At 31.0% G+C, this 41,071-nt stretch carries 40 protein-coding genes and 1 pseudogene (1 of these 41 running past the window's edge); 6 read left to right on the plus strand and 35 right to left on the minus strand.

Annotated features, from left to right (window positions below; all coding sequences use genetic code 11):
* The 6 genes from ABWP20_RS07090 to ABWP20_RS07115 all read right to left on the minus strand — a co-directional run.
* Positions 1-1,736, minus strand: partial view of a methyl-accepting chemotaxis protein gene (locus ABWP20_RS07090; RefSeq protein WP_353095090.1) — the 5' portion only. The gene continues 292 nt to the left of window position 1, outside the view; the window shows 1,736 of its 2,028 coding nt (coding positions 1-1,736); it begins with the start codon at positions 1,734-1,736; its stop codon lies beyond the left edge, outside the window.
* 185 nt (positions 1,737-1,921) lie between these two features.
* Entirely contained in the window at positions 1,922-2,677 is a 756-nt protein-coding gene (locus ABWP20_RS07095) for an acyl-CoA dehydratase activase (protein ID WP_353095091.1), read from the minus strand.
* A gap of 16 nt (positions 2,678-2,693) precedes the next feature.
* Positions 2,694-3,857: a double-cubane-cluster-containing anaerobic reductase gene (locus ABWP20_RS07100; protein WP_353095092.1), complete on the minus strand. Its 1,164-nt coding sequence runs from the start codon at positions 3,855-3,857 to the stop codon at positions 2,694-2,696.
* A gap of 123 nt (positions 3,858-3,980) precedes the next feature.
* Positions 3,981-4,364, minus strand: coding sequence for an iron-sulfur cluster assembly scaffold protein (locus ABWP20_RS07105; protein WP_353095093.1), 384 nt, complete (start codon positions 4,362-4,364; stop codon positions 3,981-3,983).
* Between the two features lie 42 nt (positions 4,365-4,406).
* Complete coding sequence (locus tag ABWP20_RS07110) at positions 4,407-6,275, minus strand: sensor histidine kinase (protein WP_353095094.1); 1,869 nt, start codon at positions 6,273-6,275, stop codon at positions 4,407-4,409.
* 129 nt (positions 6,276-6,404) lie between these two features.
* Positions 6,405-7,436 carry a stalk domain-containing protein gene (locus tag ABWP20_RS07115; RefSeq protein WP_353095095.1) on the minus strand — a complete coding sequence of 344 codons (1,032 nt, stop codon included), beginning with the start codon at positions 7,434-7,436 and terminating at the stop codon, positions 6,405-6,407.
* Positions 7,437-7,671: 235 nt separating this feature from the next.
* Here ABWP20_RS07115 and ABWP20_RS07120 point away from each other — a divergent pair, with 235 nt between their 5' ends.
* Positions 7,672-8,343 carry an RluA family pseudouridine synthase gene (locus tag ABWP20_RS07120; RefSeq protein ID WP_353095096.1) on the plus strand — a complete coding sequence of 224 codons (672 nt, stop codon included), beginning with the start codon at positions 7,672-7,674 and terminating at the stop codon, positions 8,341-8,343.
* A 245-nt stretch (positions 8,344-8,588) separates the two neighbouring features.
* On the opposite strand, the gene ABWP20_RS07125 is transcribed toward ABWP20_RS07120, so the two are convergent.
* The 5 genes from ABWP20_RS07125 to ABWP20_RS07145 form a co-directional block, all read right to left on the minus strand.
* On the minus strand, positions 8,589-8,753 hold the full coding sequence (locus ABWP20_RS07125) for a hypothetical protein (RefSeq protein ID WP_353095097.1): 165 nt from the start codon (positions 8,751-8,753) through the stop codon (positions 8,589-8,591).
* A 19-nt stretch (positions 8,754-8,772) separates the two neighbouring features.
* The gene (locus ABWP20_RS07130) at positions 8,773-9,303 is read right to left on the minus strand and encodes an ABC transporter ATP-binding protein (RefSeq protein ID WP_353095098.1); all 531 of its coding nucleotides are present in this window, start codon (positions 9,301-9,303) and stop codon (positions 8,773-8,775) included.
* Positions 9,304-9,404: 101 nt separating this feature from the next.
* The gene (locus ABWP20_RS07135; protein ID WP_353095099.1) at positions 9,405-9,683 is read right to left on the minus strand and encodes a hypothetical protein; all 279 of its coding nucleotides are present in this window, start codon (positions 9,681-9,683) and stop codon (positions 9,405-9,407) included.
* 194 nt (positions 9,684-9,877) lie between these two features.
* Positions 9,878-10,732, minus strand: a complete 855-nt coding sequence (locus ABWP20_RS07140) for a VOC family protein (protein ID WP_353095100.1) — start codon at positions 10,730-10,732, stop codon at positions 9,878-9,880.
* 192 nt (positions 10,733-10,924) lie between these two features.
* Positions 10,925-11,806, minus strand: a complete 882-nt coding sequence (locus ABWP20_RS07145; RefSeq protein ID WP_353095101.1) for a diguanylate cyclase — start codon at positions 11,804-11,806, stop codon at positions 10,925-10,927.
* A 107-nt stretch (positions 11,807-11,913) separates the two neighbouring features.
* Between ABWP20_RS07145 and ABWP20_RS07150 the strand changes: the two genes are divergently transcribed.
* A complete protein-coding gene (locus ABWP20_RS07150) occupies positions 11,914-12,159 on the plus strand; it encodes a helix-turn-helix domain-containing protein (RefSeq protein ID WP_353095102.1) in 246 nt (81 codons plus the stop codon).
* A gap of 294 nt (positions 12,160-12,453) precedes the next feature.
* Here ABWP20_RS07150 and ABWP20_RS07155 read toward each other — a convergent pair whose 3' ends face one another.
* The 19 genes from ABWP20_RS07155 to ABWP20_RS07245 all read right to left on the minus strand — a co-directional run bounded on the left by ABWP20_RS07155 (position 12,454) and on the right by ABWP20_RS07245 (position 32,490).
* Complete coding sequence (locus ABWP20_RS07155; protein WP_353095103.1) at positions 12,454-14,076, minus strand: ABC transporter substrate-binding protein; 1,623 nt, start codon at positions 14,074-14,076, stop codon at positions 12,454-12,456.
* A 118-nt stretch (positions 14,077-14,194) separates the two neighbouring features.
* Positions 14,195-15,217, minus strand: coding sequence for an ABC transporter ATP-binding protein (locus ABWP20_RS07160; RefSeq protein ID WP_353095104.1), 1,023 nt, complete (start codon positions 15,215-15,217; stop codon positions 14,195-14,197).
* A complete protein-coding gene (locus ABWP20_RS07165) occupies positions 15,217-16,188 on the minus strand; it encodes an ABC transporter ATP-binding protein (protein WP_353095105.1) in 972 nt (323 codons plus the stop codon). Before ABWP20_RS07165 ends, ABWP20_RS07160 begins: the two co-directional genes overlap by 1 nt.
* Positions 16,189-16,203: 15 nt before the next feature.
* A complete protein-coding gene (locus ABWP20_RS07170) occupies positions 16,204-17,049 on the minus strand; it encodes an ABC transporter permease (RefSeq protein ID WP_353095106.1) in 846 nt (281 codons plus the stop codon).
* Positions 17,049-17,990 carry an ABC transporter permease gene (locus ABWP20_RS07175; protein ID WP_353095107.1) on the minus strand — a complete coding sequence of 314 codons (942 nt, stop codon included), beginning with the start codon at positions 17,988-17,990 and terminating at the stop codon, positions 17,049-17,051. Before ABWP20_RS07175 ends, ABWP20_RS07170 begins: the two co-directional genes overlap by 1 nt.
* A 233-nt stretch (positions 17,991-18,223) precedes the next feature.
* Positions 18,224-18,889, minus strand: a complete 666-nt coding sequence (locus ABWP20_RS07180) for a P-II family nitrogen regulator (protein WP_353095108.1) — start codon at positions 18,887-18,889, stop codon at positions 18,224-18,226.
* Positions 18,890-18,891: 2 nt separating this feature from the next.
* Positions 18,892-20,361: a DUF1538 domain-containing protein gene (locus tag ABWP20_RS07185; protein WP_353095109.1), complete on the minus strand. Its 1,470-nt coding sequence runs from the start codon at positions 20,359-20,361 to the stop codon at positions 18,892-18,894.
* 646 nt (positions 20,362-21,007) lie between these two features.
* Positions 21,008-22,051 carry an ADP-ribosylglycohydrolase family protein gene (locus ABWP20_RS07190; RefSeq protein WP_353095110.1) on the minus strand — a complete coding sequence of 348 codons (1,044 nt, stop codon included), beginning with the start codon at positions 22,049-22,051 and terminating at the stop codon, positions 21,008-21,010.
* A 12-nt stretch (positions 22,052-22,063) separates the two neighbouring features.
* Positions 22,064-23,089, minus strand: a complete 1,026-nt coding sequence (locus tag ABWP20_RS07195) for an ADP-ribosylglycohydrolase family protein (protein ID WP_353095111.1) — start codon at positions 23,087-23,089, stop codon at positions 22,064-22,066.
* A gap of 90 nt (positions 23,090-23,179) precedes the next feature.
* Positions 23,180-24,292, minus strand: a complete 1,113-nt coding sequence (locus tag ABWP20_RS07200) for a sugar ABC transporter substrate-binding protein (RefSeq protein WP_353095112.1) — start codon at positions 24,290-24,292, stop codon at positions 23,180-23,182.
* Between the two features lie 42 nt (positions 24,293-24,334).
* Complete coding sequence (locus ABWP20_RS07205) at positions 24,335-25,276, minus strand: carbohydrate kinase family protein (RefSeq protein WP_353095113.1); 942 nt, start codon at positions 25,274-25,276, stop codon at positions 24,335-24,337.
* 24 nt (positions 25,277-25,300) lie between these two features.
* Entirely contained in the window at positions 25,301-26,263 is a 963-nt protein-coding gene (locus ABWP20_RS07210) for an ABC transporter permease (RefSeq protein ID WP_353095114.1), read from the minus strand.
* Between the two features lie 15 nt (positions 26,264-26,278).
* On the minus strand, positions 26,279-27,031 hold the full coding sequence (locus ABWP20_RS07215) for an ATP-binding cassette domain-containing protein (protein WP_353095115.1): 753 nt from the start codon (positions 27,029-27,031) through the stop codon (positions 26,279-26,281).
* 297 nt (positions 27,032-27,328) lie between these two features.
* Positions 27,329-27,889: a DUF1062 domain-containing protein gene (locus ABWP20_RS07220; RefSeq protein WP_353095116.1), complete on the minus strand. Its 561-nt coding sequence runs from the start codon at positions 27,887-27,889 to the stop codon at positions 27,329-27,331.
* Positions 27,890-28,110: 221 nt separating this feature from the next.
* Positions 28,111-28,392, minus strand: coding sequence for a CD3324 family protein (locus ABWP20_RS07225; protein WP_353095117.1), 282 nt, complete (start codon positions 28,390-28,392; stop codon positions 28,111-28,113).
* Positions 28,393-28,635: 243 nt separating this feature from the next.
* A complete protein-coding gene (locus ABWP20_RS07230; protein ID WP_353095118.1) occupies positions 28,636-29,346 on the minus strand; it encodes a class I SAM-dependent methyltransferase in 711 nt (236 codons plus the stop codon).
* A 76-nt stretch (positions 29,347-29,422) separates the two neighbouring features.
* On the minus strand, positions 29,423-30,304 hold the full coding sequence (locus tag ABWP20_RS07235) for an AraC family transcriptional regulator (protein WP_353095119.1): 882 nt from the start codon (positions 30,302-30,304) through the stop codon (positions 29,423-29,425).
* 296 nt (positions 30,305-30,600) lie between these two features.
* Positions 30,601-31,098, minus strand: coding sequence for a VOC family protein (locus tag ABWP20_RS07240; RefSeq protein ID WP_353095120.1), 498 nt, complete (start codon positions 31,096-31,098; stop codon positions 30,601-30,603).
* Between the two features lie 105 nt (positions 31,099-31,203).
* Entirely contained in the window at positions 31,204-32,490 is a 1,287-nt protein-coding gene (locus ABWP20_RS07245) for a copper amine oxidase N-terminal domain-containing protein (RefSeq protein ID WP_353095121.1), read from the minus strand.
* Positions 32,491-32,609: 119 nt separating this feature from the next.
* Here ABWP20_RS07245 and ABWP20_RS07250 point away from each other — a divergent pair, with 119 nt between their 5' ends.
* On the plus strand, positions 32,610-34,025 hold the full coding sequence (locus tag ABWP20_RS07250) for a DDE-type integrase/transposase/recombinase (RefSeq protein ID WP_353095122.1): 1,416 nt from the start codon (positions 32,610-32,612) through the stop codon (positions 34,023-34,025).
* 216 nt (positions 34,026-34,241) lie between these two features.
* Here the strand turns inward: ABWP20_RS07250 and ABWP20_RS07255 are convergent, their stop codons facing one another.
* Positions 34,242-34,580 carry a hypothetical protein gene (locus ABWP20_RS07255; protein ID WP_353095123.1) on the minus strand — a complete coding sequence of 113 codons (339 nt, stop codon included), beginning with the start codon at positions 34,578-34,580 and terminating at the stop codon, positions 34,242-34,244.
* A gap of 363 nt (positions 34,581-34,943) precedes the next feature.
* Here ABWP20_RS07255 and ABWP20_RS07260 point away from each other — a divergent pair, with 363 nt between their 5' ends.
* Entirely contained in the window at positions 34,944-36,221 is a 1,278-nt protein-coding gene (locus ABWP20_RS07260; RefSeq protein ID WP_353095124.1) for an IS110 family RNA-guided transposase, read from the plus strand.
* 159 nt (positions 36,222-36,380) lie between these two features.
* Here the strand turns inward: ABWP20_RS07260 and ABWP20_RS07265 are convergent, their stop codons facing one another.
* From ABWP20_RS07265 to ABWP20_RS07275, 3 genes and pseudogenes are all read right to left on the minus strand, one after another.
* Entirely contained in the window at positions 36,381-36,815 is a 435-nt protein-coding gene (locus tag ABWP20_RS07265; RefSeq protein WP_353095125.1) for a hypothetical protein, read from the minus strand.
* A 963-nt stretch (positions 36,816-37,778) separates the two neighbouring features.
* Positions 37,779-37,868: a helix-turn-helix domain-containing protein gene (locus ABWP20_RS07270; protein WP_353095126.1), complete on the minus strand. Its 90-nt coding sequence runs from the start codon at positions 37,866-37,868 to the stop codon at positions 37,779-37,781.
* Positions 37,869-37,888: 20 nt separating this feature from the next.
* Positions 37,889-37,975: pseudogene (locus ABWP20_RS07275) on the minus strand (IS200/IS605 family transposase); the annotation flags it as partial.
* Between the two features lie 1,047 nt (positions 37,976-39,022).
* Here ABWP20_RS07275 and ABWP20_RS07280 point away from each other — a divergent pair.
* Both ABWP20_RS07280 and ABWP20_RS07285 read left to right on the plus strand, forming a co-directional pair.
* Positions 39,023-39,463, plus strand: coding sequence for a transposase family protein (locus ABWP20_RS07280; RefSeq protein ID WP_353095127.1), 441 nt, complete (start codon positions 39,023-39,025; stop codon positions 39,461-39,463).
* A complete protein-coding gene (locus tag ABWP20_RS07285) occupies positions 39,450-40,784 on the plus strand; it encodes an ISL3 family transposase (protein WP_353095128.1) in 1,335 nt (444 codons plus the stop codon). The genes ABWP20_RS07280 and ABWP20_RS07285 overlap by 14 nt, the downstream gene beginning before the upstream one ends.
* Before the next feature lie 8 nt (positions 40,785-40,792).
* On the opposite strand, the gene ABWP20_RS07290 is transcribed toward ABWP20_RS07285, so the two are convergent.
* Positions 40,793-41,071, minus strand: a 279-nt coding sequence (locus ABWP20_RS07290; protein WP_353095129.1) for a hypothetical protein, incomplete at its 5' end; no start/stop codon positions are given.

Consider the following 41,071-nt stretch of genomic DNA (forward strand, 5'->3'; position numbering starts at 1 on the left):
ACAAACTCTGTTTGTTCATTAACTACCATTTGTGTACTATTCATAGTTTGCCCTACTAGGTTTGATTTTTCTTTTATTTCTTCTATCAAGGTTTGAATTTTATATGTGGCATTTCCTGACTGTTCTGCTAACTTTCTTATTTCGTCAGCAACTACTGAAAATCCTCGTCCCGCTTCTCCTGCTCTTGCTGCCTCTATTGCTGCATTTAATGCCAATAGATTTGTCTGAGCAGATATCTCATTTATAGTATCTGTTATAACTCCTATCTCAGCAGTTACCCCATTCATTTCTCCTATGGCTATTGCCATATCCTTAGATGTCCTATTTACTTCTTGGGTTTTTTCGATTAATCCGTTCATACGTTTTAATCCATCTTGACTTAGTTCATTTGTTTCTAATGATATTGTATTCATATTACTAGCTAATTCTTCAATATTTTCAATTTCCTCTGCTAATTTATTTACTCCTTCTACTCCATCACTTATATCTTCAGCTTGAGATACAGTTCCCTGCGCTACTTGGTCTATAGTTATACTTATTTCATCTATGGCTATAGATGCTTCATTTGCAGAATTACTCATTATATCTGATGTACTCAATATTATATTTGAAGATTCTCCTATATCTGTCACTAAACTTCTAATAGTATCTATCATATTGTTAAATCCACGACCTAAATCTTCAAACTCATCTCCTGTATTTATATTAATATGAAATAATAAATCACCCTTTGATGCTTTCTCAAAACCATAAAGTAGTTTATTTATGTTTTTATTTATCCATCTTACTACAAATAATGCAACTATTACGGCAACTGCAGCTATGGTTGCTGTCATGATTCCATTAGTCAATCTTATTTTATTTGTATCGTTTAATAATTCTTCCTGACTTAAATTAACTAATATCTTCCAGCCCCTCTTATTATCTGTAATATGACCTATATATTCTTTTTTATCGTTTATTGTGTAAACATCAAAATCCATCTCTTCCTTAGAAACATTATTCCACCATGGCATTTCCTTAGCAGACTCTCCGCTTAATTTCCCTGAGTCTGGATGGGCTACTGTAACTCCTTTAGAATCAATAACATGAAGATATCCATTTTCTCCTATCTTTATAGCTGACAATATATTAGATAAGTCTTCCAAGGCTATGTCTATGGCAATTGCACCGATAATTTCTCCATCTGACTCTATAGTTTTGGAAATTGTGATTATATTTTTTCCCGTAAATGCATCTATATATGGGTCTGAATAAGTCAATTCTCCTCTGTTCTCTACTGCAGCTTTATACCAATCCCTATTCGTAGGATCATAATCTGGTGCTAATTGAGTTTCTGGATATAATATGGTTTGTTTATTTTCTAATCCAATATATGCCCCTAAAATATCTGGGTCCGATTTTTGTGCATATCCTAATCTTTCAAAGACCTCATCAGTAAGTTCTCTATTAAAATATATATCTTTAAACAATTTATCCTCTACAAACATATTGATAATTGATTCAAAACGCCCAAAAGAAAAATCAATAGAATTTTGAACCTGCTCAATATTTTGTAAAGACGTGACTTTAAGTTTGTTATATAGAATATTAAAGGATGTTTGATATGAAAAAATACCTAATAGTATTACAGGAATTACAGATAACGACAATAAAAGTATAATTAATTTCGTTTTAATACTCATTCGTCTTTTTGTTTCCCTAATCCTCTTGGATTTATTTACTCTTTCCTTCATAAATCATCATCCCCCTTTGTGATTCTTTTAACTAGTCGATTATAATATATATCGACACTATTTCAAAATTCATTAACCTTATCTATGGTGGTTATCCACATATTATTTTTCCTTATATACCCAGAAAATATCTATATAAAATAAAAAATAGAACAAACTAAAAAAATTAGTTTGTTCTATTTTATTTAGATACCCTTAGCTAATAATGCTGCCCCAATGGAGCCTGCATATCTTGCTAACGGGCTTGTCTGTACTTTTGTTGATAATTTTTCCGAAAGAAGTTCAACAAATGGCTCTACATCACATAATCCTCCTGTTAAAAATATAGTATCTGTAGCACCATGTTTGTGTAATAGGGCATATACTCTCCCTGTAATGGAGTTCACTATACCTCTAGCTATACTCTCCCTTTTCGTACCAGATCCTATAAGACTTATGACCTCAGATTCAGCAAATACTGTACACATACTTGTAATATTTATATCTTCTCCTGATAAAGCCATATTTCCCAACTCGACTATACTAACTCCAAGGGTATTTGCCATTAACTCCAGAAATCTCCCTGTACCCGCTGCACATTTATCATTCATGGTAAAATTAGATACTTTCCCATTATCTAAGGTAATGATCTTAGTATCTTGACCACCTATGTCTATAACTGTACAATCCTTTTCCAATAGATAATGGGTTCCTTTACCGTGACATGTAATTTCCGTAATAGTTTTATCTGCATAGGGTATAGAAATTCTACCATATCCCGTGGCTACTACCTTTGCTTCGTCTATCATTACTTTATTTTCTTCTAATTTTTCTTTAATAGTTTTTGAAGTTTCTACACTGCTCCATCCTGTAGGCATAGTAAAATTTCCCATTAACTCATCATCATTAAATACGGAAACTTTTGCAGCTGTGGAGCCTATGTCTATACCAACGTAATACATTATTTATCATCCTTTACTATTTTGCAGTAGCTGGTCTTTCTATTGTTTCTAAGAAAGCCTCTACTCTTACCTTTACTTGTCCAGTATCTGAATCTGAGTAGTCAGTTTCTATTTGAATAAATGGTAAATTTAACTTTTCTTGAACAAATTTCTTTACTGTAAATGATTCTATATTATAAGTATGACATGCTTGCCAAGTTAAATCTACTACTCCATCTACATCATATTCCTTAGCTAATCTTTCTATTAAATCCAGCCTTCCATTGTTATTTGTCATACAAGAACAAGGAGTAGATAGATATTTTTCAGCTAATGCTAACATTGGCTCTTTATTTTCATCTACCATTACATCAAGTCCTTTATATCCTGTACAATTCTCAAGTGCTACTACTGATGCACCTGCTTCTTCCAAAGCTTTTAATACCTTTTCTGAGCCTGAACCTATTGGACATCCTGTAAGTAATATCCTAGGTGCGTTTTCATCAAATGCATATATTCCCTTAGCCATTCTTTCTTCTACTTCGGCTATTAATCTTTCTATTAAATCTATTCCTGCTTCTTTATCTACATTAAATCCCTTCAGCCATTGAGCCAACATCATGTCCATTCCTGACAAAGGTGCAGGTTTATGAGCATTTAGTTTATGTAATCTCTTTAATACATCTCTCTCTCTATTCATAAGCTTAATAGCTGCTCTTAATTTTTCTTCTGTAATTTCTACTTCAAATTGTTCCTCTAGGAAGTTTTTAAATTTAATCATTTCTTTCTTAAAAGATTCTAAAGAGTCTTCGTCATCAGCAGTTTGTGGTAGATTCATAATATGCATAGGTTTTAACTTGCCCATTAATTCATACATTTTCTTCTTACCATCACAAGTGGTTTCTGCCAATAATGCATCTGAAAAAAAGAAATATGGGCATTTATCTGTAATGGCAAATCCATAGCTGGACTTTATAAGTGGACAGAGATTTCTAGGCAATTCTTTTTCAGCATCTTCAATAGGTCCTTGTGCAGTACCACATAATGTTACTGAAATTGCATCTGCTGCCAGTGCTATTTCTGAAGGTGAAAATACACAGTACATTCCCACAACCTTTTTACCTGCTTCATGTGATTCTTTAATTTTAACCGAATTGACGCCTCTTAGTCCTTCAACTTCTTCCATTATTGACGGTCTCATATTTCACACACTCCTTTACAAAATTAAATTTCTCTTAAAGTGTATCATGTAAAAAAAGCATCTACCAATTATTTTTATTAATAGGTAGATGCTTTATTATAGATAGAACTTATTAAACTTAATTTATTTTTTACTACTTTTCTCCAAATAATCTTCTATTGCAGATCTGAGTCCCTTAACTCCTAAAACTGAACAATGAATCTTACTCTGTGGTAGTCCATCTAGAGCGTCTATTAACTCTTTTTCTGTAATGGCTAAGGCTTCTTCTATTGTCTTTCCCTTTGCCATTTCTGTTATCATACTGCTTGTTGCTATGGATGCAGTACATCCAAATACTAAAAAGCTAATATCTGTTATTATATTATCTTTTACTTTAATATAAATAGTTAGGGAATCACCGCATTTTAAATCTCCAAAAGTCCCTTCTCCATCAGGATTCTTCATACTTCCTACATTTCTTGGACTCATAAAATGCTCTATTACTTTCATTGAGTATTCTGAATACAATCTAATCACTTCCTGTTTATATAATAGTGTTAAACCACTATATTATTTTACCACATAAATATCTGAAAATTCCACATGTATCTTTTCAGAACAATATGTTTCTTCCCTATCCCTTACAATATTATCATCATCAACAACCCTATTTGGTAATTCTATTCTAAATTCACTACCTTTACCAAGCTGACTATTTACTGATATTGTCCCTTCATGCAATTCTACTAAGGATTTAACCAAAGATAAACCAATACCTGAGCCTTCAACTCCTCTTCTAAGGGGATTCTCTACTTGAGCAAATCTATCGAAAATAATCTCTAATTTATCCTTAGGAATTCCTATACCATTATCCTTCACAGCAATTATAACTTTTTCCTCTCTATCATAAATATTGACTTCAATCTTTCCACCTTTTTCTGTAAATTTAATTGCATTTGATAATAAATTCAGCATAATTCTTTCCATCATATCTATATCAAAGGCAACTACCTTTTCCTCTACATCTGTATCAAATATAATACTAATATCCTTTAAATTCGTATACTCTACAATAGACATAGTTATATCCTCAATAACATTTACAATATCATTGTTATGTAATTTAAGATTAATATGACTATTTTCAATTTTAGTTATATCAATAAAATTACTAATTAGTCTTAAAAGCCTATAACTATTTTGTTTCTGAATACCGATATATTTATTAAATAATTCATGAAATTCTTCTTGATCTTCTATATTGACACTTTCCAATAATTGTATACTGCCTAATATAATATTTAATGGCGTCTTAAACTCATGGGATATTGTAGCTAAAAAATTGGATTTTATATTATTATACTCCTCTGTCTCTTTTGCTTTTTGATTAAGAACTTCTACCATTTTATCGAATGCTTGTCCAACATCCCCAAAAACATCATCTTCTCTAATGCCAGTCTTTACATTTAAATTTCCCATTTTAACCCTATATGCTGCTGATTTCAACTTATCAATTGATCTAATGAATCCACTGGATATAGATATTGCTATAATAAAGGACATTATATAAATCAGGGCCACAATTGTTAAATTTTCCGTCCATGCTTGCCTTTCTTCTGCTAATATTTTTTCTATAGGGGTAGCTACAAAGCTAACCCAACCAATCTCCTTAATAGGATAACAAACTCCCATCATTTCTCTTCCATCAAATTCTGAACGTTGGGAATAAATCTTAATAATTTCTCCACCTAATGCCTTTCTTATGGGGGAATCTGCACTAGCTGTTTTTATTTTAGAAATCAACGAATTGCATCCATTGCGATATACGATATTTCCACCTTTATCTGCTATTCCCAATATACTTCCAGATCCTATTCTGTTTATAGAGAGAATATGTCTCATTTCATTGACCCCTATTGTATTTATAACTATGCCCTTTAATTCTTCATCAACACTAATTCCTCTAGCAATTGCTATTATTAGTGCACCATCAACATCGCTATATTCCAAGTTTCCTATTGCCTTTTCTTTTCCAGCCATGATTTCTTTAATAAATTCTCTTTCGCTTATATCTATAGCCATATTTCCTTCGTCTAATCCTGCAATTATTATTCCATCAGAATTTGCCCAATAATAACCCATCTTAAATGGTTTATCTTCCAAAGCTATATTATTGAGATATCTCTTTATACCTTCTTTGCCGTTCCCAAAATGTGCAACTAAACCTTTTCCTATTACATATTGATTAGACCATGTTCTTTCTAAAAAGTTCATAAATACTGTATCAATAGTCTCTGCATAGTCTTGACTTGTGTCTAATTCCATATGCATTCTTGTCTCTAAGTCCTTCCTTATATCTACAATCTTCAATATGGATAAAGGAATTAATGTAATAAAAATCAATAATACCAATTTCAACCTGATACGATTTATTTTCAATATTTATCCCCCTAAAATACCTAGTCATTTTAAAAACATTATAACAATACTTGCAATAATTGGCAACAATTGCCATACTAGGGTAAAGAATAAGAGCCACATAATGTGGCTCTTATTTAAGAAATTATATTATTGATTTATATTAATGGTTCCATTTTCAGTTATATTTACCTTCACTTTCAATATTTCATCTAAGAAATTAAGAGGAACATAGGTAGTGAAATCCTTCATTTCTGGTGATGCCCCTAACTTTACTTGCATCTTAGCAAAATTGTAATTATCTTCTCCAACAGTTAAAGCTGTCCATTGTGCCCCTTTTGTTAATTCAGCTGCTCTTTTTTGACCATCCCATTTTATTTCATATCCTAAGGCTTCAGATATTTGTCTAAGAGGAACCATCATTATTTCTTTATCATTTTTATATAACGTTTTATCTAATGTAATTTCCTTTTCGTTTATAATAACCTTATCTAATACCATAACCTCTGGTTTTTCCTCTTCCTTATTATCTTTTTCCATTACAATTATTTTCTCTGGTGTTGTTTGAGCTGGAATACTCTTTGTCGATATGGTGTAGAAAACGATTAAATCTTTATCTACTATATCTTCTTTTTCTATTTTATTTCCATCTTTGCCAACTATGACTGTATTCTCTGATGGATTTATCTTCAACATTCCATCAGAACTTACAAGCTCTTTGTCAAACTTTGATACATGAGTAAATACTGGCTCTTCACTTTCTCCTATTACAATAAGGTCTGGTGTTAATTGTGGAGGTATACTCATTGTCATTATAGTATTCTTAGAATAATATGCTGAAACTTTCATACCTTCCTTTAAACTATCCTTATCAATAAAATCTTTATCTTTATCATTTAAGAGAATAACCTCATCATTAATGTGGAATAGCATTCCATTGTATGGATCACTTTCATCATTTTTTACTAATATTGATGTATTTTTTCCATCTTTATTTATTCCAACTATTTTTCCTTCAAATTTAATATACTCCTCTACCTTTGCTTCATCTATTTTTTCTAATGGTGCAGATATTGGAATTATCTTTTCTCCATCTAAATTATCATTAGCACTAGCCACAAATGGACTTAGTGAAATACAAGTTGCCAATGACAACACTATATACTTTTTAGTCTTATTCATTCTTATTCACTCCTTTTCTAATGTAAACTTATTATATCAGTAATTTATTTTAAAATGGTTACATTAGTTTTACAATTCTATTACATATATGTAAATCTTTGAAAATAAACTTTTATAAATATGTAATTGTAATATATGAATACCAATTGAATATTTTTAGGCTTTCCTTGTATTTTCAATAAAATAAGCATAGAATATATCTTATACACTAAAGCACACAATATTGGAGGTTATAATGGATATTAAAATTATTTTTGAAGATGATGATATATTAGTAGTTGAAAAACCACCTAAAGTTCCTTGTCAATCTGATAAAACTTCTGATGAAGATATGATGAGTCTTTTAAATAGGCCTTATCTTGGACTTATACATAGATTAGATAGACCCGTAGGAGGAGCTATGGTATACTCCAAAAATGAAAAAAATACTTCTTTTCTTTCTAGGGAAGTTTCTACTAGAAATCTATATAAGGAATATCTTGTAATAGTATGTGGTAAGCCTAAGAATAATGAGGGAGAATTAAGAGACTATTTAAAGAAACTTAGAACTATAAATATGAGTAAAGTAGTCGATAAAGGTACCAGTGGCTCAAAGGAAGCCATATTGGAATATAAAGTATTAAAATCAATAAATACAGATGAATATGAAGATATAAGCTTACTTAAAATTATTCTAAAAACAGGACGTCATCACCAAATAAGGGTTCAGCTTTCTAATGCTGGTTTTCCTATATGGGGAGACAATAAATATAATAAAACCTTTGTAAAGAAAAAAGAATGGACTCAAATATCATTGTGGTCCTATAAAATAGGATTTTCTCATCCTAAAAACAAAAAATATGTATCATTTATTTCTCTGCCTTATGATGAATATCCTTGGGATAATTTTGATTTAAAAGAAATATAGAAATCAGAACAAAAATAAACTTGTGCAATATGAAATCTTCTAAACTGCACAAGTTTAATACATTCTTTGAACACTGATGCCATTATATCTTCTATGGATTTCAGATTATTTTGAGCAAAAGCAAATCCTCTCTAAGTTTTCTAGATAAGCTACTCCTGCTATGGTAGTCCCATAGAATAATGTAGGTTTTTTCGCTCCTAGAAAATCTACTATGGTACCGTTTGTTATAGTACTTCCTGTAACTACTAATATATCTGCCCTTTTAAAAGAGGAAAATCTTTTCTTTCAGTTATTCCAATAGCCTCCTCTGGTGTTAATGTGTTTGTAGTAATAATAATATTTTCATCATATAAATTATTTTGTTTTACAATTGCTTCAATCTTTTGTTGTAATTGTATATAAAACTCCATTTTCTTTTCACCTTCTCTATTATAATTTAAAATACTCAAATATAGTATTTAGATCTAACCTATTAGATATTTCATCTGCCTCCAGTACTTCTAGTAAACTTCCATTATTCATTATACCTATTCTATCTGCTAAAAATATAGCTTCTTCTATATCATGGGTAACATGTATTATTGTAGACTTAAACTCTTTATGTATATTTTTTAGCTCCTGCTGAAGAGTTGGCTTAATCATTATATCCAATGCACTTAGGGGTTCATCTAAGAGCAATATTTTAGGTGATATAATAATTGCTCTTGCCAGCGCAACTCTTTGTTTTTCCCCACCGCTAAGCTTATTTGGATATCTTTCTAAAAGATGCTCTATTTTTAGCATTGATACTAGCTTATACAATTTTTCTGATATAATCTTTTTATTCACACCTCTTATTTTAAGTCCAAATATTATATTATCCTCTACTGTCATGTGAGGGAATAGTTCATAGTCTTGGTATACAAATCCTATGCCCCTTTTTTCTGGAGGAAGAAAATTTATATCATTCTTATTATACAAAATATTCCCCTGAATTTATTTCTAGGTCTACATTATTTAGGAAAAATTTCCCTAATTTCAATTGTATATTTTTTATCTCTAACATAATATTTCCTTTCCTGTTAAATAGATTTTGACTTCTGTATTATTTCAACTAGAAACATAGATATTATAGATATAAAAATAAGTATGGTTGCAACACCAATTGCAATATCTAAATCACCTGTTGACATATTCATAAATATTGCTGTAGGTATTACTTCTGTTCTCATACTTGTAACTTCAGCAAGCATAATCACCGCTCCGAATTCTCCTAATGCTCTTGACCAAACTATTATTGAAGAAGAAATCAGATACTTTCTTGATATTATCTTCATATAGTTTTCCAATATAACTATCACCCTAAATTCTCTAAATGATATTTAGTACTAGTTAATCAAATAAAATATTGAGATTTGAGTTCTGATATTAGTTTTATTGATAATATCAATATCTAAAAATTTTATAGAGTATTACTTTCATAAAAAGCAGAAAATCCTTTTTGATTTCAAGGATTTTCTGCTTTTTAATATTTTTTATAATTTATTTTTATATTTTACACTACCAATTTTATCAAATTATTAGATGGATCCTTTGTAAGTATATTGTTATCTTCTTCAATCACATCATAACCTAGATTCCTTAGATTACTTACTATATTTTTCCTTGCATCCTTATCTGGAAATATTATAGTGTAATATTTCATGCCTGCAGAATTATCTGGCAAAGCTAAAGCATTCTTTCCGTTCCAAATATTTAGTCCTATATGGTGATGATATCCTCCTGATGAAATAAATAATGCTGAATTAGCCATTTCCATCATTAAATCAAATCCTAACCCATCACAATAAAATCTTCTTGCTTCATCTAAATCTCCTACATGTAAATGTATATGTCCTATTATAGTTTCTGGTGGAATTCCATTCCATTTTTCTTCACCAATCTCAAATATAATCCCATTATAATCTAAGGGCTCTGTTACCATATCTATTTGATTTCCTTTGTGTCTCCATTCTTTGCTATCCATATCCCTATATACTTCTATTCCATTTCCATCTGGGTCTTCTAAGTATATAGCCTCACTAACCCCATGATTAGCACCACCAATTATAGGATACCCTGTTTCTCTTAGATGTTTTAAAAACAATCCTAAATAAAACCTACTTGGCAAAAGAAGGGCAAAATGATATATTCCAGTTCTTCTTGGTATCTTTGGTATCGCATCATCAGGCTCTGTTATTGTAACTATTGGATTAATCCCATCTGCTGTTAATATTATCTCTTTTTCTTTTTTATCTAATATTTTGAATCCTATTATCTCTGTATAGAATTCTATAGATTTTTTTATATCCACTGTCCTTAATACTATCTGATTAACAAATATATTTGGTTTCTCATGAAATTTTGACATAAAATCACCCTCATATTCTTAGTAAATATAATATACCCAATAATATGTATTTAAATTATTTCAAACATAATAAATCCCATAGTATTTATAGCAAAATTATCCATCGTATAAACTAACCATAAGATATAAATTAAGAAAAGAAGCATCCTATATATTAGTCTTATTTTTTATTACTATTTATGTATGTTTACTCTATGAGTTTTTAAGATATTCTACAATCAATATATCTAACTTTTGACTTAACTCCAATATCTTTACTTTATCCTTTTCAATAATTTGTTTGTTTAATTCACTCCTCAGTCCTTCAATCTGTTCACTTAATTCTTTTAAAGTATTAGTCTTTTCGTGTCTTATACCCTTCTTTATTTCTTTTTCTTTATATAAGTTTTTATCTGCTATTCTCATTATATCTTCCATATTATAATAACAATCATTAAAAGCTACTCCTGTACTAATTTGAACATCTATATTTTCTTCTATTACTTGTTTATAAATTCCCCTTCTAATTCTCTTTATTATTTCCTCTACAGTGTTTCTATCTTGATTTAAAAGTAATATTATAAATTCATCTCCACCATATCTTATACCAATATCTTCTTTTCTTATACTATGCTGAATTGCTTGTCCAACTACTTTAATAGCCTTATCCCCTTCTAAATGTCCGTAGATATCATTAATCTTTTTTAAATTATCTATATCAATTAATATTAAAGAGAAATCTTTGAATCTAATATTATGCCGAATCTTACTATTAATCTTCTCCCAATAATTTCTATTATATAAACCTGTCACACTATCTATTAATAAATTACTACAGTTATTGCATTTAGAAAATTTAGGAGTCATCATAATTATATAATGAATCTGATTATAAATATAAAATTTGTCAACACTTATAAAATAATTTATTGAAGTATAATTAATAGGTAAATCCGTAGATAAATTCTCTAAAATATGCAGTTCTTTAAGGTAATCATAGGCTCTCTGATTACCAATATTACTATATTGAATTCTATGTTCCTGATTTATTATAATTTGAATTAACTTGTTAGTTTCAAAGTTTCCTTTACACATTATCGTCATCCTCCAAATTTAAAATTTGTGCTTTATTAGAACATATCATTGTATAACTTCGGATAAAATACAATTGTTCCAATAACGAACAGAGAAGGTGATTTATTATGAAATTAATATTAGATTCCGAGGAACGCAATATTGCAGGTTTTAGAGTAAAAACTGCAAGAATAAGAAATAACATGACACAAAAAGAACTTTCAGCAAAGCTTGAGACATTGGCTATTTACATTGACAGAGCTAGCATTTCTAAATTAGAGCAACGAAAAAGAATCATTACTGATATTGAATTAATGGGATTATCTCAAGTACTAAATGTCAGTGTCAATTGGCTTTTAGGGTTAGAAAAATAGCATTTGTTCTAATAAAGAACATTATATCATTTACCTTTATTGTTGTAAATACAACATCCATTCTATTATTACCTCTAATATTGCTTCATTTTTTATTCTACTCTTACCATTAGATAAATATAGCCTCTAATTTAATTAAACTTTTCTAAATCTTGTTATTTCAGCCTAGAATTGTTCTAAAAGTATGCTTAAATCTGAACCTGTTTATCTATACTAAAAATGCATAAAAATAAAAGTAAAGTAGTAATCCATCTATGATTTTTACTACTTTACTTTTATACTAGTCTTTAAAAGCTATTTTATATCATTATAATAAATACTGCCAGTTTTAGTAACCACAAGGCCCTCTATATCATTACGATAAGCACAGTATTCCACATCTGAATATAGAGGAACCATAGCACAGTCCTCAAATATCTTCATCTGAATTTCATCAATTAACTGAGTACGTTTACTAGAATCTGACTCATTAACACATTGTTTAACCGTATCTCTATAGGCTTTAAACTCTTCATCAGACTTGCTATTAGGATCATAATAACAATAGTTTAATATAAGAATTGGTTCTCCCCATTGAAGTACTTCAATGCCAGCATCATAATCATTAGCACTAATTTTTTCATATATATAGTTCCAGTCAATAGTTTCAATACTCATATCAATTCCGATTTCTTTAAGTTGAAGCTGCATTTCCTGTGCCACTGTTACACTTGTTCCAGAGGACCTAGTTAGGAAATTGAAACTAAGTTTTTCACCATCTTTATAAAGGAATCCATCACTATTCATTTCATATCCCGCTTCATTTAAAAGAGATTTTGCACCTTCTATATCATTAGAAAGGTTATCCCTAAAGTATTCTTCAGCCTCTTGGCTATAATTCTGCATTGTAGATGTAATCATAGCATACTCTGGTTTTAAAGAACCTTGACACATAGTCTCCATATCATCACGATTTAAAGCTTTCATAATAGCCTTACGAACTCGAATGTCACTAAGATGCTTGCTATCCTTGTTTAGCTCAAAATATTCAATATTAGGAAAAGTATCATTTAGTATTGTTACATCTTCTACTTGGGAAAGCTCCGCATACTGCTCCATATTAATTCCAGTTAATATATCAATATCTCCTTCTCTTATGGCTGTATTAAGTGTGAAGGTTTCCACATCAGCCATTTTAACAGTAATCGCTTCAAGTCTAGATGGTCCTTTATTTTCAACTAATGGATTAGATGTCATATAGTAAGGATTTGGTTTAAGTATAACATGTGAGCCAGGAACGAATTCATCTACATAAAACTGTCCATAAGGCAAAGCTCCCCATAAAAGCTCATCACGAGACATAGATTCAAGTTGCCTTTTACTAATGATGCCCATAAAAGGTTGTGTTAGGAAGTATTCCAAATCTGAGCGATACTCTCTAAGATAACATATGACATCACGACCATCTACTTCCATAGACTCAATATTACTATAACCATATCCCCAATCTGAATCTGGGTTTCCATCACCGTCTTTATCTTCTAAACCATATTCTATGGATGCAACAAAATCTTCTGGTCCTAAAGGTGTACCATCAGCAAATTTCATACCTTCTGGAAATGTCAAACGAAAACTCATGCCATCTTCACTTACTTTATAATCTGAGCATATATTAGGCAATAGTTTTGACGGGTCCTCTGGATCCTGAATTAGAAATGTATCTGAAATCAAATTTTGAGAACTATACCAACTTGAGCATCGAAATAAATCTGTTTCCATCCATTCACTATCCTTTAAAGTTAATGTTTTACGTCCATTATTTTCCCTAGACAAAGTATTTTTAGAACCTCCATTAGAGTTTTGCTCTTTTGAGCAACCAATGATGATACTAGACACCATAATTATTGTCGCAAACAGAACTAAAAATTTCTTTTTCATTCCTTTAACCTCCTAAATAATATTCTTAGATAGACGCATTAGCCTTCATATCATAAATATATAACTATCTAGTATTCGACTAGAAAATTATACTTCAGCCAATCCAGTTAAGATTAATTTAGTAAATTAATTTTGTTAGCTCTTTTTCATACATAAAACATGATACTTGATGATTAGAACTGATCTTGTAATTTCCAGGCAAAGTACTTTTACAACGTTCAGTCGCTTTACTACAACGTGAACTAAAGCGACAACCCTGAGGTAAATCTATAAGGCTACCAGGATCACCTCCCATTAATTCTTTTTTCTTTCCCCTAAGCTTAGGGTCAAGTATTGGAGAAGCTGCCATAAGCCCATTGGTATATGGATGTTTAGAATTTTTAATCACTTCATCAGTAGGTCCAAATTCTACTAACTTTCCTAGATACATTACTGCCACCCTATCACTTATATACCGTATAACATTAAGATCATGAGTTATTACTAAATAAGTCAGCCCCATATTCTCCTGTAAATCCAATAATAGATTAAGTATCTGTGCTTGAACTGAAATATCAAGGGCCGAAGTAGGTTCATCTAAAATCATTATTTTAGGTTCAAGAACTAAAGCACGGGCAATAGCTATACGCTGTAACTGTCCTCCTGAAAGCTGATGAGGATAACTATTAAGATATCTTTCATCCATCTTCACCATATTAAGAGCTTCTTTTGCTTTTTCCATAGCCTCTTTTTTTCCTTTACCATGGAGTATCATGGGCCGCATAATGGAGCTTGCCACTGTCTGTCTAGGGTTAAGATTTGATGCTGGATCTTGAAATACTACTGCTACCTCAGAGCGAAGCCGTTTTATTTCATCCTTTGTGGCTGATATCATATCTATACCATTTACCATAACCCAACCTTCCGTTGGCTTAGTAAGGTTAAGTATTACTCTAGCAAGAGTAGTCTTTCCACTGCCAGATTCACCCACTAGTCCTACTACCTCTCCTTTATTAATAGTCAGACCTATATCATCAACAGCTTTAACTACCTGTTTTTTTCCTCCAAAAATGCCGCCCGATATTGTAAAATATTTTTTAAGTTCATCTATAAGTATCATAGGTTCATTTATATCAATATTAGTATTTACATCCTTATCCATTAAATTGCCTCCTCTTCAAAATGGCAGCGAAAGAAATGGTCTTTGCTGACATTTATAAAATGTGGATCAGTATTAAAACAAATTTCCTCTGCAATGGGACATCTATTGGCAAAGCGGCAGCCTGATTTAACATCTGTAAGTCTAGGTACCGTACCATCTATGGTTTGAAGTCTTCCCTCAGCCTTAGTCTTTCTCGGCAGTGCTTTCATTAAAAGTCTTGTATATGGATGCATGGGATTTTCAAATATTTCAAAAACATCTCCTTGTTCCACCATCTCACCAGCATACATAACCCCTATTCTATCTGCCACCTCAGCTACTAATCCAAAGTTATGGGTTATAAGCATTATGGATGTAGAAAATTCTCTTTTCAATTCACTTATTATCTGAAGTATCTGTGCCTCTATAGTAACATCTAAAGCTGTCGTAGGTTCATCTGCTATTAAAAGTTCTGGATTTCGAGAAAGCATCATAGCTATCATGACTCTTTGCCTCATTCCTCCAGAAAGTTCATGGGGAAAACTATGAACTCGCTTCTCTGCATCTGGCATCTTTACATCTCTATAGAGTTTTGCCACCTGTTTCCAGACCTCTAGACGATTTTTATTATCAAGGTATATTGCTTCTGCTACCTGCGCTCCTGTAGTATATACTGGGTTAAGAGAATCCAATGGATTTTGAAATATCATTCCAATATGTTTTCCACGAATTTTCTCCATTTGTTTATTTGTCATATCATTTAGTTTTTCTCCTTTAAAATAAATGCTTCCACTTATATGTTCATTATGCTCAGGGAGAAGTCTCATAATACTATGGGCAATAGTTGATTTTCCACAGCCAGATTCGCCGACAATAGCAAATATTTCCCCTCTATTTATTGTTAAATTAACATTTTTTACAGCTGAAAGATATCCGCCTTTAACTTTATAGTCTACGCTAAGATTATCAAGTCTTAGTAATTCTTCACTCATCTTCTTACCTCCTTACTAAGATTTAAGTCTTGGATCAAGTAAATCACGTAATCCCTCACCTAATAGATTAAATCCAAATACAGTATATACCAATGCAAGACCTGGAAATATACTCATCCATTGAGCACGAGTAATATATTTCATACCCTGTGCAATGGCAAGACCCCAGTCAGGAGAAGGCGGCTGAGAGCCAAGACCTAAGAAACTCAAAGTTGTAGTTGACATTATAGTCCCTGGAAGATTCATAGATACTAGAACTATAAGTGATGGAACAATATTTGGAAGTATATACCTAAACATTAGAGATATAGGTTTCTCTCCAAAGGCCATACCAGTTTCTATAAATGCCATATTTTTTAATGACATAGTCTTTGCACGTACTGTTCTTGCATAACTTGCCCAGTTTACAAGGGATATAGCTATAATAGAATTTGTAAGTCCCTTACCTAGTACAGTTACAACTGCCAATGCCAGAATTGTTCCTGGTATACACCAAGTAATATCAACTATAAACATCAATATTTTATCAACTATTCCCCCGAAGAATCCACTTATAAGACCTATAGTAACCCCTAATATCAGTTGAATCGCTGCCCCTAAAAATGCAACCTTTAAAGTTATACGTGTGCCATTAATAATACGGCTAAACATATCTCTGCCAAAGTCATCAGTACCAAACCAATATGTTCCATTAGGTGCCTGAAGTATTGCATCCTTATGAGCCTCATCAAAAGGAAAAGGTGCTACCTTTTCTGCAAATATGGCTAAAATAATAACACTAATAAGAATTATTATGCCTATGATAAAGTTAATATTCTTCCAACATGACTGATAGAACTCCTTAGCTGGACTACTATTCATTAATGATCACCTCCTGAAATAGAAACCCTTATCCTTGGATCTAATAATCCTATAACAATATCACTGAGTATATTAGATAATACTGTAATTAAGGAAATCACTAGTACACATCCTTGGACAACGGCATAATCTTGCTGGATTATAGAGTTTATCATTAGACTTCCCATACCTGGTATTGCAAAAATTCTCTCAGTAATAACTGCACCAGAAATAAGCCAAGGAATAGACATAAAGACTAGAACTGTTATAAGTATTAAGGCATTACGAAGAACATGCTTGACCATTACTGTACACTCTGGCAAACCCTTTGCATAAGCTGTAAGAACATGTTTCTCACGAAATACATCCAAAACCTCACTTTTAGTAAGACGTATGGTTCCGGCAATACTGCCTATAACCCCACTGGCAATAGGAAGTATAAAATGCTTTCCTGTTTCATAGCCACTAAGAGGAAACCATTTTAACTTTACACCGAATACAATTATCAATAAAACTGAAATCCAAAACCCTGGGATGGCTGTTAATAGAAGTGTAGTATTTACTGTAAACCTATCAAAAAATGTATCCTTTTTATAAGCACATAACAAACCTAATGGTACCGCTATTAGTATTTCCATAAGAAGAGTCCAACCGCATAATTTGAGACTAATAGGTATACGAGTCTTCATCATTTCCCAGACAGGCTGTCTATTTCTAAGGGAAATTCCAAAGTCCATTTTTGTCACTATACTCTTTATCCATTTCCAATACTGCTCAGGCAAAGGACGATCAAGTCCAAATTCGGCCTTTAATGCCTGCCGCCTCTCTGGGGAAACTTTTCTATCAACCAGTAAATCTATTGGATCCCCTGGCATTAGATGAAGCATACTGAATACAAGTACTGTCACTACAAACACAAGAAATACTCCAGTAATTAATCGTCTAACTATGTAATTTCTCAATATATCATCTCCCACCATTTATAGAAGTACAATATCACCTCTATGTATTTTATACTTATTATTGCAATTTTCATGCCATTTCGAATTAATTGACTATTTGCTGTTTTTAGGAGTCCCAGAAAAAATAAGGGATGTTTTCCATCCCCTTTATATTCCCATTTATATAAAATAAGCCCCAAAGTATTTATAAAGTAAAATTTACAAATACTTTGGGGCCTTAAAAATGGATTAAACTATTTTTGATATAATCCTACAGCTTTCTTTACATCCATAACAAAAATAATTCCTCCACTTGGCTCATCAATATTTAATCTCTCTTGTATAGCATTTACAATAGATTCAGTTTTATCTGCCTTTGATAAAATAAGTATTATTTCCTTTTCTGGCTCAATCTGAATATTAAATAATTTTTCCTTCTCTTTTGTGCCAGAACCTCTTCCATGTATTATTGTTCCTCCTGTGGAACCCGCTAATTCTGCTGCTTCTAATACATCATCTATTGAACCCTTATCTACAATGACAAATATAGATTCATAATCCAAATTACTCACACCTTTCTTTTCAGGATTAGATACGTTCTTAGAACCATTAACTTTTAAATAATAATTTATTGGCATGGAAAAAGCTATACCATGACGAGGTTTATTTAAACCAAACTTTTTAGATATTTCATCATAGAAAACATCCTCCAATTCCTCATCAATAACTGTCAAAAATATTTCCTTTCTTGTGTCTAAAATTCCCAATATATTTAATAGTTCGTTTTTTACTGTGCCTCTTCCTAAAAATATGGCACCTCCTACTCCCCCTAGTTCATTGGATAATTTCAATAGCTTGCTTCCTTTTCCAAAATCCAGTATACACCAAAATAGGATTAGTTCCTTATTTCGCAAGTTCATAGTTAATTACCCTCCCTCCTAGATTTTATTTTAAATATAAGTCCAAGTATTTGAATAGCTACTAATGGTGTCATAGCTACCATAGCAATAACACCAAATCCATCTATTAGAACATTTGCTGTTGAAATTGCATTGGCAGCCCCCTGAGCGAAAGCTAAGACAAATGTGGCAGTCATAGGACCAGATGCAACGCCGCCCGAATCATACGCTATACCAACAAAAATAGGTGGTACCTTGTAAGATAAAAAAGCTGCTATTGCAAATCCTGGTAATAAGAAATGCCATAATTTTAAACTTGGTATCATAATTCTTAACATGGACATAGAAACTGCAAAAGCAATACCTATAGATAAGGCAGCTAAAATAACTTTCTTTTTTATATGACCAGCTGTAACTTCTTCTACTTGCTCAGTTAATACATATACTGCTGGCTCAGCCAACACAACTACCATGCCTAATAAAAATCCAATAATAGGCAATAACCAAGGATAGAAATTTGCTATCCCTTCTCCCATTACTCTTCCAACTTCCATAAATCCAGCATTTACCCCAACTAAAAACAATGTAAGACCAATATATGTATATAAAAGGCCTTTAAGAACAGAATTTTTATGTTTTCTATTTAATTTAAATTTAAGCTTATCAAAAATTAAAAATAATAGAAATAATGGTAATAGCGTTACTATAGATTCTTTCAATAGCTGTGGAAATATACGTAAATAAGGAATTAATATTCCTGTATTAGGTACAAATGCTTCCACTTCTCCTTGTATATCAGTAAGACCTCTAATTATGCTCATTATCATAATAGCAAAAATTGGTCCTGTAGAGGCTAGCCCAACCATTCCAAAACTGTCTTCTTCTGATGTTTTACCACCTTTTAATTGAGAAACCCCATATCCTAAAGCTAATATAAATGGAGTTGTCATAGCTCCAGTAGTGGCACCTGAAGCATCTACAGAAATAGCCAAAAATTCTTCCGATACCTTTAAACCAAGAATTAGTATTATAAAATAAGTTAATGTAAACAGTTTATTTAGTGGTTTTCCATATAGAGTTCTAAGTAAACCTACACCAACCATAATCCCTACCCCAATTGAAACTACAATTAAAATTAAAACACTAGGAACAATACCTCCAGAAGCCAAATTAACTTGATTAGCAAGTATCTGCAAATCAGGTTCGGCAATAGTAATGAGAAATCCTAATATAAATCCAAGAATGCCTACTAAATAAGATTTATTTGTCTTTGCTATGGTCTCTCCCATGAGATTGCCAATTGGTCCAATACCAAGGTGGGCACCAAATAAAAAAATTCCCAATCCTACAATTACAAATATAGCACCTATTATATACCTAATAAACATCTCCGTTCCTATAGGCACTATTGTGAAGTTTAAAATAATAACTAAAATTGTTATGGGTAAAACGGATAACGATACTTCTTTTAATTGTTTTAAAAGTATATTCAAATAACCTCCCCTTTCCAAATTAAAATATTATTTACAAATACAATTTATTATTAATATAATATTTAATATTAGTACAGTATGTCAATACCTATTGTTTTAAAATAAACAAAATAAGTAATTTTATATTTATATATTTAAAATATTTTATAAAAAATTTAATTATATAAAGATATACTTTGAATTTTAAGCTAAAACTATTCTAGCTATTTATCAACCTATACCCAAATCTAAATTTATTATAAGATTAATATTCTTTTAATTCATTTATAACTAACTTGTTGGATAATGTTTTTTTATTATCATAATATTAAATTTAAATCATTAACATATTTTTCATAGGAAGAGTTGTCCTCTTCTAATCTGAAGTTAACAAGCTAACAATTTCAAAATATAATTATTTAATAACTTATGTAATAAAAAACGATAAGAATTTACTCTTACCGTTAATATAAATTTTATATCTAATCCCCCCTTATTATTAATACTTATTGTTTAATTAACATACCATTTTATACTTCAAAATGAAACATATAACTATTAAGTTTCTCTGTTTGTTAAATCTCATTCTTCAGTGGTTAACAATATTATATCACTAATATTGAAATAGTTTCTATATATAAGGTTAAACATTAATTAATCAATATATTTATTTAGAAATATATTTACAGATTTTCTCACTCATATCAGATAAATTCATTCCATTTTGTTCTTCTATAACCTTTTGATATCCTTGAGTAATAGAGTCCACTCCATTATATGCTCCTCCAAGTGCGCCAGCAATACTTGCAATGGCACTTGTCTCATCCCCTATATTGACTCCATCAAAGATAGATTCCATGGCATTACCATTGTTGGCTATAAATAGGCCAAAGGCAGAAGGAACTGTTTCAGAGATTGCTGGTCCACTACCTATAATATCTGCTAATTTCTTCATTATTATATCTGGTTCTCCCCATTTAACTGCTATATTCACAGCCATATCCATTCGTTTTTGTACAGAAGGTCCTGGATATTGAAGTCCGATTTTAGCTCCCTTTTCCTCTCCAACTTTTGCACCATATAAACCAGCCTGAACTATATCATATACATTAACTTCTTCGTCCATAGCTTTACTAACTGCTGCTGCTACGGCACAAGCACCTGAAATACTATATTTATCATCATGGGATGACATAGTTACAGCTATAGTATCATCAATAGCTCTATCTAAATCTCCTGGATTAAACAATCCCATTGGAAAAGCTTTAGTTGCTGCCCCATTACTTGACAATGCATAGTAATGTCCCTTGAAAAGTTTATTGCCTAAATGTCCTGCATATGCCCAATCACTTACTTTACCACTGTCTTCTTTCAAGCGATTAATCACTTTCCTAGTAGTCATCCCCGCAAAAAGTTCAAACCATTCTTCATTGGAAGCCCACTCCATCAATGCTCTTTGTGCCATTTCAGTAGAAAAACTTACATCATTTCTCAATTTATATTGAATCAATACATAGGGAATGCTAAATGCATCTGTAACCATGCCTGCCTTACGTCCTTTTGCTATGGTATCATTAGGCGGTGTATAAAAATCTGTTACTTTACCATTAAAAGTTTCCTGAATTTGACGAATAGATCTAAGTTCTGTAGCTGACCCCATAGCATCACCTACAGCAGCTCCTAATAACGCACCTAGAATTTTTTTATACATTCATACTTCCTCCTAACATATTGACTGTCTTCCTTGACAAATATTTTCTATTCCCTTAGCTAATCCCTTGATATCAAATCCATTTGCTTCTTCCAATATAGAAAGAAAATGATTAGGAAATACTTGACAACCACCTAGAGTTCCTGCCATTGCCCCTGCTATAGTTGCAAGAGTATCTGTATCATATCCCGCATTGGCACAGTTAATAATCGTACCCATGGCATCACCATTATTTGCAGCAAATATTCCAAAAGCTGATGGTACGGTTTCTGAAACGTGAAGGCCTGTACCAATCTTTTCAGCTATATCTATTGATTTTTCCTTGGAACTTCCCTTTCCAAATCCTATTTCAATTGCTACTTCCATTCGCTTCACTACACTTGGGCCTGCAGCATCACGGGCTATCTCTCTTCCTATTTTCTCTCCTTCTACTGCACCATATAATCCAGCTCGAAGCACATTATATACATCTGCATCATCCATCATCGCCTTGCTAACAGCAGCTGCTACTGCACAAGCACCTGAAATAGCAAGATAATTATCATGAGTCAGCATAGTTACTTTAGCCGCATTATTAATAGCTGCATCTAAATTTCCTGGATTCATTAACCCTATCGGGGAAATACGCATAGCAGAACCATTGGTAGCTTGACGAGTTGCTAATTTTGATTTCCCAGATTTATCAACTTTCCTACCTTCAAACTCATAAATTGCTAAACGAGTAGTAGGACCAGCAAACCTATCAAAAAACATAGAATGCTTAGACCACTCTATTAAAGCATTTTTAACAACTTGTTCTGTTATATTACCTCCTGCATCAACTATATATTTAGCAATAAAATATGCTGAGCTAAAATCATCTGTTACTTGTCCAGCCTTACTGCCGGCTGCAAAAGTATCCATAGGTGGGATTTCAAAATCAATTACCTCATGTCCGAAATATTCTATGATCTGCTCTCTTGTTCGAGCTTCAGTAGCTGCACCCATAGCATCCCCTGCTGCAGCACCAACAAGTCCTCCTAAAATTTTATTATACATATTATATTCCTCCTAAATGATCTCAAGATAATGAAAAAGCAGATTTTATTTAAAGATTATAACCTATATAAAATCTGCCCTTTATCCTTACTATTTCCAGCCTTCCATAGTATCTACATTTTCTTTACTTATTAATTGTATTGGTGTCCAAACTACAGATTCCTTAAATTCGTGACCTTGAATTGCTTTAAGAGCTGTAATTACACCAGCTTTTCCAAATAAGTAAGGTGACATTGCTACAGTAGCATCCAATTCTCCATTTTCAATAGAATCTTTTGCCTCTTCTATAAAATCAACACCTGCAACAACTACTTTGTCTTTCATATCCTTTGCTTTTAATGCTTCTACTGCACCTAAAGCCATTACATCATTTCCACATGCAATACCTACTATATCTGGATATGCATCAATAAGTGCAGCTGTTAGGTCATATGCTTGCTGACGATCAAAATTTGCTGTTTGTACTGGTAATACTTCCATTCCAGCAGCTTCAAAGGCTTCTATAGCTCCATTTTTCCTAGCTTCACTTTGAGTAGCACCTGGAATACCTTCAATAACAGCTACTTTTCCTTTACCACCTGTTTTATTAACTATAAATTCAGCACCCATTTTTCCTTGTTGTTTAAAATCAGAAGTAATATATGCTTCAATCTTTCCTTTTGCTTCCTCTAAGGCTTTTTCATTTACTCCATTTCCTACTGCTACAACCTTAGTTCCCTTATTATTTGCTTCTACAATTCCTGGGATTAAATTATGTTCTGTTAATGGAGAAACAGCAATCGCATTGTAATCTTTAGATAAAAGCACTTTCATAATATCTAATTGTCCATTTATATCGGTTTCTGTTTCAGTCGCCATTACATCTATGGATACACCGTATTCCTTCGCAGCATTTTCATAGCCTTCTTGCATTGTAATCCAAAAGGAATTTGCAAGAGTACTTTCTATTGCTGCTAACTTAACTCCTGTATCTTTATCCGGCAATGGTGCTAAGGCTTCAAGCAATTTTTGTTCAGCATCTTCCATAGCATTGTTTTTTACTTCTTCAGTTTCTACCTCTGCTTCTTTTTCTTTAGATGTTTCTTCTTCTACATTAACTGGTTCTTTATCATTATTAGAACAACCTGTTAATCCTAAAGATAAAGACACAATTAATATAAATGCTAATAAACTTAATTTTGTAAATCTGTTTTTTATCGACATTATTTTGTCCTCCTTTTTTTATTCTTTATATCAATTCTACAATTATCTTGCAAAATTAATAAACTGTTTTACTTCTTCAACTGTGGCTTTTGACCTTGGTCCTTTATGCATACATTTCATGGCAGCTGATGCTGATCCAAATCTAAGAGCATCTTTTTTATTCATTCCTTCACAGAAATAAGCATAAATTAGTCCTGCTAAGAAAGAATCTCCTGCACCCGTTGTATCCACTGCATCTATGGAATAGGCATCTATATGGATTAATTTCTCATTATCTAACCATATGGCGCCTTCGTCTCCAGCCGTGCATATAGCCCCATGGGGAATATGGTATTTATCATAAAAACTTTGTACTCCCTTTCCATATTCATACTCTCCAGTAATTTCAAAATAGCCCTCACGACCACTTGAAAAAATTGTAGAAAGTCCAATCATTTCCTCTATTTCATTAATATCAACACCACATTTCTTCATAAAACTTGGTGGACATTGCATATTATATACAACGGGTATACCTTTCTTCTTAGCTAATTTACCTAAGTATATAGATGCACGGGATGAAAACATATCAGTGTAGAATACATCTATTCCATCTAGTATGTTTTCTGGGAGTTCCTCTGGCTCCAAATTTGTCACTGAATCCCCTAAGTTTGCAAAAATACAATGTTTCTCTCCTTGAGTTATAATAAATGTATGTAAGGTAGAGCCCATTGGCTTAGTAACTAAAAATCTATCATCAACACCATCTTCTACTAATGTTCTACGAAATTCATTTCCATACTTATCATCACCAATTTTTCCTGTTTGATAGGCCTCCACATCAAAATGAGCCAGAGCTACAGAAAGATTAGAAGCACTCCCTCCAGGTACAAGCTTTTCAGACTCTACAAAACTAAATCCATCTTCTTGCGGCATTTGTTTTGTTTCTATTATTACATCCATAGCTAATGCTCCAAGTGAAAGCACCCTCTTTTTTCGTCCCATATCACTATCTCCTTTTTATTTATTTTATCCCATCTTAATCCTTTTTCTCTGCTTATATTCTGATAATGCTACTGTTATTAAAATAATAATTCCTGTTAATAGTTGCTGATAATTAGATGAAATAGCCAAAATCCTCAAACCATTATTTATTACTCCTAAAATAAGACAAGCAATAAAAGTATCAACAACACTTCCTCGTCCACCTTGCATATCAGTTCCACCAAGAACAACAGCAGCAATAGCATCCATTTCATATCCCATTCCTGCCAAAGGCTCTGCTGTATTCAATCGAGCACTAATAATAAGCCCCGCTATTCCTGAACATAATCCACACAATATATATATAAGTGTTTTATATCTGTTTGTATTAACTCCATTCCTTCTCAATGCTTCCTCATTACATCCCATAGAAATAGAATAATTGCCAAATCGTGTTTTTCCTAAAAGAATTATACCTATTAAGGTAACAAAGAAAGCTATAATAATTGGACAATTAAGAAACCCAACAGTACCACTACCTAAATACGTAAATGATTTAGGAAATCCATATATAGGTCTGCCCTTTGTAATCACCAATGTTGCTCCCCTAATTATAGACATAGTACTCAATGTAGTAATAAAAGGATTTATCTTCAAAGAAGAAATCATATATCCATTGAAGGCTCCTACACTCATAGCAGCAGCTAGTCCCATGACAATGGCAATAACTACATTAAAATCAGCCTTCATGGCAAAGGCTGATACAACTGAACTCAATGCAATTACAGAGCCAATTGATAAATCAATTCCTCCAGAACAAATTACAAATGTCATTCCTATGGACAAAATAATATATAAGGATGCTTGGTCTAATATATTCTTTATATTATTCAATGTTAAAAAATGTGAAGATATAAAACTAAGAATAATTACCATAACAAATAAAGTAAATAGTAACAAAATCCTATACCTATGTGGTTGTAGTAAAATCCTAAAATCTTTATTCATAATTCTTCTCCTTCATTAAATATCTGCTGCGCCAGTAATCATCGAAACAACATCATTCATATTTAATTCATCAGTTTTAACAATGTCTACGATTCTGCCTTGACGCATTACACATACTTTATTTGCAATTTCAAATACCTGCTGTAGATTATGACTAATTATAATTATCCCATAACCATCTCCTGCAAGCCTTTTAATTAGCTTTAGTACCCTTGAGGATTCTACTAAGCCCATAGCTGCTGTTGGCTCATCAAAAATTAATAACCTGCCTCCTTGATGAATAGCCCTGGCAACAGCTACCCCCTGTCTTTGCCCTCCACTTAAATTTTTTACAGGAGTTTTTATACTAGGTATATGGACTTCTAAATCTTGAATCAACTGTTTAGATTCACTATATATTTTCTTCCTGTCAATAAATAAACCCTTCATTGGTTCCCTGCCAAGAAAAATATTATAAGCAGCATCACGGGTATCTACCAATGCCAAATCTTGATAAACTGTTGAAATTCCTTTATTCAAACAAGTTTTAGGATTCAAATTATCCTGTTTTTCCCCTTCTATCCATATCTGCCCACCATCTTGTGTAAATACTCCAGAAATGATCTTAATAAGGGTAGACTTTCCTGCCCCATTATCTCCTACAATAGCTAGAACCTCTCCTAAATAGGTTTCCAAACTAACCCCTCTAAGAGCTTCTATATTTCCAAAATTCTTTGTTATATTTTCTACTTTTAAAAATGGACTAAATCCTTCAGATTTATCATTCACTTCTTCACTTCCCTTAAGGCATTATATCAATATCATTTATTAAATTTGACTATTTTCGACATATTTTTTATATAGTTTATATTTTAGCAAACTTATATGGAAAAGTTAAATTTACATTATCTATAGTACTTGGACTTAATATTGATTTTTTTAATAATTGAATTCTCTCCAAATTATAAAAACCAACCGTAAAGTTTTATAAACTTAATACGGTTGGTTTTATAATATCTATAACAAAATTCAATATGTGAATCCATCTAATTCTCTTTTCTTTATGTTATTTTATTGAAACTATATCTATATGAATATTCCTCTAATCAAAATTCCTATTTTACATTCTAAATAATCATTTCTTATTTCTATTGTTCCATTTTCTTCTAATAACTTAGCTTTATTCCTTGATATCTGTAATATATTAGAAATTAGTTTGTCTGTTCGAATTTTCAATTGCTGAGGATTATATACTTCAATATAATCTCCTTGTTTAAATTCTATATCATCTCCAATTATATGGTAATCTACACTTGTCCAGTCAATATCTGCTTTGTTCTTTAGAAGTAATTGTTTATTCATTCCATAGTCTAAAGCGAAATCTAAATCATTCATTAAAAATTTATCATAATCACTCTTAGAAATATCAGTTACTTTTATTCGTTCATAAATACTTAAATTATAGGTATGCTTGCATTTTTCACATTGATAAATCAGCCATATATCCAAATATTTTCCATTGGCATTTATTCTAAATTTTTCTGTACTTAAATATGTTGCTTTACATCCACATCCAGCACAATTACGAATGATTTTATATGAATCCTTTTGTATAATCTTATATTCAAATTTTCTTAAATAGCCCATTTTGCACTCCTTTGCTTATCAGAGATATTCAAAGGCTATTACATTTCTTATATTATTTATTTGCAATAGCCTAGCTATGCAAAATAAACAGGTGTACCCATACTTTCTCCTCCTTGATTTTTCATATTTATGTCTATATTTTAATTCTTCTTATATTTGGATTCTACCTTAAACTTTTTTAGAAAAAAGAATAAGCCAATATACCAAAGTATATTGACCTATTATTCTAAAGCTATTTTTTTCATTTTAAGGATAATACGCTGTATGCTTTTTTCAGATAAAAAGTATTTCTCAGCTAACTCCACAGTTTTATATCCTTGTTTATAATCAACATATATCTGTTGATTTCGTATTTCTAACTCCTTGCGAATATTAGTTTTATCTCCCCATTGTATCCTGCTATTAGGTTTTCTAGGAATATATATACATTCTCCATCTACATAATTATGAATTAATTCAATGATTTCTGATGGTAAAATATCTTCTGCTCTCCTATAGCTCATTTTGCCCTCCTAAAATTATATTTTTAGGAATAGCAATGGCCATAACAATTTAAACTTTTCAATTAATTGCAATAGCCAATGCTATGCAAAAATAACGTATTTTCTCATAAAGCAATCCTCCTTTTCAGATTAGTATACTTTATGCAAAGTTAAGATGCAAGGTTCTTTCTTATTTTCTACCTATGGAATAATATACATATTACTATTTGCCAGCTCTTTGCATAATATTTCTGGCATCTATTTCTATTTAACAGCCTCAAAAGTAATTACATCATCAGAATTTGATGGATACTGCCCAAATTTATAATCTGAGGAAATCACAATGTCTTTAAATCCTATATTCTCAAGTATGATCTTAAACTCTTCTATTCCATACCATCTCAATGGGAAATGCTCTAATTCAGTTTGTACTAATACTCCATCACGCCATTTCTCGTATCTCCCATGGGAAATAGTATATTGATTTATATAATCAACCTCTACAACTTTATTTTCTAATGTAATTATATCTCCGTTGGAGCATTTCCAAGTTTTTGTAGAAACTATGCCTATTGAAATATCAGTTTGCAAAAATATGTCAACTATCAACCTTCCACCATTGGATAAATGATTATAAAAGTTTTGTAGCCCCTTTATTGAATCTTCTCTCTTATATAATAAAAGGAAACTTCCAGTTGGAACTATAATAGCATCATATTTTGTATCTTGTGAAAAAGACTCCATTTTTGCTTCAAAAAGCTTAGGATTTAAACCTTTTTTTCTACAATTGTTCTCACATATATTTAGCATATCCTTTGAACTATCAAATCCATCAACCTTTAATCCCTTTTCCAAAAGAGGAACTAATATACGACCAGTTCCTGTTGCAGGCTCAAGAATATGTCCTTTGCAAGACTCCAATCTATTCATATAAAATTCTACATCCCCAAAAGAATGCCCTATAGGCTTATCCATATCATATACTTCCGAAGATAACCTACCATAATAGCTCAACATTTTATCACCTTTCTTTCTAATTTATTTTGCTATTTTATTTTTTAATAGGAACATAAATATCCATGACAGTATCCTGCCTATGGTGGCAACGTTCATCATAGAATTCAAAATCAAGTTTACTTTCATCATAAACATAGCCACTGTCTTTAAACCAATCTTCAAAAATATATTTCCAAGTACTTGCGATAACCTTTGCAAACTCATTTTGTTCTTCATCATTTGTAGTATCAATTGGAATCGTTGTAAAAACTGCATACTCAGCTTCTGGTACTTCTACTGTTAACATATCCTCTTCCACTTTTAAAAAATCATCAACTATTACACCTAAAAGATATATTGCATTTCCATCCTCAGATAACGGAACACATAATCCCACTTCACCATGTTTGCTAGGATTTAGAATTTTATACATTTTGCTTTCTAAGTTTTCCCCATTGTAATTACTCCAAAATGATGAAATATCCTTTGTATATGTGGCTCCAGTAATATTGGTTTTAATTCCATAACCAGCAACCTTAAATCCAGGTTTCTTCACAATAACAGGATTCATAATATGACCTCCAATTTCAAATTTTAGCTTTGCATCATCGTATCCAGACATTCGTGCTATATACTGCGTGGGACTATAACCAAAGGCTTTACGAAAAGCTTTGGCAAATCCACTAGGTGTTTCAAATCCATAGTCCAAAGCAATGTCAATAATTTTTCTTCCTTTAAATAATTCAGTCGCTGCTAAAGATAGCCTACGTCCTCGAATATATTCCATAACAGATACTCCATTACATAGGCTAAAGACCCTGCAAAAATGATAAAGAGAATACCCAGATTGATTGGCAACTTCTTCAATAGTAATATTTTCCTTAATATGTTCTTCAATGAATTTAATACATCTTTCAATATCTTTTCTATAATTCAATATCAAACTTCACCTGACCTTTCTCTCTATGGCAATTTTATTATAACAATAACTCTGAAAGAAGGCTGTTCCTAGTTTGCTAAATAAATAAAAAAGCAGAAGCGGATTACCAATCTTCTACAAAAAATATTATTTCATTTCTATATTTGCTAATAGCAATAAGGCTTAACTTCCCATGGTTCCAATTATTGGGATGATATGGTTCAATTGATCTTAAAGTTACAAACCAATATACTAATAAAAATAGAATAAAAGAGATCTAACATATCTATCTAATATTTTCTGCATAATAACTCCTATATCAGCAAATCTCTTATTTCAATTTCTGTCCCTTCCGGTGCCTTAATTTTAAATAAATAACCGTCTTCAACTCTATATATTATTTCTCCATTTTTAATTTTGAATCTATTATAACCTAATCTTTTTATCCTATCAAATTCCTCCTGAACATTATCAACCAAAAAACACATATGTACTATTCCTTCATTTGATGAACTCCGTCTATTCAGTTTCTCTCCTTTTTTTCCAGTCTGCAATTCAATCATAAATGTCCCAAGTCTTAACCATGTATTAAAATCACGTTTATGAAAATTTGGTGTTTCTGAAACTAATTCAAATCCTAAAATTTTAGTATAAAATTCAAGTGATTCATTATATTTTTCAGTTTGAATACAGACATGATGCATCATTTTTATACTCATTAATAAGTCGTTAGCAAACAACCGTAATAGTATGCCACAAATAGTAAAAACAGCTCCAAAAATGCCTGCTTTAATTTGTTTTGTATTAAGCATAATTTCTCCTCATTCATAAACTCTACTTTTAAAATATTAACTAAATATATAATGGTTGATAAATATAAAATTAATTGCATCCCTTTAAAAACTAATTAGAACTCATTAATTCTTACTAAAATATTCAATAAAACCATGCTCTAAATCTACTACTATAATATATTTTCCATCTTTATCTCCATAAGTTTCATGTTTTTCCTTTTCATATAGGCTTGGATATAAATCTGGTTTCTTTACTACTTCGCTAACTTCGTCTACATATTTATTAATAAAGCTATTTGCTAACTCTAACGCCTCAGATTGACTTAATTTATTTTTAACTAAATTGTGCCAATAATTTTTTAAATGATATCTTATAAGCTTACTATTCTTATCAAATTTATCTTCTATCTTTATTAATACCTCTTCTTCATTTCTAATATTTCTCATATATAGAAAACTTGTATTAGATATTGGACTCTTATGAGTATATATTTCATCCCTATTGAAAATATTCCCTGGTACATAATTATCTAATATATCATGTAATAAATCTATTTCATTCATATAATTCTTATTATCATCTTCTACAAAAGCACCTTCATCAACTACTTTAAAAGAACCTAGTACATCCTGAGCTTCATTAAAAATTTTCATATAAGAATCCTTAGTCTCTGGATAAAATTGAAAGTCCCTACAAAATAAGGCCTCCGAGTACATTCCATCTTTATAGCTAAGTATATAATCCCCCTCATATGGAAGTGTAGCTATTATTGGATAGTCACTCCATCTTATTTCAAAAACTGGTCCAAAACTCTCATGTCCATCTTCTATAAATTTCTTAGCAGTCTTTTTATCATATACATATAAAGTTCCATCTTCTGTCTTTATTATTGTTTCTTCCTTCCAAGAATTAGGCAAATTTAAAGTATAACTATGTTCATTATTAAAGTATAAAAATGTATTTTCAACTTTCGCTTCACCAGGAAATTTACCAACTAAAGCAATTTTATTTTTCTCATCCCAGATCACTTCTTCTCCTAAACTCTCAGATATAAATCTAAGAGGAACAAATATCATATTTTCTTTAGTAAATGGTTTTACATCTAATTCTACTTCTTTGTTATTTACTTTTGCCTTATCAGAGTCTATTGTAATCTCTATATTTCTATCATCTTTCTTAATGTTTACCCTTCCAGACTCTTCTATATATTTTGCATCAAAACCTAATTCTTCAGAAATAAATTTAATCGGTATCAAAGTTCTGCCATTCTCCACAACCAGGACAACATCATCATCTAAAGCCTTACCATTTACAAATACTTTAATTGAATTACTTTCAGCAGTTGCTGGTATATCAAAAATTATCAAAGCTAAAAATATAAGTATTAGATACCTGCTCAGTTTTCTCATAATACCCCTCCATTAATAAAATTGGTATTGTCAAAAATATTAAGGATGACAAATATCCATTTCTCAGTTATAATATCGTCGACGAAAACAATCAAACAACCAGAAAGGAATTGTCATCCATGTACGATATTATAACTTATTTACTATACTTTATTCAAGTCCAAAACAATATTATTTTGTATCTTTTATTTTCCTTAGGTGCTATGAAAGCTTCCAAACAATCTGATGAGCCAATTGACAAGCCTTATCGTAAACTTAAAGTTGCTGATATGCCTATCTTTGATAAGGTTAAAAAGTACAATTATAAAGCTCTTCTTAAAAAGCATATGCTTGATAAGGGTAAGGAGCTTAAACCTGTAAATTCTAAAGTTCCTGTTCCTGAATCTATCTCTTGCCCTTGCTGTGGTGCACCTCATTTATATCTATATGATAACAATGGTGGTAAAGGCCAATTTAAGTGTAAAGTTTGTAATTCTGTTTTTAACCGCAAAAACTATTTCTCTAAATCTGTGATCTTAAGGTGTCCTCATTGCAATAAGACTCTTGAGCCTATTAAAGATCGTAAATTCTTTGTTATCTACAAATGCAAGAACAATGATTGTTCCTTTTATGTTAAGAATCTTAATTCTTTATCTAAGGACCAGAAGGAACTCTTTGAAACTGAGCCTCATTCTTTTAAAATGCGTTATATTTACAGAGCATTTAATATTGATTTTAAGCCTTTATCTAGGATTTCTCCTGTTAAAGGTTCTGTTTCTTTGCCTAAGATTTATGCTTCTAATCATGTTCTTGGTCTTGTTTTGACCTATTATGTTAATTATGGTCTTAGTGCTAGAAAAACTGCTTCCATTATGAAAGATATTCATCAGGTTAATATTTCGCATCAAACTGTTCTTAATTACGCTAATACTGTAAGTGTTATTACAAAGCCATTTGTTGACCATTATCCTTATGAACTATCAGATTCTATTTGCGGAGATGAGACATACATTAGGGTTAATGGTAAGTGGCATTATATCTTCTTTTTCTTTGATGCGGTTAAGAAGATTATTCTTTCTTATCATGTATCTCCTAACCGCGATATTCCTTCAGCTATTATTGCGTTAGATGATGTTTTATCTAAGTTTAAAGAATTACCAAAGAAGCTCAATATCATTGTTGATGGGAATCCTATTTATCTTCTTGCGCAACATTTCTTTGCCCAAAATGATATATTCTTTGATGTTTCTCAGGTTATTGGCCTTACTAATGAAGATCCAGTTTCTAAAGAACTCAGACCCCTTAAACAAATTATTGAGCGTCTTAATCGCACCTTCAAAGGTAATTACAGGTCATCTCATGGTTTTGGTGCTCACCGTGGTTCTGTTACTTTTGTTACATTATTTGCTGTTTATTTTAACTTTCTTAGGCCTCATGCCTCATTAGAAGCCAGTGTTCCAGTGGTTGTTCCAGAACTAGAAGCTTTACCTAATATGCCATCTAGATGGATTAAATTAATACAGCTTTCAGAAGAATACATATCTTCCTGTGCTTAAAAGTCTTGTTTTTAGATTCTTTGAGCCCAAAAGCAGCAGCCACCGTAGGCTTGCCCTTGATGCTTTTCTCTCAGCATTTTCTTATTTTTGTCAAGGGTGGCGGTAGAACCAAGACACATTTTGATTATTCTAGTCAGTTTTTAGCTTTTATTTTTTCATAGAACTTTTTACATTACCAATTATGTACATTTTATAAAGAATATAATTGTACTATTTTTAATCCTCTTGTATAGGTAGTGGATTCCATAACCAATTAATTATTACAATTATTATTACAGCTAATCCAAATATTAAAAAGGCTAATCCTATATCTTGATATGCCCCTTCTCGAATTGCCCATATTGTATTTTCTCGAGGTCCACTAAAACCATATTCCTTTGGCCAAGCAATATCGTTAGCAAACAACCGTAATAGTATGCCACAAATAGTAAAAACAGCTCCAAAAATGCCTGCTTTAATTTGTTTTGTATTAAGCACAACTTCCCCTCCTTCATAAACTCTACTTTTAAAAATTCCCCGTATTATTTTTATATTTTTTTTCAATTCAACTTTCATAATAATCCTCCTCGTATAATATGTTTAGAAGCACTTTTTATTAAGTCTTCTAAGCATATTATTTATATTTTTAATACAATTTTTAATTTGAGATATTCTGATGCTATAATTAAAGAAAGAATGATTAGCGAAGGATAATTCTAGTCCTCCTTGCAAAGCCATTTGGCTATTGCTATTGAAGCATGCTTCCTGACTTAGCCATCAAAATCTTTTAACACAGATGCTGCATCTCTTTGACTAGACCAACAGCAAGGTATTTTTCAAAGATGAATGCTTATAGTGCGAGGTTGAAGTTAGTGACTAAGATTAGGATATCTCTTTTACTAATTGTTCCCATACCATCTTATGAAAGGCGGTGATAATATGAAGAACAATATTTTATCAACTTTGTTTGTTGGTATTGATGTTAGTTCTAAGACCAATGTCTTATGTGCTCTAGATTTTCAAGGTAATAAACTTCTTAACCTAAAGGCATTAAATAACAATCCTGGTGCTGAATCTATGTTAAAAAGTATTTTGGATTGTTTGAATTCTAATGACCTTAAATATGCTGTTATTGCTTTGGAATCTACATCTGTTTATAGTATTCACGTGGCTAATTTCCTATCTTCAAGTGAAGATTTGGCATTGTATGAACCTAAAGTTTATTGTCTTAACCCTAAAACGACTGCTAATTACAGAAAGTCTTTCGTGGATATGGACAAGACTGATCCTTTGGATGCATTTGTCATAGCTGATTTCGCTAGATGTGCAAGGATTACTTCCTCACCTTGGCGTGGTTCTCAGTTTCTTGCTTTACAAAGGCTTACACGCCATAGACTTCATTTGGTTGAGTGTATTACTCGTGAAAAAACTTACATGGTATCTAACATATACCTAAAATTTAGTCAATTAGCTGTCCTAGATAAAGAGGACAAGCCATTTTCTAATAACTATGGTGCTACCTCTACAGCTGTGCTAACTGAATTCTTATCTTTAGATGATATTACCTATTCTCCCATTGAATATCTGGTAGATTTCGTTAAGGATAAAGGTAAAAATCGATTTAGCGATCCACAAGCAACAGCTAAGTTATTGCAGAAAGCTGCAAATGATTCCTATAGATTAGACAAAGTGTTATATGAGCCTTTAAATATCTCTATAGCTTCTTCCTTTAACCTTATTAAAGCTTTTGAAAGTGAGGTTAAGACTATTGATAAAGCTATTGAGAAGAACATTAAAGGTATGAATACTACTGAATATCAATCCTTAATGTCCATTCCAGGTATCGGACCTGTTTTAGCTGGTGGTATTTTATCAGAGATAGGGACAATTACTGCTTTTGATTCCCATAATGCTTTAGCTAAATATGCGGGTTTAACCTGGAGAGTTAATCAATCAGGTGACTACACCGCTGAAGATACTAGTATGACTAAAACAGGCAATAAGTATCTTAGATACTATTTAATTGAAGCCGCTAATAGCGTTAAAAACAATGTACCTGAATACAAAGAATTCTATAATAAAAAATTCGGTGAAGTAACTACTCACCAGCACAAACGAGCACTCGCACTTACATCTCGTAAATTAGTACGCCTGATTTTTGGATTGCTGACCAAGAATCAAATCTACTCCAGCAATAAAGTTGGAGAGACTCAATAGAATATTTTCTTTTCTTAAGCCTATTTTCTTACATAGTCATAGGTTCTATTAAAGTTACCCTTCTTTAAATGTTTCTTCTAATTTCTTTAAAATTTATCTCTTGACATATTACCAGATTGCTTTAAATAAATTATGTGTAATAACTATATATTGAGACTATTATATATTACGATGTTTTTTTAAGTAACCACCTAAATAATATGATGAAAACATTAATAAAAATCCTATTAAACTTACTAACCAAAACCGAACTATCATGAAGGAAGGATAAAAAGATGCAGCAATATTAATCAATGGCAAATAATAAAACTGAGTAGCAACGCCAAATATATTAGACCAATAGCGTCTTAATATAATTTCCTGATACATAATGAATAAAAGCATTAAAAAAGCAGGTAAATTTGCAATTATAGTAGATTTTAATGGCGTTTTTGCAAAATAACAAGTTGTAAATCCAATCAATAGCCATAAAGCAAGAAATATAATGCCTATTAACTTAAATTTTAAGATATGATTTTGCATTAACCATGAATTCATTAAAAAGCCTAATACTAATGGAATAAACCCTAATAAAAATAAAAACAATTTTTTCATAATGAATCTCTCCCTCCCAGTCTAAAACACAAACCGTATTTTCTGAACATAAATCTAGGAATATGTCTTATTATATATTGATTATACTTATTTCTTAATCCTTTGCCATAAGTTTACAAAAAACAGTCTAATTTGTTCACCTATATAACTCGATACTATTATATAAACTCTTATAGCCACTATAAATATTATTAAAAAAATCAAGATTCCCAAAATAAATGGCATTTCTATAATAATTCTCCCCTCCCTAACAATAACCAAATTTAGTTCTTGCTTCGCATAATTCTACTATTACATCACCAAGTTAAAATGATATTCATTAACTGCTAAAATTTGTAAGCATTTTTTTATATAACATTTTTATAATAGAGTATATTAAAAATATAAATGTTATTGCTAAAGGGGCATATAATAGCATAGCTAAAGGCCAAAATAATACTGAAAATATAACAGAAACCAAATAGATAATAGAAATAAGAAACATAAAAAAAGAAAAGTTAATTATTAAAAAGTTTCTTGTGTCTGTTTTATCTTTTTTCATAATAACTCTTATAAAATAAATTAAATAGATTAATATAATTAACAATTCAAGAAAATTAGTGATTTTAGTAATATTTGAAAGGTATTCGAATTGATACTTTTCTATTGTTCCCCCTAAACGATACCTTTGTATATACAGGGATTTAGACACTTTAAAATATGTATATATTAGATTGATTAGAGAAAAGAATATCAAGTATAGCTTTAAAAGCTTATTTCCTTTAAAATCATGTATAAGTTGCCTCATAATAAAAACCTTCTTTCTTTTAAGATATTTTTCAAATTTACCAATAAACATACTTCTACTGTTACATCACCAAGTATAAAGAATGTTCAGCGAACTACTCACCATTTACTCATATCCATTCGTTGAAGCAGGATCTTCTTGGTCAATAGTAGCAGCCTACTAAGATTACCCAAGCTCTAACTGTTAAGTATTTTATCAGTCTTCTTATAATATTCAATTTTATCTGCTAACATTTGATTATAAATAAATCTACACATCCGAAACATTTAGCAAAATATTCTTTCTATAATTGTTTTCTTATTACAGGAAATTCTTTCTTTATCAATCTACTACTCGCACTTTTGTAGGCATTTATGAATGTACTCATTTCTGTATTTTATAAGCAAAACAAGATAATAATATATCCTGAACACTAAATTGGTTATTTATATCTAATCCTTTTATATAACCAGCCCTTCATTATTTAATACTGATTATAGAATACCATATTGATATATCTGTATCAAATGCTTTAGCAATTCATCTCTCATTTATAGAAGATAGGAGAATCCTCACTAAGAAAGGTTACCTTATATAGTTTTTATTATTTCAATTTATTTTATTTTTGTATTTTTAGTTATAATAAATAAGTGAATTACACCTATAATAGCATTATCCAGTAATTATCTTTTATTTTTTGGAAATGTCATTACTTATAAAGGTAATATAAAAAAGGCAGGAGATTTCATGACGTTTTCCATGATTTCTTGTGTTCATCAGACAAACTCCTTTTAAAAATCAAATAAAGTACTCTCACTAATACCCATCAACTCATTGAAAACACTGGCTTGTTATCTTTGCCCATTTTCTCACCAAATCCCTTATTCCTTTTTTCCACCTCACTAAAGTCCTTGTATTTATTAATTTTTAGAGTGAAAAATGAAAATAAAGTACTTGTAGGATTGAGGGTTTAGAGAGAAGGTCTAAGGGGGATTTTATCCATTTTTCCTTTCCATTTTCTTTTCTATTTAACCTTCTAATCCATTGATTTGCCTGACCTTAAGCCTTATTCCATATCCCTTAATCCTTACAAGGCTCTAATAAAAAACCATAGTTTCAAGGCACTACTTATACCTTTTCCCTATGATTTTCTAACACTACTTTATTTATCTCACTTCAGACATTTGCAAAATGAAAGAAGTTTATTTGTTTGAGACATAGATAGGTTTACAGGTGTATGAAGCAGATATTAAAATTTATTGAAATATTTAAATTGCAATAAACTAATTACATGGTAAAACTAACCAGAAAAAATCTTGACCATTCTATGTTATTATGTTGTTTATGATAACCTAAAAGTGGTTCTTTCCATAGTTAGTTGAAATTATAGTTAATTAGCATTATAATATTCTAATAACAACTTAAGAAATGAGGTTTGGATATGGAAGAACTTATCAAACTATTAGATAAAGATTTAGAATATGTCAGTCACTTTATTTCGAACGATACTATTTATATAAATGTAGAATCATTACGAGAATATGCTATATGCCCCTATTGTAATACCCCATCTAATAAGGTGCATTCACACTATGAAAAGAATTTTCAAGATTTACCCATACAGGACAGGAAGACAGTTATTACCTTAAATAATAGAAAGATGTTTTGTCTAAATGAAGATTGTAAGCATACAACATTTGCTGAAACCTTTAACTTTATTGGGTTTAAATCCAAAAAGACTATTCGTTTACAAAAAGAAATAATCAATATATCCCAAAACGTTAGCTCTATGTCAGCTGCGAAGATGATAAATTCTAGAATTGCAAACATAGGTAAAAGTACTATTTGCAATCTCTTAAAAAAAAATAATGATAAATGTTAATAAAAGTAATATAAAAAAGATATGTATTGATGATTTTGCAACAAAAAGACGTAAAACCTATGGAACGATTATGATTGATATAGATACTCACAGAATTGTTGATATGATTAACTCTAGAGAATATGATGATATAGTTACTTGGCTAAGGACATTTCCAAATATTGAGGTAGTTTCTCGAGATGGCTCTATTACATATTCTAATGCCATCAAAGATTCTCATCCAGGAGCCATTCAAGTCAGTGATAGGTTTCATTTATTAAAAAATCTTACAGATTATTGTAAGAAATTTTTAATGAATCATCTGAAATCAAAGGTAGAAATAGAAGCAGAAGTACAAGATATCAAAAAGGAAAGCTCAATAAAAGAAAATAATAAACAATTAACTTTAACTGAGAAAATATATAGGGCAAAGAAATTAATTGAAACTGGTACAACAAATACACAAATTTGCAAAGTGCTAAATATGGATATTCGTACCCTAGAAAAGTATCTTAATATGTCTGAAAAAGAACTAGAGGATGCTTTAAATATAAGTACCCAGGAATCTAATCACAATGATAATGTTGCTAAAAAGGAACAATTAATATCCATAGTAAGGGAAATGTATAAAAAAGGTTTTTCTAAAAGGGCAATATCTAAAGAATTAGGTATCCATCGTGCCACTGTCACCAATTACTTAGATGTAAATGTATCACCAATAAATGGAAACTATGGCACAACAAGAAATAACACTTTACTATCCCCTTATCATGAGGATATTAACCAACTCTTACTGGAAGGCTATACTTTTAAAAAGATAGAGGAATTCATTAAAGCTAAAGGTTATACAGGTTCAAGCTCGACAATACGTATGTATACAACTCGTATGAGAAAATTAAATAAAGAAGCAATTAAAGAATCCAATAATGAAAATGTGGAATTTATTGAAAGGACGCTACTTATAAAGCTACTATATAAACCATTAAAAGATGTGAGAAAACTAAGTGAATCTCAATTAAATAGAGTATTGTCAATATATCCATTATTTGATAGCATTTACAAGCTTGCATTAAAGTTTAAGAATATTTTAAAGAACGCAGATCCTAATAAGTTAGATTTATGGATTGAAGAAGCTAAACAATTAAATATAAATGAAATCAATAGCTTTATAGGTGGAATAAATAGGGATATTGATGCTGTAAAAAATGCTATTACTTATAGTTATAGTAATGGACTGGCAGAAGGCAGCGTAAATAAGATTAAAGTTATAAAAAGAATTATGTATGGACGTTGTAACTTTTCAACTTTGCGTTCAAAAGTTCTTTTATTGGAAAAATCATGAAGCTTCAACTAACTATGGAAAGAACCACTTTTAGGTTGACAAATACAGTTGTATTCTTTTTTATACATTTCTAATAAATCCTTGTAATCCATATATATTATTTCAGAGTCTTCTGCCCTAACCTGTAAGGTATTAAGCATAAATGGTAATAACATAGACATAGACAAAATCAAAATCACTGCAAAAATTCTTGAGCCTTTATTTATTTTTCCTTGCTGTTCTTTCACTTTATATCCTCCTCGTATAATATGTTTAGAAGCACTTTTTATTAAGTCTTCTAAGCATAT

Source organism: Tissierella praeacuta, from assembly GCF_040396155.1.
Classification (GTDB): Bacteria; Bacillota; Clostridia; order Tissierellales; family Tissierellaceae; genus Tissierella; species Tissierella praeacuta_A.

Coding starts and splice junctions, on each gene's coding strand:
- ABWP20_RS07140 (WP_353095100.1), bottom strand. CDS start 10,732: ATGTCAAAATTTCATGAGAAACCAAATATATTTGTTAATCAGATAGTA.
- ABWP20_RS07165 (WP_353095105.1), bottom strand. CDS start 16,188: ATGAGTGAAGAATTACTAAGACTTGATAATCTTAGCGTAGACTATAAA.
- ABWP20_RS07270 (WP_353095126.1), bottom strand. CDS start 37,868: ATGTTTCGGATGTGTAGATTTATTTATAATCAAATGTTAGCAGATAAA.
- ABWP20_RS07125 (WP_353095097.1), bottom strand. CDS start 8,753: ATGGAGTTTTATATACAATTACAACAAAAGATTGAAGCAATTGTAAAA.
- ABWP20_RS07225 (WP_353095117.1), bottom strand. CDS start 28,392: ATGAGCTATAGGAGAGCAGAAGATATTTTACCATCAGAAATCATTGAA.
- ABWP20_RS07245 (WP_353095121.1), bottom strand. CDS start 32,490: ATGAGAAAACTGAGCAGGTATCTAATACTTATATTTTTAGCTTTGATA.
- ABWP20_RS07260 (WP_353095124.1), top strand. CDS start 34,944: ATGAAGAACAATATTTTATCAACTTTGTTTGTTGGTATTGATGTTAGT.
- ABWP20_RS07160 (WP_353095104.1), bottom strand. CDS start 15,217: ATGGATAAGGATGTAAATACTAATATTGATATAAATGAACCTATGATA.
- ABWP20_RS07220 (WP_353095116.1), bottom strand. CDS start 27,889: ATGGGCTATTTAAGAAAATTTGAATATAAGATTATACAAAAGGATTCA.
- ABWP20_RS07095 (WP_353095091.1), bottom strand. CDS start 2,677: ATGTATTACGTTGGTATAGACATAGGCTCCACAGCTGCAAAAGTTTCC.
- ABWP20_RS07150 (WP_353095102.1), top strand. CDS start 11,914: ATGAAATTAATATTAGATTCCGAGGAACGCAATATTGCAGGTTTTAGA.
- ABWP20_RS07155 (WP_353095103.1), bottom strand. CDS start 14,076: ATGAAAAAGAAATTTTTAGTTCTGTTTGCGACAATAATTATGGTGTCT.
- ABWP20_RS07100 (WP_353095092.1), bottom strand. CDS start 3,857: ATGAGACCGTCAATAATGGAAGAAGTTGAAGGACTAAGAGGCGTCAAT.
- ABWP20_RS07120 (WP_353095096.1), top strand. CDS start 7,672: ATGGATATTAAAATTATTTTTGAAGATGATGATATATTAGTAGTTGAA.
- ABWP20_RS07280 (WP_353095127.1), top strand. CDS start 39,023: ATGGAAGAACTTATCAAACTATTAGATAAAGATTTAGAATATGTCAGT.
- ABWP20_RS07265 (WP_353095125.1), bottom strand. CDS start 36,815: ATGAAAAAATTGTTTTTATTTTTATTAGGGTTTATTCCATTAGTATTA.
- ABWP20_RS07250 (WP_353095122.1), top strand. CDS start 32,610: ATGTACGATATTATAACTTATTTACTATACTTTATTCAAGTCCAAAAC.
- ABWP20_RS07210 (WP_353095114.1), bottom strand. CDS start 26,263: ATGAATAAAGATTTTAGGATTTTACTACAACCACATAGGTATAGGATT.
- ABWP20_RS07195 (WP_353095111.1), bottom strand. CDS start 23,089: ATGTATAATAAAATTTTAGGAGGACTTGTTGGTGCTGCAGCAGGGGAT.
- ABWP20_RS07180 (WP_353095108.1), bottom strand. CDS start 18,889: ATGAACTTGCGAAATAAGGAACTAATCCTATTTTGGTGTATACTGGAT.
- ABWP20_RS07115 (WP_353095095.1), bottom strand. CDS start 7,436: ATGAATAAGACTAAAAAGTATATAGTGTTGTCATTGGCAACTTGTATT.
- ABWP20_RS07230 (WP_353095118.1), bottom strand. CDS start 29,346: ATGGATAAGCCTATAGGGCATTCTTTTGGGGATGTAGAATTTTATATG.
- ABWP20_RS07200 (WP_353095112.1), bottom strand. CDS start 24,292: ATGTCGATAAAAAACAGATTTACAAAATTAAGTTTATTAGCATTTATA.
- ABWP20_RS07255 (WP_353095123.1), bottom strand. CDS start 34,580: ATGAAAGTTGAATTGAAAAAAAATATAAAAATAATACGGGGAATTTTT.
- ABWP20_RS07240 (WP_353095120.1), bottom strand. CDS start 31,098: ATGCTTAATACAAAACAAATTAAAGCAGGCATTTTTGGAGCTGTTTTT.
- ABWP20_RS07285 (WP_353095128.1), top strand. CDS start 39,450: ATGATAAATGTTAATAAAAGTAATATAAAAAAGATATGTATTGATGAT.
- ABWP20_RS07145 (WP_353095101.1), bottom strand. CDS start 11,806: ATGTGTAAAGGAAACTTTGAAACTAACAAGTTAATTCAAATTATAATA.
- ABWP20_RS07190 (WP_353095110.1), bottom strand. CDS start 22,051: ATGTATAAAAAAATTCTAGGTGCGTTATTAGGAGCTGCTGTAGGTGAT.
- ABWP20_RS07170 (WP_353095106.1), bottom strand. CDS start 17,049: ATGAATAGTAGTCCAGCTAAGGAGTTCTATCAGTCATGTTGGAAGAAT.
- ABWP20_RS07205 (WP_353095113.1), bottom strand. CDS start 25,276: ATGGGACGAAAAAAGAGGGTGCTTTCACTTGGAGCATTAGCTATGGAT.